At 38.2% G+C, this 48,161-nt stretch carries 42 protein-coding genes, 1 tRNA gene and 2 pseudogenes; 25 read left to right on the top strand and 20 right to left on the bottom strand.

The features are described 5' to 3' along the window. The 3 genes and pseudogenes from FFO06_RS15390 to FFO06_RS15380 all read right to left on the bottom strand — a co-directional run. Window positions 1-229, bottom strand: a pseudogene (locus tag FFO06_RS15390) (hypothetical protein); the annotation flags it as partial. A gap of 348 nt (window positions 230-577) precedes the next feature. After that, a complete protein-coding gene (locus FFO06_RS15385) occupies window positions 578-2,167 on the bottom strand; it encodes a B12-binding domain-containing radical SAM protein (RefSeq protein WP_137908823.1) in 1,590 nt (529 codons plus the stop codon). 195 nt (window positions 2,168-2,362) lie between these two features. After that, window positions 2,363-3,958 (bottom strand): B12-binding domain-containing radical SAM protein, encoded by a 1,596-nt coding sequence (locus FFO06_RS15380; RefSeq protein WP_137908822.1) that lies wholly within the window; start codon window positions 3,956-3,958, stop codon window positions 2,363-2,365. A gap of 150 nt (window positions 3,959-4,108) precedes the next feature. Between FFO06_RS15380 and FFO06_RS15375 the strand changes: the two genes are divergently transcribed. The 4 genes from FFO06_RS15375 to FFO06_RS15360 all read left to right on the top strand — a co-directional run bounded on the left by FFO06_RS15375 (window position 4,109) and on the right by FFO06_RS15360 (window position 6,427). Next, complete coding sequence (locus tag FFO06_RS15375; protein WP_137908821.1) at window positions 4,109-4,825, top strand: ParA family protein; 717 nt, start codon at window positions 4,109-4,111, stop codon at window positions 4,823-4,825. 5 nt (window positions 4,826-4,830) lie between these two features. After that, window positions 4,831-5,337, top strand: a complete 507-nt coding sequence (locus FFO06_RS15370) for a hypothetical protein (RefSeq protein WP_137908820.1) — start codon at window positions 4,831-4,833, stop codon at window positions 5,335-5,337. Window positions 5,338-5,346: 9 nt separating this feature from the next. Then, window positions 5,347-5,811 (top strand): restriction endonuclease, encoded by a 465-nt coding sequence (locus tag FFO06_RS15365; protein WP_137908819.1) that lies wholly within the window; start codon window positions 5,347-5,349, stop codon window positions 5,809-5,811. 316 nt (window positions 5,812-6,127) lie between these two features. Then, on the top strand, window positions 6,128-6,427 hold the full coding sequence (locus tag FFO06_RS15360) for a nucleotidyltransferase domain-containing protein (protein ID WP_137908818.1): 300 nt from the start codon (window positions 6,128-6,130) through the stop codon (window positions 6,425-6,427). Between the two features lie 294 nt (window positions 6,428-6,721). Here the strand turns inward: FFO06_RS15360 and FFO06_RS15350 are convergent, their stop codons facing one another. Together FFO06_RS15350 and FFO06_RS15345 are read right to left on the bottom strand one after the other, a co-directional pair. Beyond that, a complete protein-coding gene (locus FFO06_RS15350) occupies window positions 6,722-7,063 on the bottom strand; it encodes a type II toxin-antitoxin system PemK/MazF family toxin (RefSeq protein WP_137908817.1) in 342 nt (113 codons plus the stop codon). Further along, the gene (locus tag FFO06_RS15345) at window positions 7,063-7,308 is read right to left on the bottom strand and encodes a toxin-antitoxin system protein (RefSeq protein ID WP_137908816.1); all 246 of its coding nucleotides are present in this window, start codon (window positions 7,306-7,308) and stop codon (window positions 7,063-7,065) included. Before FFO06_RS15345 ends, FFO06_RS15350 begins: the two co-directional genes overlap by 1 nt. Window positions 7,309-7,798: 490 nt before the next feature. Here FFO06_RS15345 and FFO06_RS15340 point away from each other — a divergent pair, with 490 nt between their 5' ends. Next, complete coding sequence (locus FFO06_RS15340; protein WP_137908815.1) at window positions 7,799-8,713, top strand: CgnE/CgnB domain-containing protein; 915 nt, start codon at window positions 7,799-7,801, stop codon at window positions 8,711-8,713. 166 nt (window positions 8,714-8,879) lie between these two features. On the opposite strand, the gene FFO06_RS15335 is transcribed toward FFO06_RS15340, so the two are convergent. Further along, window positions 8,880-9,575: a methyltransferase domain-containing protein gene (locus FFO06_RS15335; protein ID WP_137908814.1), complete on the bottom strand. Its 696-nt coding sequence runs from the start codon at window positions 9,573-9,575 to the stop codon at window positions 8,880-8,882. A 748-nt stretch (window positions 9,576-10,323) separates the two neighbouring features. Here FFO06_RS15335 and FFO06_RS15330 point away from each other — a divergent pair. The 6 genes from FFO06_RS15330 (at window position 10,324) to FFO06_RS15300 (ending at window position 17,191) form a co-directional block, all read left to right on the top strand. Then, a complete protein-coding gene (locus tag FFO06_RS15330; protein ID WP_137908813.1) occupies window positions 10,324-11,238 on the top strand; it encodes a CgnE/CgnB domain-containing protein in 915 nt (304 codons plus the stop codon). Window positions 11,239-11,257: 19 nt separating this feature from the next. Then, window positions 11,258-12,484 carry a macrolide family glycosyltransferase gene (locus tag FFO06_RS15325; protein WP_137908812.1) on the top strand — a complete coding sequence of 409 codons (1,227 nt, stop codon included), beginning with the start codon at window positions 11,258-11,260 and terminating at the stop codon, window positions 12,482-12,484. 50 nt (window positions 12,485-12,534) lie between these two features. Beyond that, window positions 12,535-13,323 (top strand): phytanoyl-CoA dioxygenase family protein, encoded by a 789-nt coding sequence (locus tag FFO06_RS15320; protein ID WP_137908811.1) that lies wholly within the window; start codon window positions 12,535-12,537, stop codon window positions 13,321-13,323. Window positions 13,324-13,360: 37 nt separating this feature from the next. Further along, entirely contained in the window at window positions 13,361-13,915 is a 555-nt protein-coding gene (locus FFO06_RS15315) for a class I SAM-dependent methyltransferase (protein ID WP_137908810.1), read from the top strand. Window positions 13,916-14,085: 170 nt separating this feature from the next. Then, window positions 14,086-15,453, top strand: a complete 1,368-nt coding sequence (gene gntT / locus FFO06_RS15310) for a guanitoxin biosynthesis MATE family efflux transporter GntT (RefSeq protein ID WP_137908809.1) — start codon at window positions 14,086-14,088, stop codon at window positions 15,451-15,453. Window positions 15,454-15,742: 289 nt separating this feature from the next. After that, entirely contained in the window at window positions 15,743-17,191 is a 1,449-nt protein-coding gene (locus FFO06_RS15300; RefSeq protein WP_137908808.1) for a bifunctional orotidine-5'-phosphate decarboxylase/orotate phosphoribosyltransferase, read from the top strand. Between the two features lie 323 nt (window positions 17,192-17,514). On the opposite strand, the gene FFO06_RS22610 is transcribed toward FFO06_RS15300, so the two are convergent. From FFO06_RS22610 to hsdR, 3 genes and pseudogenes are all read right to left on the bottom strand, one after another. After that, the gene (locus tag FFO06_RS22610) at window positions 17,515-17,649 is read right to left on the bottom strand and encodes a restriction endonuclease subunit S (protein WP_370743859.1); all 135 of its coding nucleotides are present in this window, start codon (window positions 17,647-17,649) and stop codon (window positions 17,515-17,517) included. Between the two features lie 185 nt (window positions 17,650-17,834). Next, complete coding sequence (locus FFO06_RS21620; protein WP_137908807.1) at window positions 17,835-17,990, bottom strand: type I restriction-modification system subunit M; 156 nt, start codon at window positions 17,988-17,990, stop codon at window positions 17,835-17,837. A gap of 79 nt (window positions 17,991-18,069) precedes the next feature. Next, window positions 18,070-19,421: pseudogene (gene hsdR / locus FFO06_RS22605) on the bottom strand (EcoAI/FtnUII family type I restriction enzme subunit R); the annotation flags it as partial. A gap of 228 nt (window positions 19,422-19,649) precedes the next feature. Between hsdR and sbcC the strand changes: the two are divergent. Both sbcC and FFO06_RS15275 read left to right on the top strand, forming a co-directional pair. After that, the gene (gene sbcC, locus FFO06_RS15280) at window positions 19,650-22,676 is read left to right on the top strand and encodes an exonuclease subunit SbcC (protein ID WP_137908806.1); all 3,027 of its coding nucleotides are present in this window, start codon (window positions 19,650-19,652) and stop codon (window positions 22,674-22,676) included. Window positions 22,677-22,731: 55 nt separating this feature from the next. After that, window positions 22,732-23,409, top strand: a complete 678-nt coding sequence (locus FFO06_RS15275; protein WP_137908805.1) for an HAD family hydrolase — start codon at window positions 22,732-22,734, stop codon at window positions 23,407-23,409. Between the two features lie 48 nt (window positions 23,410-23,457). Here FFO06_RS15275 and FFO06_RS15270 read toward each other — a convergent pair whose 3' ends face one another. Next, the gene (locus tag FFO06_RS15270) at window positions 23,458-24,087 is read right to left on the bottom strand and encodes a CPP1-like family protein (protein ID WP_137908804.1); all 630 of its coding nucleotides are present in this window, start codon (window positions 24,085-24,087) and stop codon (window positions 23,458-23,460) included. Between the two features lie 743 nt (window positions 24,088-24,830). Here FFO06_RS15270 and FFO06_RS15265 point away from each other — a divergent pair. Continuing rightward, window positions 24,831-25,529, top strand: coding sequence for a response regulator transcription factor (locus FFO06_RS15265; protein ID WP_137908803.1), 699 nt, complete (start codon window positions 24,831-24,833; stop codon window positions 25,527-25,529). A 120-nt stretch (window positions 25,530-25,649) separates the two neighbouring features. On the opposite strand, the gene FFO06_RS15260 is transcribed toward FFO06_RS15265, so the two are convergent. Continuing rightward, on the bottom strand, window positions 25,650-25,985 hold the full coding sequence (locus FFO06_RS15260) for a rhodanese-like domain-containing protein (protein WP_137908802.1): 336 nt from the start codon (window positions 25,983-25,985) through the stop codon (window positions 25,650-25,652). A gap of 171 nt (window positions 25,986-26,156) precedes the next feature. Between FFO06_RS15260 and mutL the strand changes: the two genes are divergently transcribed. Next, complete coding sequence (gene mutL, locus FFO06_RS15255) at window positions 26,157-27,833, top strand: DNA mismatch repair endonuclease MutL (protein WP_137908825.1); 1,677 nt, start codon at window positions 26,157-26,159, stop codon at window positions 27,831-27,833. Window positions 27,834-27,892: 59 nt separating this feature from the next. Beyond that, the gene (locus FFO06_RS15250; RefSeq protein WP_236097159.1) at window positions 27,893-28,150 is read left to right on the top strand and encodes a hypothetical protein; all 258 of its coding nucleotides are present in this window, start codon (window positions 27,893-27,895) and stop codon (window positions 28,148-28,150) included. On the opposite strand, the gene FFO06_RS15245 is transcribed toward FFO06_RS15250, so the two are convergent. Further along, window positions 28,145-28,414, bottom strand: a complete 270-nt coding sequence (locus tag FFO06_RS15245; RefSeq protein ID WP_137908801.1) for a ParE family toxin-like protein — start codon at window positions 28,412-28,414, stop codon at window positions 28,145-28,147. The genes FFO06_RS15250 and FFO06_RS15245 overlap by 6 nt on opposite strands. Continuing rightward, window positions 28,411-28,641, bottom strand: a complete 231-nt coding sequence (locus FFO06_RS15240; RefSeq protein WP_137908800.1) for a hypothetical protein — start codon at window positions 28,639-28,641, stop codon at window positions 28,411-28,413. Before FFO06_RS15240 ends, FFO06_RS15245 begins: the two co-directional genes overlap by 4 nt. Before the next feature lie 306 nt (window positions 28,642-28,947). On the opposite strand from FFO06_RS15240, the gene FFO06_RS15235 reads away from it, so the two are divergent. Further along, on the top strand, window positions 28,948-30,687 hold the full coding sequence (locus FFO06_RS15235; RefSeq protein ID WP_236097158.1) for an AAA family ATPase: 1,740 nt from the start codon (window positions 28,948-28,950) through the stop codon (window positions 30,685-30,687). Between the two features lie 255 nt (window positions 30,688-30,942). Here the strand turns inward: FFO06_RS15235 and nagZ are convergent, their stop codons facing one another. Continuing rightward, window positions 30,943-32,028 (bottom strand): beta-N-acetylhexosaminidase, encoded by a 1,086-nt coding sequence (nagZ, locus tag FFO06_RS15230; RefSeq protein WP_137908799.1) that lies wholly within the window; start codon window positions 32,026-32,028, stop codon window positions 30,943-30,945. 333 nt (window positions 32,029-32,361) lie between these two features. After that, complete coding sequence (locus FFO06_RS22475; protein ID WP_137908798.1) at window positions 32,362-33,579, bottom strand: septal ring lytic transglycosylase RlpA family protein; 1,218 nt, start codon at window positions 33,577-33,579, stop codon at window positions 32,362-32,364. Between the two features lie 564 nt (window positions 33,580-34,143). On the opposite strand from FFO06_RS22475, the gene pds reads away from it, so the two are divergent. The 4 genes from pds to FFO06_RS15205 all read left to right on the top strand — a co-directional run bounded on the left by pds (window position 34,144) and on the right by FFO06_RS15205 (window position 38,242). After that, window positions 34,144-35,604, top strand: coding sequence for a 15-cis-phytoene desaturase (gene pds, locus FFO06_RS15220; protein WP_028091764.1), 1,461 nt, complete (start codon window positions 34,144-34,146; stop codon window positions 35,602-35,604). Next, entirely contained in the window at window positions 35,588-36,520 is a 933-nt protein-coding gene (crtB, locus tag FFO06_RS15215) for a 15-cis-phytoene synthase CrtB (RefSeq protein WP_137908797.1), read from the top strand. The genes pds and crtB overlap by 17 nt, the downstream gene beginning before the upstream one ends. A gap of 117 nt (window positions 36,521-36,637) precedes the next feature. Then, window positions 36,638-36,725 (top strand) — tRNA-Ser (locus FFO06_RS15210). Window positions 36,726-36,850: 125 nt separating this feature from the next. Continuing rightward, entirely contained in the window at window positions 36,851-38,242 is a 1,392-nt protein-coding gene (locus FFO06_RS15205; RefSeq protein ID WP_137908796.1) for an amidase, read from the top strand. Between the two features lie 112 nt (window positions 38,243-38,354). On the opposite strand, the gene FFO06_RS15200 is transcribed toward FFO06_RS15205, so the two are convergent. From FFO06_RS15200 to ilvC, 3 genes are all read right to left on the bottom strand, one after another. Further along, a complete protein-coding gene (locus tag FFO06_RS15200; protein WP_137908795.1) occupies window positions 38,355-38,957 on the bottom strand; it encodes a DUF4276 family protein in 603 nt (200 codons plus the stop codon). Further along, the gene (locus FFO06_RS15195) at window positions 38,957-40,105 is read right to left on the bottom strand and encodes an AAA family ATPase (RefSeq protein ID WP_137908794.1); all 1,149 of its coding nucleotides are present in this window, start codon (window positions 40,103-40,105) and stop codon (window positions 38,957-38,959) included. Before FFO06_RS15195 ends, FFO06_RS15200 begins: the two co-directional genes overlap by 1 nt. A 132-nt stretch (window positions 40,106-40,237) precedes the next feature. Continuing rightward, window positions 40,238-41,233, bottom strand: coding sequence for a ketol-acid reductoisomerase (ilvC, locus tag FFO06_RS15190; protein ID WP_137908793.1), 996 nt, complete (start codon window positions 41,231-41,233; stop codon window positions 40,238-40,240). A gap of 265 nt (window positions 41,234-41,498) precedes the next feature. Here ilvC and FFO06_RS15185 point away from each other — a divergent pair, with 265 nt between their 5' ends. The 4 genes from FFO06_RS15185 (at window position 41,499) to FFO06_RS15170 (ending at window position 44,688) form a co-directional block, all read left to right on the top strand. Next, window positions 41,499-42,857 carry an NAD(P)/FAD-dependent oxidoreductase gene (locus FFO06_RS15185; protein WP_137908792.1) on the top strand — a complete coding sequence of 453 codons (1,359 nt, stop codon included), beginning with the start codon at window positions 41,499-41,501 and terminating at the stop codon, window positions 42,855-42,857. A 204-nt stretch (window positions 42,858-43,061) separates the two neighbouring features. Beyond that, window positions 43,062-43,346, top strand: a complete 285-nt coding sequence (locus FFO06_RS15180) for a UPF0175 family protein (RefSeq protein ID WP_137908791.1) — start codon at window positions 43,062-43,064, stop codon at window positions 43,344-43,346. After that, window positions 43,347-43,841 (top strand): PIN domain-containing protein, encoded by a 495-nt coding sequence (locus FFO06_RS15175; RefSeq protein WP_137908790.1) that lies wholly within the window; start codon window positions 43,347-43,349, stop codon window positions 43,839-43,841. Window positions 43,842-43,920: 79 nt separating this feature from the next. Next, on the top strand, window positions 43,921-44,688 hold the full coding sequence (locus FFO06_RS15170; protein ID WP_137908789.1) for a Uma2 family endonuclease: 768 nt from the start codon (window positions 43,921-43,923) through the stop codon (window positions 44,686-44,688). Between the two features lie 92 nt (window positions 44,689-44,780). Here FFO06_RS15170 and FFO06_RS15165 read toward each other — a convergent pair whose 3' ends face one another. Continuing rightward, window positions 44,781-44,996, bottom strand: coding sequence for a hypothetical protein (locus FFO06_RS15165; protein ID WP_137908788.1), 216 nt, complete (start codon window positions 44,994-44,996; stop codon window positions 44,781-44,783). 90 nt (window positions 44,997-45,086) lie between these two features. Continuing rightward, on the bottom strand, window positions 45,087-48,161 hold a 3,075-nt coding region (locus tag FFO06_RS15160; RefSeq protein WP_137908787.1), incomplete at its 5' end, for a calcium-binding protein.

The following is a 48,161-nucleotide window of genomic DNA, read 5'->3' as shown; positions in this document are numbered from 1 at the left end:
TGGCATAAGCCCCATTGGCATTGCCAAGAATGCTACTATCTAAAATCTCAATTTGCGGAAGTTGACTAAAATCACCAGATAGCCACTGTAAACGCAGAATTTCCGCACCGCTACGGTTGTATTGTGTCCCAAAAGCGGTATCAAATAAATTCCAGAAGTTGTCTAAATCGGCAAAGGTGCTGAGTTGGTTATATGTCAGCTTCAGGGCAGAGTTGAGCAAGGTATTCATGGATTTGATGATTTATGCCTATGGAAATAATGTGACACAAATACTTACAACTGTCAATCTCTATATTCATACTACAAGTTATAATCAAGTTGTAAGCTACTATGCACCTCAAGTTTATCATCCTAAAATAGTTAAAATCTTGTGGGGTGGGCATCTTGCCCGCCAGATTTATACAAATTAAATGCAGTACAGCTTAATACTTATTGAAGTAGTCGTGCAAAATAAATTGAACGAACATTTTAAAAATCCCTAAACCAATCAATTTTGGAGGAGCAAACCCCCCAAAGTTGATAGTTCCCGGTAAACTACTATAATCAGTGCTGTTGGTAGCAGATCACCTTTTTGAGTCTAAACTAACACTTGTGCTTTTTCCTCTTCCAGCTTTACCTGAGCCTCTGCTTTCAGAAACTCAGCTACTTGAGCCTCAATTTCGTCGCGCACAATTTGACGATATTCCAAGAAATGCTCAATTTGAGCGCAAACAGATAAATAGCTACTGATACCACCAGGATTATGCTTGTACATACTCCAAAGATTACGCCAGAATTGCCAACGGGTATTACGTAACACACCTTGTCGCCAGCAAATAGTTAATAACGCCCGCAATACCTTCCAATTCAAGGGTTTTTTTGCACCCTTGCCCTTTTTTGGGTAAGTAGCTTCACCTAAAATGCGGTAGTGACGGTAAGCACGATCTAAAAATCGTGATGGTTCGTATAATTCCCAAAATGCTTCTACATATTCACTAGCAATTTCTGCTAAAGGTCTTGTAGGGACAAAATTCATCAACGTAGTTTGATTAATATTTGCAGACTTACTGCGGAGTCGGTTTTCCTTTGCTAATCTATGCCATAATGCAGTATCAGGAAGGGCTTGAAGCATACTAAATAAAGCAGTGGGAATTGATGTCTGCTCTACAAATTTGACAATTCTCGCCCCAGCCCCCGACTTTTCACCATCAAAACCAATAATAAAACCTGCCATAACTCGCAGTCCAGAGCGCGTAATCTTATATACCGCCTCACTCAATGAATCCCGCGTATTTTGAAATTTTTGAGTAAAAGCGAGGCTTTCTTCGTCAGGAGTTTCAATACCCAAGAACACAGACCCGAAATTACACCTGACCATGGCATCCATCAGTTCTTGATCTTGGGCTAAATCCACGGAAGCCTCTGTCGCAAAGGAGAAAGGATACTCATGTGCAACCATCCAAGGTTGTAGTTCTTTTAAGAATAATTTAACGTTGCGTTTATTACCAATAAAGTTATCATCTACCATGAAAATACTGCGTCGCCAACCCAATTCATAAAGATAATCAAGTTCGGCGAGGAGTTGCGCTGGTGACTTGGTGCGAGGTTTGCGACCATAGAGAACAATAATATCACAAAATTCACACTGGAAGGGACAACCACGGGAAAATTGTACTGACATTTCCGCATAAGCATCAAATTCTAGCAAATCAAAGCGCGGAATGGGAGTGTTTGTGACATCTGGTTTTTCACCACCTGAGCGGAATATGCCCGAAGATTCACCACGGCTAATTGCATCTATAAATAATGGTAAGGTAATTTCTCCTTCATCCAAAATTAAATAATCTGCACCCACATCTGTGACTTCTTGGGGTAAAGCTGTTGGATAGGGTCCACCTACTGCTACACGCTTACCGCGCCCTTTTGCTTCTTGAATCTGTGCCAGTAAATCCTCTTTTTGGACAATCATTGCTGATAAAATCACTAAATCAGCCCAAGCCCATTCTGCTGCTGTAATTTGGCGAATATTCCGGTCTACTAGCTTAAAATTCCACTCTTGGGGTAAAATGGCGGCCACTGTCACCAAACCCAAAGGTGGTAACATGGCTTTGCGGTCTAGTAAAGCTAGTGTTTTTTCAAAAGACCAAAAACTTTTCGGAAACAGTGGATATATTAGTAAAACATTCATGATATTAATTGTCAACCCTGAATTTTGCTTGTAGTTTGATTTTAAACAAAGACTGAAGATAGGAAATATTGTTCACAAGAAAATCCCCGAAAGACATGGAAGCCACTTGGCTTTAGACGGTGGAGGAAGTGCCAACGGCGAATTTATTCGCCGAGCATAAGATATAATTGAACCGCAAGTAAGAACAACCATACTCTAAATTACTGCTTCTACTTTTTCGGCTGCTTGTTCTTTAACGAGTATATAGGGTTTTTCCGCACCTTGGGCTAAATACGCAGCTAATTGACTTTCGATTTCGTCGCGGACAATTTGCCGGTATTCCATAAAATGCTCAATGTGGGCGCAGGTAGAAACGTATTGTTCAACCACTTTCGGGTTATGCTTGAGAATACTAAAGAAGTGATGCCAGAATTTCCAGCGAGTTTGTCGTTTAAATCCTTGTCGCCAAATTACAATTAGTAAGGCTCTGACAACTACCCATTCTGGCATTTTTGCTGGTACTGTGTATTTAGCTGAACCTAACATCATAAAACAGCGATAGGTGCGGTCTAAATAGGCAACTGGGTCATATAAAGCACAGAAAGCCTCCACATATTCCCTAGCTAATTCTTCTAAAGGACGGGTAGGAATGAAGTTCATCAATGTGGTTTGATTGATGTTCCCATCTTGATTTTCCCGTAATCTTCCTTCTTTTTTCAACCGATGCCACAATGCAGTGTTGGGTAATGCTTGTAACATAGCAAAGGTTGTAGAAGGGATGGCTGCTAATTCAGCGAAGCGGACAATGCGATCGCCTGCACCGGACTTTTCACCATCAAAGCCAATAATAAACCCAGCCATGGGTCGCAAACCTGCTTTAATAATAGTTTCTACAGATTCAGCTAAGGAACTGCGAGTATTTTGGAACTTCTTAGTTAGTTGTAAACTATCTTCATCTGGGGTTTCAATACCCAAAAATACCGCTTTAAAACCACAATCTACCATCAATTCCATCATTTCGGCATCTTGTGCCAAATCAATGGAAGCTTCTGTGTCAAAATTGAAAGGATATTGATGTTGTTCCATCCAAACTTTTAACTCTTTGAGCAACAATTTTACATTACGTTTGTTGCCAATAAAGTTATCATCTACCATGAAAACACCCCGCCGCCAACCCAACTTATAGAGATAATCTAACTCGGCTAAAAGTTGTGCAGGGGTTTTAGTTCTCGGTTTGCGTCCATATAAAACAATGATGTCGCAAAATTCGCACTGGAAGGGACAACCCCGGGAAAACTGCACCGACATCATATCATAGGCGCTGAAATCTAATAAATCAAAACGGGGAATGGGTGTAGTTGTGACATCAGGCTTTTCTGTAGCCCGGAAAACTCCAGATTTTTCTCCCCGTTGTACCGCTTCCACAAACATGGGTAAAGTAATTTCTCCCTCGTCGAGAATGAGGAAATCTGCCCCTGCTGCTTCCACTTCATGGGGTGTGGAGGTGGGATAAGGACCACCTAAAGCTACCAACTTACCGCGTTTTTTCGCTTCTCGAATTTGTGCCAATAAGTCTTGTTTTTGAACAATCATGGCAGAAAAAATCACCATATCTGCCCATGCCCACTCTTCCTCTGTGGCAGCGCGAATGTTACGATCTACAAGTTTAAATTCCCATTCTTGGGGTAAAATTGCCGCTACCGTTACTAAACCCAAAGGTGGTAATAACACCTTTCTGTCAACCAGCGCCAGAATTTTCTCATAAGACCAAAAGGTTTTTGGAAATATTGGATAAACTAGCAAAACACGCATAGTATCACCCCTCACGATTTATTTGTGATCTAACTGTAACTAAAATTCAGACTAATTGACTTTTTTCTGAATTTGCCTTGAGGATTAAATTTTCCTTTCAAAATTGAATATTTTTAGCTATACTTCATCTATCGTCAAAGCTCAGGTGTTTTGTTATGCTACAATTCAAAAATAGAACAAAAACAGGGTTTAGTTTTATTTATGAAGGTTTTATGTGTTCACCATAAAGGTGGCGTTGGCAAGACAACAACAGCAATTCATGTGACTGGAGTATTTGTTGGCAATGGTTTTAAAACTCTTCTTATTGATGGAGACTCACAAGCGGACAGTTTTAAGTTCTTCAGCGAAGGATCATTGCCCAAACCTAAAGGTGAGCATCTTACACTTCAAGAAGGTATGCTCACTGTTGTAAGTGAGCGAGATGATAAAAATCCAACTCGTTTGGCAACAAGTATAGGGAAGGTTGCGAATGATAAGTCATTCGAGCATATAGTTGTTGATATTGCTACAGACTTACCTAACATCTTCAATATTCTCTTTGAAGTTAAACCAGATTTGGTTTTGCTAGGAGTGAAACGGGATGATATTGGTTCTTTTGTACACTTAAATGATATGCTCTTGGCTTTAAAGCAAGCTAGTCCTGTAATCGGTTCTCCCGTACGTGTAAAGGTGTTGCCCATTGGAGTTGAACAGGCTGATTTTAAGAAGTATGTTGACAATGACTTCAGTGATTATGAAGTGCTTAAGCCTGTTGAGTGGATTCCAATCCAAGCAGGTACAGCAGTTTTCATCAATTATGACTATTTGTGGAGCGAACCTGGTTACGAACATCTTTGGGAATACTACGAACAAGCGGTTATGGAGTAACCAAAATGGCAGAAATTCAACAACACCCTTCTACCTTACCACCTAAAAAGGTTCGAGATCCTAATCTCGCGGAGCGCAATAAAGATGAGTTAAAGCAAACGCAACATGAATATATTGCTGGAATTGCTAAGTCAGCTGCTCATGAATCACTGCGTCAAGGAACAATGCATCCTACATCGTTGCGTATTGGGAAAGACGGAAAAAGTAGGCTCTGTGAATTGGAAAAACGGTTACTCATAGAGGAGAATATTTTACTTAATATGGCACTTGCTTACGCATACACTGAGGCAAAGCAAAGAAAATTATCTGCTGAAGAGCTACGATTACGCATTGAGTCTATGCAATTAGATGAGGAGTATGTTTCTTTGAAAATTCATGAGCCAGTGCTAAATATCTTACTTGAGTGCAGTATTAAAGATGCAGATGCCCAGTTTGTTTATTTGAATGCGGGTCTTGATCTACTTTACTCTCGTCTAGTCTCAAATGATTTGCCATCTGTGATTTGGAAATAATTGCACTGTATGGATCAGTATCAGTATAATGCATATAATATTGCGTTGGGCATTATAAGAACTAGCTCAAGGCGAAAACAGGAAATAGGGCGCAATTTTGCACAAATTTTAGGTTTTAATCCTGGACCTCGTGGTCCTGATGGTGGTATAGATGGAGTGATGTTTGATGAAAATAATCGCTTAGTTTACTTTCAGAGCAAACTTAGTCACTCAGAACTCAATGTTGATCATGCCAAGCTTTTATATGCTGATATAATGTATCATCATGCAGTGGTTTGCATAATGCTCGCAGGGAAAGGATATAAGAAGACTTTTGCCAAAAGATTATTTAAGCATCCTCACATTGAAGAAGTAAATATTCATCTTTTGACTTTATTTGATGTGTTGGCAAAAACTGACGACTTTCATAAAGCGGTGCAAGATATTCCAAAACTTAGCCTGATAGAGAAGATTGACTGGAGGCAATTTCGATAATTCTGATCTTGCAATACTTAAAATTCCATAGTATAATCGCCCTTTTTGTAGAATTACATTTTAAGTACAACGACAAAATTAATTACATATTGGTTAGTTACTAATTCTTTGCCAATCAAGGATTTCAGACTATATTTTTGTGTAATTAATTTTGTCCTATTACTCATTAACGCACCTTTTTTATTTGCATGAGAGTGATATCTGCGACCAAATAAGCGATAGCGTAAGCACTGACTTGTCAGTTCGCCCCTCTACAATAAAACCAAGATTTGCAATCATTTTCCTTTTCCTGTCCATGAATATTCACCTTTAGCCTATTCTCACTCGCCTAAAAAAAGAACTTTATGACCTGTATGGCGATCGCTTGCAACACCTTACCCTCTTTGGTTCTCAAGCCCGTGGTGATGCAGAACCCGGATCAGATATAGATGTGTTGGTGGTGCTGAAGTCTCCTGTTAACCCCGGTGAAGAAATCAAACGCACAGGTAAAGCGATCGCTGATCTTTCCCTAGATTATGATGTTGTCATTAGCTGTCTTTTCATGGATGAAACCCACTATCAAACCCGCAACGGCTCTTTGCTGCGTAATATCCGTAAAGAAGGCGTTCTTCTATGACCGACGAACAACGGGAACTCCTCCTCAAAGCCCAACAGAGTTGAGAAGCTGCAAAACTCCTACTTGCCAACAACTCCCCAGACTACGCCATGTTCTACATTGCAGAAGCATTTTTAGAAGGTAAGGGACTTTCATTTTCCAAACATTCAGCCGTTATTGCTGCGTGGTTTATTCTTTCTTAACCTCTGCCTTTTTGATTTGCATCAGGGCGATCGCTGTGGTGAGGAAAGCGATTACCATGAGATAAACTAGAGGAGAGCGATCGCAATTTTCTTTTAAATAGTCAGCAATAAACTACAATCCCATCAAAATTTTTAGTCTGTCTTCCACTTCTGCTAGTGTCCCTGAAGACACATTTCCCCAGCACTTATCCAGACGTTCCACAGAGATTGATCTAACGTCTTCACATTTAATAAAACTTTGGGTTTTCATCCCTCCCTCTGGAGAGTTAATTTTTACGTGAAAGGGGATTCCTTTATCTTTCGATGTAATCGGTAACACAACTACTAAACCAGATGCACCTTGATTAAATAGATCCACTGAAATAATTAAACAAGGGCGTTTACCAGCTTGTTCATGTCCGCGCACAGGATTAAGGTCTACTAGCCATATCTCCCCTCTAGCGATTTGTGCCACTAACCTTCAACCCCGTCCGCTATAGTTTGCTCCCATAACTGTCTCTCAGAAACCTCCTCTTGCCACAGTGTTTCATTCTGCCTTAAAACAGTAAAAGCTTCATTGGCTCGTGTCAGAAACAAAGACCTGCGATAATTCTCAATAGCTCGATCTAAAACTGATTGAATTGTCTCACCAGAGTCCTCTACCATTGTTAGTAGAGTTTTATGTGTGGTTTCACTGATACTAACTTTTAGCTCAGGCATGACTTGTTCTCATAACTCACTAACCAATTATTATAGCAGTTGCCAGGGCGATACCTTCGGTAAGCTTCGCTAACGCATGAGATAAACGCAAATAAGCGCAGATAAAAAGGGATGTGTTGAGTTTAAATTAGGACTTAGGCACAGGTTACTAAAAACGAACCACGCCAGAACACAGAGATCACAGAGGAATGAGAGTTTGAGAGGGTTTTTGCGTAAGTCCTATTATAATTAATCGCCTTCATCTTTCTGTGCAGCCGCACATAAATTCGGTCTGAGAATATTGCCAGGAAAATTTATGAACTTCTATGATAAGCTAAATGGAGCGATCGCCCAAAATCAAAGTTTACTGTTTATAGGACTAGCTCCTTATCCAGAAATGCTCCCTGAGTGATATTCCCAGAAATCACATCCCAATACTATGATTGTCTCGACGTTCAAAAATAAAGCTTAGTAATTTTTATCACCAATCAAAGCAGGAACAAAGTTCTAAATGAATGCCATACGTTTTCATTATTCCTTAGTTAATAAAAAAATTCCTATCCTTGTTGATAGCAATGATCTTAATTATTATTTTCAAGAGCAAGGATATCAAACTATTTTATTTGATGATTACGATTTTGCTAGTCAACAATTAGCATTTGCTGTAATTTCAGATTATAGATATCATGATCGACTTATACAGCTATCTCATAATTCCAAAAGTACGATTATCCATCTACTAGCAGTTAGGTATGATATAAATCCTCAAATTCTCGCTTATTCATTCGAGCAACTTCTCTCTTGTGATCTAACACAAGTATTAGAGTTAAGAGCTAACACTTATGAGCAAATTGCTGAAGTGGAAGATGAATTATATTTATCTGATCAGAGAGGGACTAAATTAAAGTGCTTATTGTCAGAAAGTTTAGAAGTTATAAATACTGAAGATGAGTTAGAACCAGGATCGTTTTACTCCATTTCTGAAATGCTAGAAAGCGGAATAGTCAATATTCAAAGTGATAAATCAAGTTTTTCACTAGATGGAACTTTCTTTTTTGATGGCATAATTTACGCTTGTGCAAACCCACAAGTGAGAGAACGTCACCAGGATGCTTTGACATATTTACTTGAGAAGGTCAATTCAAGTCAAGAAAAATATATTCATATCGAAGATAATACTATAACTCATCTCATTTTAGATGGTAGGGATGAAACTTCCATATTACTGGAAATGGATTATGGTTTAGAACGTAACTTGAGTTTTACTGAGATAGGCTTTGGCTGTAACAAAAATATTGAAAAAAATCTGAATTGGCAGATAAACTCCATTATGAATCAAGGAGTATATGGAACGCATATAGGAATAGGTATGGCACAGAAATCTCCCTATATTGATTTTATTTCTCAAAGTATAAAGATTATTTAATGCCGGGAGAGGGTTGGGGAAGGGGTTATTGTATTTTTTTGTGCTACGCATCTTTGCAAAACATCCTTTTTTTTTGACTGTAGCTCTAAACCCTGAAACTTTAGTTTCTTGTCTGTTCCCTGTTCCCTGCTCCCTGTTCCCTTTTTTGTAAAAGTTGTGTCAATTTTTATTCTTTTGTCTCAAACATGGGATCGAATAAGACAACACCATGAAGATAAGGAAACATGGCCTGTGTCGGAAGACGATCTTGGTTTTTTGCAAAAACATACCAAGTTTGTCTAGGACGAAACCAGGGGATGGAAATTCCCACAAGCCCAGCATCTTGTGCTAACTTTTTAATTGTCGCTGGACGAATTGTTACACATAGAGGATATTCCCAACCATCTCCTTCCATGTCAGAATCCCCCTCCATAAAAGTAGCAACGATAAGACCATCAGGTTTCAAATGTTGAGCAAAGTTTTGTAAACAAAGACTTACTAAATTAGTCCTAGTATGAGTTAATACGGACTGTGCGAGGATAAAATCAAAATCGCTTTCAAATTCAGCTAAAGAGAACTTATCGTTATAACTAAAACACGGTTTTTTGATGCGAAGGAGATCCTCTCCAACTTGGAACTTTATAGCATCCTCGATTAACCACTTGTTGGGTTCTACCCCGTAATAACAACCTTCATCAAGGTAAGGTAGAAAAAGCCGACCTGCACGGAGCGAACCACAGCCAAAATCAAGCAATTTATGCTGAGATCGGAGACCTAATGTACAAAGCAACCGAAATTGAGACGCTCCCATGAAATCGTACTCTTTTGCTGGTCCTACATAATCATTGTAGTTTTCTCCAGCAGTTATTTTTAGATTCGCCATTGATATTTTTAAATTAATAAAGGTATTCTGCTAGGATAGCAGGCTACGAGTTGATCATATCCAAGTAATTTCAGGAATCAAACCGGATATTTATATGATGATTAATACGCTTTTTGTCATCAGCTTATTCTATTAATAATTTACCAGTAATAGTCATACCCAAACGCTGAAGATAATTGGCAAATAAACCATAAAAGTCAATGCTTATAGGCTGAATATTAGTCACGAGAAGGCAGAGCTTGTTAGAATAACGAGATAATACAAGTTATATTCATTGGCATAGTTGTATTGTGCAAGCGGACTGTGATATAAAGGTTTTTTTGACTTAAAAACTGCAAATTAAACGTTAATTATCTAATCCATCTTTATTTATTAAAAAATGTAAATATTTTGGACATTGATCTTGTTAAATCAAACTGATGCTGATATGGTGATATCAACGAGTTAAAAAACAACTCGCAAATTAGTAGCTAAAATTGCAAATTTTCAGGAGCAACTAAAATGAACGCTAAGAAAACACAAAAACGTAAACTTGAACAAGTTAACAAAGAAACCCGCAGCAATCTGGGCAATGTTTACTGGTAATAATTTGCTGAATATTACTTAGTAATGTAAGTATTTACAGGTTCTAAGACTAGTCTAAGCACTTGGACAACAATTCTAAGAATTGTTGTCCAAACTTATTAACTTTTCACACTTAATTAAGATATCTTGAAGACAATAAAGTTTTGTAATTCGTTAAATAAATATGCACATCTTAGAGTTTTATCAAGCTTTTCTTCAAAGACAGATGCCAATTATTGTTGATAGTAATGAAATTCATACTTACTCTCAGGAGCAAGGATATAAAACTATTTTTTTTGATGATTATGACTTTAAGAGTAAACAAACAGCCTTTTTAATCTTTTCAGATTATAGCTACTATTACAAACTTAAACAACTCTGGCATGATTCTCAAAGTACCATAGTACATTTACCAGCAGTAAAATTTGATGGGAGCTTACCTGTAATTGAATATTCTTTTAATCAGCTATTATCAGGTGATATTGAACAAGCATTAGCAATTCGAGATATTTTATATGATAAAATAGCTGAAAGTGAAAGTGAGTTATATTTATCAGACTCAAGAGGAAGCAAGCTCAAATGCTCTTTAGGTGAGAATATAGAAATAGCTAATGCTGATGTGGAACTGGAGTCAGGATGGTTTTACTCTGTGGCTGAGTTCTGGGAAAGTTCAGTAGTGAATACAAAAGCAAATAAATCCAGCTTTTCTGTAGATGGAACTTTCTATTTTGATGGCATATTAACCCAGACTACAACTCAAGAAACAAAAGATTATAATTGCCAGCCTTTGCAATATATTACAGATAGGGTGAAATTAAGTCAAGAAAAATATCTAGAAATAGAAGATAATGCCATAACTCATCTGATCATAGATGGTCAAGATGAGACTGCTGCATTATTAGATATGACTTACAACTTAGAAAGAGGTTTAAATCTGACAGAAATAGCCTTTGGTGCTAATAAAAAGATTGAGGAAACAATTGATTGGTCAATAAATTCAGTTGTTAACGAAGGCATATATGGAACTCATGTAGGGATAGGAATGGCACAAAAAGCTCCCCATATTGACTTTATTTCTCAGGCTTTAAAGTGGGTTTAATTACTGAGGATTTACTATTATGGCAGATATTGCTTTCTTTGATCTTCCTAGTTATACCCGGATTGATACAACTCTAGGTTTAATTCAAGAACTCGCTGATAGAGGAGAAAAAATAGATTATTATTACTTCGATGAATTTCGAGATAAAATTGAATCAGCAGGTGCTAGATTTCAACCACTGCCTAGCATGAAACCTCCAGATTCAGATCCAACACTGCAATCGCGGTTGATAGAATATTGCTTAGATGCTGTACCAATTTTATTAGAAAATTTAAAAGTCAACCGCCCCAAATTAATTGTTTTTCATGCTAAATGCTTATGGGCTGCTATCTGTGCGGATTTACTGAATATATCTAGCGTTTGCTTCCATACCAATTTTCTTCTACCACCTCATTTTTTGCCCCCGTTACCATTGTTATTAGCAGCCTACCCAATTAATGATATTGTTAAACATTTACAAAGATTTTACCGACATCAACGACTTTGGCAGCAATTAACCCAAAAGTATGCAATAAAGACGATTACCAAAAAAGATGTATTTCAACTACAACCAAATTCTATGAATTTGCGAGGTGATTTAAATATTGTTTATACATCGGAAATGTTTCAGATCCAGCGTTCATATTTCGATGCCAGTTATATTTTTACAGGACCTTGCTACAGTGAGAGAGCAGTTGATTCTCAATTTCCTTTATTAAAGAGTGCAGAAAAACCAATTATTTATATTTCACTAGGATCGGTGACATTATATAATTCTAAAACCTTTTTTTATCAACAATGTTTACAAGCTTTTGCAAATAGTGAGTATACGGTGGTAATGTCTGTGGGGAAATTTATAGATATTGCTGAATTGGGAAACATTCCCCCTAATTTTATTGTCAGTAACTATGTACCTCAGATGCAAGTGCTTCAACAAGCTAGTGTTTTTATTACTCATGGGGGAACTAATAGCACTTGGGAGGCATTAATTCACAAAGTACCACTGGTTGTATTTCCCCAAGGAGGCGATCAATACTTAGTAGCTAATCGTGTAGAAGAATTAAATATCGGAGTATGGGTAAAACAGAAAAATATTGCTCCATTGAAATTGCGATCGCTTGTTGAACAGATTATCAAAGATGAAAAAATTCGTAGTAACGTTGATCTATTAAGTGATTCTTTGATAACATCAGGTGGCACGCAAAAAGCAGTAGATAAAATTTTAGAATTTAAACAGAGGAACAGCATTTCTCATGTTTGGCAATAGCACAAATTTTATTATCTGCATTAACTAAGTAAATTATAATTAACAGCAAAATGAAACTGACAACAGAAGCAATAAAAAGTTATGAAGAACAAGGATTTTTGTTCATTCCAGAGTGTTTTAGCCGTGAGGAAATATCAGTAATTTGTGATCAAATTCCCAATGTCATGGACGATGAAGCAGTTGGTCGTGTTTTAGAAGATGATCAAAAAACCTTACGCACTCTCTATGGAGTTCATCTCAATAACAAAATTTTCCGAGATTTAGTCCGCCACCCTCGTCTATTGGCAGTTGCACAACAACTTTTTGCGAGTGACTTGTACGTTTTCCGTAGCAAAATCGTGATGAAGCCAGCTTTTACGGGAGGAATGTGGGGATGGCATCAAGACTCTGCATTTGCACAGTATTACGAACAAATTCCCTCACCAAAAGGAGGAAATGCCATCCTTTTCTTAGATGAAGTCAATGAATTCAATGGACCAGTATATTACATACCAGGTTCTCATCAACAGGGAATACTCGAAGCGGCAAATTCTGCTTCAACTACTAACTCATCCTTAGCGATCGCTCCAGAAACAATTGCAAAATTTGCATTTCAGCAAGGAATTGTCGCACCGAAAGGTCTAGCAGGGTCGGTTTTGTTCGTACATTATGATACATTACATGGTTCCGTCGCCAACATTTCTCCCTGGGACCGCCGGAACTTTGTGATCACCTATAGCAGTATTGAGAACAGCGCCCTTCCCAACAAACAAAGACCAGCCTTCCTATCAAATCCTGATCTCACGCCATTAATAGCTCTTAGTCAAGACGAACTTGATCGCATATTTACTCAACAATAACCTTACATTAACAACAATTTATACAAAAAATACAGTTATGGGTATCACTTGGAGTCGAGTTGTAATGAACCGGGAAACGGCGAAGCTACTAGAGAATTTGCCGTTTTCAAAATGGCGAGTATTAGAAGTTTCAGGCAAGACTTGGGAAACTTTTGGGTTTCAAGAGTATGAAAATATCCACTATCCAGAATATGATATTTGTTCTACACCCTTGCCAAAAAAGTTTGATTTAATTATTGCAGAACAAGTTTTTGAGCATCTATTGTATCCCTATCGAGCCGGTCGCAATATTATTTCCATGCTTTCCCCAGGGGGGTATTTTCTCATCTCCGTTCCTTTTTTGGTAAAAATTCATAACTACCCTATAGATTGCACACGCTGGACGGAAACTGGACTCAAATACTTTCTCCATGAATGCGGATTTCCTCTAGATCACATTCAAACTGGCTCTTGGGGAAATCGCCAATGTATTATTGCTAACTTCTCTCAATGGGTCGAGTATGATCCTGTTTCTCATTCCCTAGATCAGGAAGCAGAATTTCCTTACCACGTCTGGGCATTAGCGCATTTACAGCAAGCTCAGCTTGAGTGAGGTACACCTTATGCGGGCATCTTGCCCGCACCACAAGAGTTTTATCATTAATATCTGGACTTCATAATACCGGGAACTGCTGTATAACATGAGGCTAGAATAAATATAGCAGTTGCTAGATAGATAAGAATTTACTGACAATATTGCCAAGATATTAACAATTCAGAACGATGAATTTTACAATCCCTCAAGAATATAACTTCCTATCTCGCTTTTACCGACTGGCATTTACGAATATTCTCTCTAGTATTGTTGTGCCGCTATCGGGTTTAATAGACTTAGCCTACTTGGGACATTTACCTGATATCCGTTACCTAGCGGGAGTTTCTTTAGCCACAATTCTTTTTAGCTACTTATACCGAGTTTTAAATTTTTTACGCTCTTCCAGCAATGGCATGACAGCACAAGCTGTAGGAACAGATGATCCAGAAGCCATACTATTAGTTTTACTGCGGAATGGTCTGATTGCTTTGGGGATAGGTACACTTATCCTGATTCTTCAGTACCCTTTACAACAAGTAGGGTTTACCTTCCTAGTGGGTGCAACAGAGGTAAAGGATGCAGGTCTTGACTATTTTCAGGCTCGTATTTGGGGCGCACCTGCGGTTTTACTTAACTTTGTCCTAGTTGGTTGGTTTTTTGGCCGAGAACTTAATATTTTTGTGGTGCTGATATCTGTAGTAGAAAGCCTAACTAATGTAGTGCTGGACTACTTATTTATTATTCGCTGGGGTTGGGCTAGTACAGGGGCTGGTTTAACTACAGCCATTAGCCAGTATGTGGCATTATTTATAGGTTTAATTATAGTTTGCTTCCACATTGATTGGTCAATTGTATCAGGTGTCATCCCAAAAGTCTTGGATTGGTCAGCTATTAAAGCTACCTTTAAGCTAAATGGAGATATGTTAGTGAGGAGTTTGGCCGTGGTCTCTACCTTTGCCATTTTTACTGAACTCAGTTCGGCAATGGGAACAGAGATACTAGCGGAAAATAGTGTTCTTATTCAAGCGGCAGCTTTTAATATGTTTGTTGTTCAAGGAGTGGGATTTGCCACCCAAAGCCTCACGGGAAACTTTAAGGGACAAGGTACATTACAGCAGCTACAACCATTACTAACTGTTAGTCTACTCACTAGCTTATTACTTTCAATTCCCATTGCTATCTTATATATTCTCTTTCCAGAAACTATCTTTGGACTATTAACCAACCACACTGAAGTAACTGCAAACATTTCTGACTATGTGAGATGGTTGTTACCATTTCAGGGGTTTTTTGCAGTTAATGTGATTCTGGAAGGATTCTTTGGAGGTTTAACCGCCGGAAGAACGTTACGTAATTCTGCCGTTATTTCCTTTGCAGGAGGTTTCATGCCTATAGCTATAACAGGCTGGTATTTTCACAGTAACCATCTTTTATGGTTAGCAATGATATTATTTTCAATAACCGCTATTGTGGTTTTTTCATTTAAACTATTAGATACATTTACAAGTGAGATAAAAATTCCTACCGTTTCTCCTACAACTACTGAATTAAGTTAGCTCAAAGGATAATCATAGCTCGTCAACCACGAAAATTTACTGCCTTAGAAGATGTAGATAAAATACCGGCAATTAGTGCTAGAATTTTATAAATTTATAAAATTTTAGCAAATGGGAAGGAATGATAACATTGACCGCAGATGAACACAGATAAATACAGATAAATGCAGATAGTCATGTTACCATTGATGGTAGAAAAATTGCATATCAAATTGCACGACAGTTTGGTATTTTGGTGAATGCTTTAAGGTTAAATAAAATATATTGCCAGATATTGCCAGGAAAATTTATGAACTTTTATGATAAGCTAAATGGAGCGATCGCCCAAAATCAAAGTTTACTGTTTGTAGGACTAGATCCTAATCCAGAAATGCTCCCTGAGCGATATTCCCAGAAATCACATCCCAATACTATGATTGATAGTCTGTGGGAGTGGTTGGAATTTACTATCACCCAAACCAGTGATTTAGTCTGTGCTTATAAACCCACTCTGGGATTTTACGCAGCTTTAGGTATTCCAGGATGGGAATTACTACAACGAACTTTAAAAGCTATTCCTGCCCACATTCCGATTATATTAGATGCCAAACATAGCGATCTCAATACTAGTACAATTTTCGCTAAAACTGTTTTTGAAGAATGGCAGATTGATGCAATTACGTTGAGTCCTTATGCGGGACAGGATCACGTAGCCCCCTTTTTAGTTTATCCCGATAAAGCCGTTTTTATTTTGTGTACAACTTCCAATCCAGGTGCTGTGATTTTGCAGCAATATCCCACAGCGGAATCACCTTTTTATTTACAAGTAGTCAAGGAAGCAAAAAATTGGGGAACACCTGAACAACTGGGTTTAGAAGTAGGAACTATTCAGCCAGACATTTTAGCAAAAATTCGCAAAGAAGCACCGGAAAGAGTAATTTTAGCCCGCAGTATTTGGTCTGAAGGTGGTAATCTGAAAAACTTACTATCAGCGGGATTAAATTATAATAGTGATGGTTTACTTCTTCCCGTTTCCCAAGATATGTTAGGAAGCGAAAATCTATCTACACAACTGCAATCTTTAAGGGCGGAAATTAATCATCTCAGAACTGAAATTTCCCAGGAAAACTCTGTTTGTTCTGTCTGGTTTCCTGATGTTTGTTTGTTAAATCAACACCCACTTTTAGATTTGATTTTACAACTTTATGACATTGGTTGTATTATGTTTGGGGAGTTTGTCCAAGCTTCTGGAGCTACTTTTCCCTATTATATAGACCTACGCAAAATCATTTCCAATCCCCAAATATTTCATCAAATAGTGATTGCTTATGCAGAGATTCTCAAAGACTTAACTTATGATAGAATAGCGGGTATTCCCTATGGTTCTTTACCTACTGCTACTGGATTATCATTACATCTAAATTCCCCGATGATTTTCCCCCGCAAAGAAGTAAAAGCACACGGGACGCGCAAGGTAATTGAGGGTAATTTTAATCCTGGAGAAGTTGTTGTAGTTGTTGACGATATTTTGATCAGTGGTAAAAGCGTCATGGAAGGAGCAGAAAAGTTAAAATATGCGGGATTAAATGTCAATGATATTGTGGTATTCATGGATCATGAGCAAGGGGTAAAAGACAGGTTGCGAGAAAATGGCTATCAAGCACACGCGGTTTTAACAATTTCTGAAATTACAGAAACTTTATATGCAGCAGGCCGTATTACTGAGGAGCAATTTAAAACTTTAGTAGAAACAAATTAGACATTTCTGAAGCCCTATTCTGGCCTAAGTCTTGGGTAATAATGATCAGAAAAATAGGGTAGCTAAATCCGCACTGAATTAATTTACGCAATAAATGTATAATTTAATTTAAGTGCGAAAATTTTTTTAAAGGGTAATGAGGTTGACTTTTGCCGGCGAATGTGGTATTTTTATAATGGGAGGCTATGGTTTAAATAAAATTTTGCTTACACTCGATTATATTAATATGACTATCATAGCACAACGAAATCCCAACCAACCCCAAAAATAAAAATTTTTTTTCAAAAAAACTTAGAAAAAATCATTTAAATGATAATTTAAACTTATAACACACATTCCGCTACTTTGGTAACGATGCGTTTTTGTTCATTGAGGGGTGGGAGAGGGAAAAGATAATTTTTTACTGTTGATGTAGCTAATTCTATTTGTTTTGTTGAACCAGAAGATTTTGCTTCTATTTCGCTTTGTACAAAATCACTAGCTATCTAAAAATATATAAACTTAGATTCAATCAAAATAGGACGAATAACAGTTACATGAGAATCTGCAACTACTTTTTTGTAAATATTTTCTTCATGAATATAAATACAAACACGCCCTAAAGTTCCTGTTCCTGTTGAGTTTAAAAGTAAATCTCCTGTTTCTAAAAATCTTTCATCAGAATATTTTTCAACGCTTTCAGGACAAATAAATTTAGCTTTTTGAAGCTCAATTGACTAATACGCTGGGCATCACCATCTACACCCGCATCTTTACGCATGATATCCTGAATAGTTTTAATTGTGGTACTGATTGACATATTTAATAAACTATGTTTGGTACTGTGACTAATATTATACTAAGTCGTCATCTAAAGATGATTAAAAATTTTATCCTATTTTGGCAACCAAATCACCATTTTCATTAATTAAAGCCTGACGCATTCTTTCCGCGTGGTCTATATCTTCACAGAAAACAATGGTTTTATCAAATCGGTTGGTAGCTTTGAGAAATTCGGTAATTTTTTTCGCCACTAAAATATCTCGATTTTCTAATATTAATGTGCGGTTAATGTCTTTTTGGCTGTAAAGTTTATCTGCAATTAATCGCTGATATTTATCTAATTCTCCTGGTGCTGGTTGCCAGCCTTCTAAGTCTTTATCAATGTCAATTCTGACAACTTTATAAGGGGCTAAAAATCCATCTTCTATGCCCTGTTTCAGAGAATAAGTATAAATGGGTTGGCCAAAATAATCTATATTGGAAACCTCTTTAGTTTCCTTGGGTGTAGCTGTTAAACCGATTTGCGTAGCAGCAGAAAAATATTCTAAAATTTCCCGCCATGCAGAATCATCAGCCGCGCTACCACGATGACATTCATCAATGATAATTAAATCAAAGAATCCCCTAGAGAATTGTTTATAGATATTTTTAGATTCCTCTGTTCTTGATACACCTTGATAAAGGGCTAAATAAATTTCATAGGCTGTATCTACCTGACGTTTAATGATTTTCGTCATGGGAGAACCAAAGGGTTTAAAATCATTGGTTTTAGTTTGGTCTATGAGAATATTTCTATCTGCTAAAAATAAGATTTTGTTTTTAGTTTTAGATCTCCATAACCGCCAAATAATTTGAAAAGCTGTGAAGGTTTTCTCCGTACCTGTAGCCATAACTAATAATATCCTGTTTTCACCTTGAGCGATCGCTTCTACAGTTTTATTAATAGCAGTTGATAATAACGGGGTGATTTACCACTACCATCATCATAATAACTTTGGTTAACAATAGGCTGTAATTGATCATCAATATTTCGCCATTGACAGTAACGTTGCCATAATTCTTGAGGGGTGGGAAATTTATCTAAAGGAATTTCTCTTTCTATGATTCCTGATGTTACAGTTCTATCATGTTCTAAAAATGCGTCACCATTGGAACTGTAAACGAAAGGTATATCTAACATTTCTGCATAATTAAGCGCTTGCTGCATTCCACTTCCCACACTGTGGTTATTATCTTTCGCTTCAATGACAGCAATTTGGATATTAGGTTTGTAATAAAGAATATAATCAGCGCGTTTACTTTCACCCCTATGGACCATTTTCCCCCTTACATAAATCTGTCCTGCGGTAAAAGTGACTTCTTCACGGATTTGGGTGTGTAAATCCCACCCTGCGGTTTGTACTATGGCAGGAGTAATGTATTTAGTACAGATGTCGCGCTCACTGAGGGCTTTCTTGTCAAAGTCCATAAAATTGATTATTGTGATGTCTTCAGCACATATATTACCTATTGTATCAGTAACCGCAATTTTGACAATCACTTCCCCTGACATTTAAAAAAAATTGTCTTGAGATTGTAAATTTTTGTAAAATTGATGTCTTTAAAACTAGAAATATGCCTACTAGATAGCTAAACTAACAAAAAGTGCATCTGTACTGTTAACGATCAAAATTGTCAATGTGGCACAATAGCTTGAATGATTCCAGTTCAACTTATCATTAAAAACTTTCTCAGTTACCGTGATGCAGCTTTAGATTTTAGCGGTTTGCATACGGCGTGTATTTGTGGTTCTAATGGTGCGGGAAAATCTTCTCTTTTAGAAGCTATCACTTGGGCAATTTGGGGTGAAAGCCGTGCTAATGTTGAAGATGATGTAATTCATGCTGGTGCAAAAGAAGTCCGAATTGATTTCACTTTCCAAAGTGGTCAGCAAACTTATCGGGTAATTCGCAACCGGGTCAGGGGTGGAACTAGCATTTTAGAATTTCAAATTGAAACTCCTGCGGGGTTTCGTCCTTTGACGGGTAAGGGTTTAAAAGCCACTCAGGATGTAATTCTCGAACATATTAAGTTAGATTATGAGACTTTTATTAATTCTGCTTATTTGCGTCAAGGGAAAGCCGACGAGTTTATGCTCAAACGTCCCACCGAACGTAAGGAAATTTTAGCGGAATTATTAAAATTAAATCAGTATGATGAGTTAGAAGAACGAGCCAAGGACAATTCTAAACTTTTCAAGGGACGAGGGGAGGAATTAGAACGTTCTTTGGAAAACATCAAAATTCAACTCCAAGAACGAGAAACAACGGAAAACCAACGGGCTGAGTTAGAAGCGCAACTACAGGATTTACAACAGGTACAAACTTTTGAGAATAACCAATTACAAAGTTTACAGGTTATTCAACATCAAAGACAAAATTGGGAACAACAATTAAATTTTGTGCGCCAACGATATGATAATTTTAGCCAAGATAGCGATCGCTTAAAACAAGAACAATTATCTGTTAAATCCCAATTAACAGAATTAGAAAAGATTTTAAGTCAACAAAATGATATTCAAGCCGGTTATACTCAATATCAAAATTTGCGATCCCAAGAAGAAATTTTTGCGGCCAAATTTGAACAACATACCCGCGCTACCAATTCAAAACAACAAAAACAACAACAGCTATATAAACAAATTCAAGATTTAGAACGCCAATTGCAAAAAGCTGAAGCAGAATTAGCAGCTTTGGAACAGCAAGAACTAGAAATTGTCCAAACTCTGAGTAAATCTGGAGATATAGAAACAGCTTTATTACAATTAAATAACGCCCGTCAGCATTTAGCTAATTTAGATCAATTGCAAATGCAAGTAACACCATTATTACAACAAAGGGCAAGTTTGCAAACTCAATTAGATCGGGATCATGCTACTTTAGTAGCACGGTTGGAGCAAATGCAAGCTGCGGAAAAGAAATTAGAAAATCAATATCATCGTCAACCCCAAATAGAAAAAGCAATAACAGAGGTAGAAACGAAAATTGAAGAACTAGATAAAAAGCGAGTTTATCTGCAAAGAGTCAAGGAAAAAGGACAGGAAAGACGACATTTTTTTGAACGTTTACAAGCTCACCAAAGAGATTATGAAAAGTTATTAGCAGAACTAGAACAAAAACTGCAAATGTTACAAAATCCCGATGCTACTTGTCCTTTATGTGAACGTCCTTTAAATGAACATCATTGGAGTCGAGTTGTTGAAAAAACTCAATCAGAATATGAAGATACCCAAGGACAATTTTGGGTAGTACGGGAACAAATTGCGGTTTCAGATCGGGAAATTCAGGTACTCAGACAAGAATATCGGGAAATAGACCAAAAGTTATCTGGTTATGATTTATTGCGGGAACAACGGGGACAATTAGCAGCACAGTTACAAGCTATAATGGATGTCCAACAACAATTAATACAAGTTATTTCCGAAAAAGAACAGTTAGAAATTTGCTTACAAACTGGTGATTATGCACCGGAAAAACAAGCAGAAATTCAAGAATTAGATCAATATATTCAACAACTTAATTATAGTGAACAAGATCACGCCCTCGCTCGGAATGAGGTAGAAAGATTGCGCTGGGCAGAAATTAAACAAGGAGAAATTAAAGAAGCAATAAAAAGGCAGAAAAAACTAGCAGCTAGAAAACCAGAATTGACAGCAAATATTACTCAATTAAAATTGCAAATTCAACAGGAACAAACTGATTCTGATTGTGCGAGAGAAATCGCTAGTCTAGAACAGCAAATTGCGGAAATTGGCTATAGTTCAGAACAGCATAATTATCTGCGTCAAGGTGTGCGTCAAGGGCAAAGTTGGCAGTTACGTCATCAACAATTATTATCGGCACAGGAGCAATATCCCCAACTAAGAAATAAATGGCAAGATTTAGGAGATTCATTAGCAAGAGTTGGTAAAGAAAGAGAAATATTAACTCAACAAATTGATGATATTGTCAAACAATTAACTGACAGTGCTAACCCTACAGCCCAAATTAATAATTTAGAACAGCAAATAGCAAATCGCAGACGAGAACTAGATCATAAAATCTCTCATTTGGGACAATTAAAACAAATGTCGCTGCAATTAGAAACTTTACAAAATCAATATGAACAAGAAAGAGAACAATTGCAAATTTGTAAACAGCAACAGCGTGTTTATCAAGAATTAGCTCAAGCTTTTGGCAAAAATGGGATTCAAGCTTTAATGATTGAAAATGTTTTACCCCAATTGGAAGCAGAGGCCAATCAATTACTTTCTCGATTGAGTGCGAATCAATTTCACGTCCAATTTATCACCCAAAAAGCCGGACGTAGTGGCAAATCCAGTAAGAAAAATGCTAAATTAATAGATACATTAGATATTTTAATTGCTGACGCTAGGGGAACAAGGTCTTATGAAACTTATTCGGGAGGAGAAGCTTTTAGAATTAATTTTGCTATTCGTTTAGCTTTAGCCAAATTATTGGCACAAAGAGCAGGGGCATCATTACAATTATTAGTAGTAGATGAAGGTTTTGGTACTCAAGATGGGGAAGGATGCGATCGTCTAATTGCTGCTATTAATGCCATATCATCTGATTTTGCCTGTATCTTAACTGTAACTCATATGCCCCACTTAAAAGAAGCGTTTCAAGCCAGAATTGAAGTGAGTAAAAATCAGCAAGGTTCACAGTTACAATTATTAATGTAAACTCAGATCCCCGACTTCTCCAATAAGTCGGGGATCTATATTCAATTATCTACTCATGCTGAGATTAATTACTGACTTTGACGGTCCAATTATGGATGTTTCAGAACGATATTACCGTGTTTATCAGTTGTGTCTAGAGAAAACCCGATATCCGGGACAAACAATTACAGAACTTTCTAAAGCCGAATTTTGGCAACTGAAGCGATCGCATACTCCTGAACTTCAAATTGCGTTAAAATCGGGTTTAGATGCCCAACAAGGGCAAAAATTCACCCAAATCCGCAAACAAACAGTCCATACTCTACCCTACTTCCAATATGATACCTTGATCCCCACTGCATTACAAGCACTTAGTAAAGTTCAGGCTGCTGGTGTTGATTTAGCTGTAATGACTATGCGGAGGGTACGAGAATTAGACTATGCTTTTGGTCAGCACAATTTAGGTGAGTTTTTCCCGGAAAACCGCCGTTATTGTCTCAGTAATGACTATGTAAAAACCCGTGATGTCGAAGATAAACCTTTATTAATGGCTAAAGCATTAGCCGAACTCCCCCCTGCGGCTGATACTTGGATGGTAGGGGACACAGAAGCCGATATCGCGGCCGCCAAAAAACATGATATTAAAATTATTGCTGTTGAGTCTGGTATCCGCGATCGCACCCAACTAGCATCATATCAACCTGATATGATTCTTCCAGACTTAAAAACTGTGGTGGATTATCTCTTTAAGTAGTAGCGATAAAAATAATGGGTAATCGGCCATTAACCAATTACCCATTAACTAACGTAAAAAGCTACTTACTAACCAGATTAATATGAAAGTCAAAAGCGTTGAAAATTGATTCGCTGTCAAATTTATCAATGGTAATAGTAGTGGTAATATCCAGCCAGCAATTAAACCGCCCGCAATTAAGCCGATAATTAAACTAACCAGCGTGAATAAAACTGCTCGACCAAATTTGCCTTCCTTGCGATTGAGGAAGTAAACACCAACACCCACCCCAACTACCAATGCCAGTTGCAAAACCTGCTCAGTATCACCGGGATAAAACAGACTAATCGCACCCAAACCCAGATAACAGACCCCTGGTAATAGCACATCGGTCAATGTTGGCCTATCCAAACTTCTTTGTAGCCATTCAGGAGCTTGTTGGTTCGGGGTTAAACCTGCTTGGGGAATAGAACGAACTCGCATCTCTGGAAATCGGATTCGCTCAGGTACTTTGATTTTCCCTTCTTGGCGCATCCGCAGGCGCTCCATTAAAATCGCATCATAAGCTGCTTCAATGACTTCTCGGCTATTACTCTCACCACCATATTTTTCTAATAGGCGATTTCGAGCTTCCTGAATTTCATCGAAGCTTGCGTCTTCTGATACCCCAATTTTTTCGTAGGGACTTTGATCACTCATGGGAGTTTATTACTTCAGCCTTAATTCAGCGGCACTCTTTATTTTGCAAGAAAACAACTTTAGGTTTTATATTGATCAAAACAAATCCAAAAAACGAAATTTACACAGAATACTCAACCTAAAATAAATAGGAGATTTTACTGCTTGCTTCTGTGGCTTTAAACCAGCCCGCGGACGGGTTTAAAGCCACAGGAGTAAATTTCGATCTGGCAATGGGTATGCAATAATTCTACACCAAATCATAAAAACCAGCACAACCATATAACTCAGAACCTTTTGTTTAAGTTTTAGTTCTAATTTTAGGGAGTGCATGATCTCCAACACTTGTGTATATTTTTATTATACAAAGGATTCCATATTTAACGTTTAATTGTCAAGATTTGGATCATATACAGCAGCTTTGAGGGGTAAAACCCTTTAGCTGCAAGGCTTCGTGATTCCAACTTTTACCTCATTGACTTGCAATATGCTGTATCTTGAACTAATTAGACGAATTATTTTATCCCTTGAGGACAATACTAGCATGAGTTTGTTTAATTGATCCAAAAATGATCTAAAAATTTATTTAATTTATCAAGAATTGCCGCAATGCCCCATTCCTCTATAGGGTGGGGAGCGTCAATCAAATAATCTGGATCATCATCTGTGTCCCCTGTAGATATTGAATTACTGCCAAAGTAGAACCTGGGTTCTTAGGCAATCATGTTTGTTAATGTTATGAACTTTTGTGAAAAATAATGGTCATGGCTGCTGCCAAGGTTCTTGTAGTTGACGACGATTCTGCGGTTCGGAATTTAATCCAACGTTTTTTGCTGCAACAAAATTATCAAGTAGAGTCCGCCGAAGATGGTAAAATGGCCCTAGCCGTATTTGAGCAATTTAACCCCGATTTGGTGATTTTGGATGTGAATTTACCAGATGTAGTTGGCTTTAATCTCTGTCAAGAAATGCAAAATCGTAGTGGTGTATTTGTGCTACTGCTGACTAGCAGGACAGATGAAGCCGATAAAATTCGCGGTTTTTCTAAGGGTGCTGACGATTACCTGACCAAGCCATTTGGTTTGGGAGAATTAGAGGTGAGAGTAGCCGCAATTTTGAGGAGACAGCGGGTTGTAGCTAATACAGAACAGCAGCGCTTAGTCTTTGAAAAGGTCATAATTGATTCTGTGCGACGGGAAGTAATGGTTAATAATGAGACCATCCCTTTAACAGCGCTGGAATTTGACTTGTTACATTTTTTAGCTAGTCATCCAGGCCGGGTTTGGCGAAGGGCCGAACTCATCCAACAAGTTTGGGACTATGAATACGTCGGGGATCAAAGGGTTGTAGATGTCCATATTGGTCAAATTCGCAAGAAAATTGAGTTAGATCCCAACCAATCAACGTTAATCCAGACGATACGTGGTGTAGGGTATAAGTTTGAATGCCCCACTTCACCGTAAAACTAGTTTTAATCAGATTACCATCTGTGAACTTTAACCACTTCCACATCTGAAAGGGGTGGGAGTGGTGACTAAATTTACGCGGTTAGCCTAACTTTTTGGTTGATTTGAGTACAGTTGTTAACCGTCTGTTCCTTCTGTAGCGCCGTTAATGGATTTCCAGGCTTGTAAACCACCTACAAGTTCGGCTACTGTTGTAAAACCAAGGAATTGTAAGGTTCTGACGGCTTGTGCTGCTTGGCTGTCATTTTCACCATAAATGTAAATTTGGCGTTCTCTATGTAAGCAAGTTTGGGCGCGATGTTCTAAGTCATTGAGGGGGATAGAAATTGCCCCGGTGATGCGGCTATGATTATAGTTTGAGCGATCGCGCACATCAATAATTGTAAAAGCAGGTTGTCCCCATTGCAGATTGGTCTTTAAGTCGTTAACATCAGCAACTAAATTAATACTCATAAGCTTTTCGTGCTGTCTAATCTATAAAAAATTTAGCAAATATCCCCTATTAATTCTTATTTCTTTAGAATGACAGCAGAATTTAGAAATTAATTTTTTGCAATCATAATATTGTAGGCTAATGTTTTCTAGATTTAGAAAATACTTAATTTTTAATTTTAATTCCTCATGATGGTATCTACTATTCAAGCTTTACCAACAGAAGTTGTATATTTAATTACGGCAGGAGAAGTAATTGACTCTTTGGTGGCCGTTGTCAGGGAGTTAGTAGAAAATTCCCTAGATGCTGGTGCAACGCGCATTGTAGTTTCTTTATGGCCACAATTATGGCGAGTTCGGGTAGCTGATAATGGTTGTGGTATGAATTTGGATGATTTGCAACAAGCTGCAACTGCACACAGTACAAGTAAAATTCATTCTAGTGCAGACTTATGGAAAATTAGCAGTTTAGGATTTCGTGGTGAAGCACTACATAGTTTAACAACGTTAGCAAATTTAGAAGTTTTAAGTCGTCCTTTAGGAGGAAGTGAAGGCTGGCGAATTGTTTATAATAACGAAGGAGAAGTAACAGAAGTAAATATTGCTGCTATTGCCCCTGGTACCGTGGTGACAGTGAATAATTTATTTGCTAATTGTACAGCCCGTCGTCAAGGTTTACCCGCGACAAATCAGCAATTAAAAGCTGTACAAGGGATAATTCAACAAATAGCTTTATGTCATCCTCATGTTCATTATCAAGTGTGGCAAAATGACAAAGAATGGTTTACAATTTGTCCCGCACCAACCGTGGGAAAATTAATTCCGCAAATTCTTCCTCAAGTCCGACAAGATGATTTATATGAAGTGAATTTAGAAATACCAAATCTGGAAAATTCGTCTTTACATTTAGTGATAGGTTTACCAGATAGATGTCATCGTCATCGTTTGGATTGGGTGAAAGTGGCAATTAATGGCAGGATAATTAAATCACCAGAATTAGAACAGAATATCTTATCAGCTTTCCATAAAACATTACCACGCGATCGCTATCCCGTGTGTTTTTTACATTTGCATATTCCTCCTGAGCAAATTAACTGGAATCGCCACCCAGCCAAAACAGAAATATATCTGCATGATCTACCTTTTTGGCAAGAACAAATTACCGCAGCTATCAACAAATCTCTGAGGATTTCCGAAACTAATATTAAAGAATCAGTTCACACTAGCAGAATTAGTAATTTATTAAAAGTAGCAGAATCTAAAGGTGAATATAGATTCAATTCTCAAAATTCTCAAAATTCTCAAAATTCTGAAAACAATGAAACTCAAAACCATTTAAAAGCAATTGCTCAACTGAGTAATACTTATATAGTTGCTGAACATTCTGGGGGAATGTGGTTAGTAGAACAACATATAGCCCATGAACGAGTATTATATGAACAATTATGTGATCACTGGCAATTAGTACCTGTAGAAACCCCAATTATTATTTATCAATTATCACCAGCGCAGGTTTCCCAATTAGAACGTATTGGTTTAGATATAGAACCATTTGGTGATAAAATTTTTTGCGTGCGGAACATCCCAACCATGTTAAAACAAAGAGAAGATTGTGCTGAAGCAATTTTAGAATTAAGTTGGGGGGGAGACTTACAAACTGCTCAAATTGCAGTTGCTTGTCGGAGTGCAATTCGTAATGGTACAAAAATGAGTTTACCAGAAATGCAGACCTTATTAGATAATTGGCAACGTACCCGCAACCCGCGCACTTGTCCCCATGGTAGACCAATTTATTTATCTTTGGAAGAATCAGCACTAGCGCGGTTTTTTCGACGGAATTGGGTAATTGGGAAAAGTCATGGAATTTGAAGTATTTTTTAACCGAACGGATGATAATATTAATATATTAGTTGATGAGATAAAAAATTATGTCAACAATGCAACGGGAGTCAGAATTATTGTTAAAGATTAATCAGGGTATTCCGTTAGATATTCAAAAATCTTACAACAATTTAATCGCTAAAAGAGATGTAAAAACTCTTAGCAATGATGAATATAAAGAATTATTGCGCTTAACTGAACAGATTGAAAAACAGCAAGCACAACGGATTGAATATTTAGCAGAGTTAGCGAGTTTAAAAGGAATTTCGCTGAATACGTTGATGGAAAATTTTGTCTTTTTATAATCGCTGAAGTAACTCATCATACTCAGCATGAGTACCTATCCAAAACCAGTAGATATGATCTTCCTCTAATAATCCGAGAACGCGATAGTTGATTCCCACACGAGCGGAGTATATTGGTTGACGCTGACTCACTTTTTTAAACTGAAAACTATTATGATAAGGGTCAAAACGCCACAAGCGGTATGTTTTAGTTGCTTGTTTCCTAACTGTTGCAGGAAGTTGACCAAGTTGCTGACGAAATGTATTTGTTACGCTTGACTTCATGGTTGAGGGGGAAAAACTTCATCGAGAGGAGTAATCTCACCAGATGCTATTTCCTGACGCACCATTTCAGCTATACTATCCCACTGATTATCTGTTGTAGCTGCAAAACGAATTTTCCAACCTTGCTCATTTTTGATTTCTGCGAGAAGACGGGTAGCAATTGCATTTTGTTCTTCTGCTGGTAATTTTTCAATTTCTGAAATAACTTGCTGTAGTAATTCAGTCATGGTTTAGAAATTTGAATTGCCTTTTACTAGCTATGATATCAAGTATTTGAATTAATAATGCGCTTTGCTGCCCTTATGCGTCTCACAACCCCAAAACAAGCGATACTTACGGTAAGCTTCGCTAACTCTCCCTTAATTTACATCTATCAAGCATCTAACACACTGCTATACTGAGTTTATTTGATTTTACTTGTCAAATTAAGTTAAATTGTCAATAATAGAATTAACTCAATAAATAAATGAAATCAAATGTATATCAAGAAGTTACAAGTATTTAATTATAAGTCTTATTACGACTCTGGAGAAATGGAATTTTCACCAGGTGTCAATATTATTGTTGGACGAAATAATGCAGGTAAAACATCTTTACTTGAGGTACTGACTTTGGATTTTGAAGATCATCCGCATAGAAGTATCAAGACATTGCCAAATAAAAGTTCGAGGTTAGAAGAAAAATCGAGAATAGAAATTATTTGGGATATTGAAAAAGAAGAATTACTAAGTTTTATGAAACAGATGTCTCCTGATCTTGGTATTCCAGCACCTAAATTAGATGAAAATTATATTGAAATGCTTTCACTGGACTATCAAAATTCTGAGGATTCTCCAGAAGAATATAAAATAAAGTATGGAAAGTATTTATATGGTTGTTTGCTTCGTGACTTGAGTGAATTTAAAACTTTCTTAGAAAATTCGGATTCTATTGATATAAGTTTATGTATTTATAGAAACATCAATTTAAATCATACAAGTCTACAGAAATTACTTAATTTTGAATCGTATAGTTATGATTATAATGAAGATTTTAATGGGAGATTTTATAAAATATTCTTCGACAATAATGAAATGATTATCGAAGATTTTTACCATGATGATTGCGAAGAATCAAAGGGAACAATTAATGAAAGCATTGGTAAGAAACTATTTGATACTTTTGTAAGTCGTATTTATAAGTTTAAAGCTGAACGTTTAAATATTGGTACTTATAAACTTAACATTCAGAGAACTGAAGTTATAACCAAGAGTGAATTAAAACCAGATGCTTCTAATCTTGCTGAAGTTCTTTTTAGATTAAATAGTGAAAATCGTGGAATGTTTGATTATTTTACTGAATTAGTTTCAAATATTCTGCCTGAAATAGAGTCAATTACTGTAGCATTAAGAGATAATTCAGATTTGGAAATACTGGTTTGGAATAAAGATAGTATTAAACATCGTAGAGGTGATTTAGCACTACCTCTATCTTCATGCGGAAGTGGCGTTAGTCAAGTCTTAGCAATTGTATATATCCTAGTTTCTTCTATTCACGAACCTAGAACAATAATTATTGATGAACCACAATCATTTTTACATCCAGGTGCAGCAAGAAAGCTGATAGAGACTATTAAACAATTTCCCCAACATCAATATTTTATTGCTACTCATTCACCAGAAATTATCACAGCAGCTAATCCATCTAATATTATTAAACTGCAATATGAAAATTGTCAAACAACTGCATTAAGAATAGATACAAAAGATATAGAATCACAAAATGAAATATTAGATGAACTGGGAATTAGATTATCTGACGTTTTTGGTGCTGATAATATCCTTTGGGTAGAAGGTCCGACTGAGGAAAAATGTTTTCCGTTGATATTGGAAGAATTAGCCAAAATTCCCTTGAGGGGGCTTAAAATTTTATCTGTTAATAGTACAGATGCTCTTTTGGATGGAAAACATTCTGATCTTGTTGCTGAAGTATACAAAAAACTTACAACTGGAGCAAGTTTATTTCCACCAGCAATTGGATTTATATTTGATAGAGAAAATAAGACAGAAGCAAAGATTAAAGAATTAGAAAAGAGAAATTTTACATTTTTGAATTTACCCATGTATGAAAATTATTTACTGAATGCAGAAGCCATATCAGCAATAATTAACCAAAAGGCTAAATGGCTAGAGACACCCAAATTCAAGAATATCTGGATATTATTAAGCAGGAAAAAAGCAATTTACTTCCAGGTATCAAAAAAGAAGACGTTTCTGATGATAATTGGTTGTTGAAGATTCACGGGGCGAATATTCTTGAAAATTTGTTTCAAAAATTCTGTCAGAATCTATTAGAATTTAGAAAAACTAAGCATTCTTACAAACTTACCGAATGGCTAATTAAACATCAGCCAGCATTCTTATCTGAACTAGCAAAAGAGTTAAAAGAATGTTTGAGTAAACATAATTAACTAAACATCTTGAATATTTCTCTTGTTCTCTTCCTCTGCGCTCTCTGTGCCTCTGTGGTTCGTTAAAAATTCAATCCCCCTACAAACAACAACTTATAGCCAATTCCGCATTCTTCATCAACGTCTCCTTATCAAGAGTCGAAACCGGATATTGAGGAGTTACCCGCAATAAATTTTCCACCCTCTCCCGCGCTGCTTCCACCACTGCTATATCCAAACTACCATTATTTAAACTAGCAGAAAAATCCTGAGCTATTTTATATGTCCGTTCCAAAGAAGAAGAATTGATATTGCGAGAAACGATAAACAAATCACAACCAGCATCAAAAGCCCGCGCTACCGTTCCCGTTTTCATAAACATTTCTGATACAGCTTTCATATCTAAATCATCGGAAACTATCACACCTTGAAAACCTAACTCCTCTCTTAAAATATCATTTAAAATGATTTTAGATAACGTTGCTGGTACTTGTGGATCAATTTGCGGAAACAAAATATGTGCTGTCATGATTAACGGAATTTGTGCCTGAATTAATGTTTGAAAAGGAATCAATTCCCGGTTTCGTAAATCTTCCCAACTCAAATTTAATATTGGTAATTCCAAATGGGAATCTGTGCTAGTATCTCCATGGCCAGGAAAGTGTTTAGCACAACCTAAAATTCCCTCTTCTCGCAATCCTTGGTAATATTCCCGCACACATTGACTAGTTTTTTCTGGTGTAATTCCAAACGCACGCGGTCCAATAATTGGGTTTTGAGGATTTGAGAAAATATCCGCAACCGGAGACCAAGAAAGATTAATTCCCAGAGATTTTAATTCTCTAGCTGTGGCTTTAGCAACTTCAAAAGCGTGAGATTGTAATAAATAAGCATGAGGGAAACGGGTAATGGGTAAAGGAGTCCGCACTACTCGGCCACCTTCATGATCTAAAGTAGTAAACATGAAATCACGTTCGGTATATTGACGAATTTCATCAATGAGGTTTTTAAAGTTTTCTAACCAAATTGTATAGGGTACACCGTCGAGGAAATTTTTCCCGAAAAAGATGACACCAATGGGTTTTAATTCATTTAATACCCGTTTATCATCATCATTTAAAGTAGTTCCAGAAATACCCAAAATTAGATGATTACCAAAGCTTGGTGATGATTGAGATGTTGACATAATTAGTTTGATTAGTTGTTTTGCAGCTAAACTGGATCAGAATATGGATTCTAACTCTTGTGGGGTGGGCTTCTAGCCCGCCCAAATATATACAAAATATATAAATTAGGTACTTTTTAGCTGATCAATCAAAAGCTCCTGGCAATTTATCATTTTATGATAGCAAATAGATCCACTCTATAAAACTTATCCAAAACTACCCAAGTATAGACATATCTGGATACCGATAATCATAGTACATTCCGGCAAGTTTGTCTACATCTGGCTAGAATTTAAGTTACAGTTTCCAACCCCAACTTCTTCAAGATGTCGGGGATTTAAGGATGATTTTTACTAAAACCGAGAAACCAAGATCTCGCTTTTTGTATTAGCCAGATATTGTGTTTTTGGTGACAATGGTTTCAAGGTCATTTGTGGCGCATTTTGTTGTAAAACCACAGCCTGATAAGCTACGACTCCAGTATGTTCACTATCGAGACAACGAGCCGCTGTTCGAGATAAATCTAGGCTTCTGGGTGCAATGTAGGGGCCACGGTCATTAACACGCACAATTACGGATTTATTATTTTCTAAGTTTGTGACTTTTAAGTATGTATTAAAAGGTAGGGTACGATGGGCAACTGTGAAATCATCTTGATTATATATTTCACCATTTGCTGTTAAGCGACCATGAAAATAGCCGCCATACCAAGAAGCTAATCCAGAAAGTTTTGTGGTTGAAGACTCTAATCCATACATTGCCATTTGTCCTTGTATTAGCGTCAAGGGTTCGGTATGCAGGGCTATGCGGAGATTGTTACTCCATTCCAGGGCTAATATGTCACCGCTGCGACCAAGTTGAGCGGACAGTTTTCGTTCAATTGCAAATAGTAAGCGAGTACCTACCATGAGGGACGGAGTTTTATCCACTAAACCAGGTTGTATTTCTGTAGGTTGTACTTTTGGTGATTTCACTAATTGCTGTAAGCGGTTTTGTAAAGCATTAGCTGTAATGCGATCAGGGAGTCTAGCAACAAAGTTGTTATTAACCCATACTTCATAATTAGATACACTACGCTTGACAATTAATACTGGTGCATAATCGTAACTGCCATTTTGCTCTACTGCATTGTTAATGACATTAAAGAAGCTTTGGAGCGATCGCACAACAGTAGGAGGTGAAAAATCGAGTTTGGGAACACTAAACTGGGTGAATTTAACTAATACAGAGTTAGTAACATTTTTCCAAGGAGTTTGTGCAGCTATATTTTCTGGCACAGGGGAACAAAATTTTGTTTCTTTGGCCTTGAATGTTGTCAAATCTGGGATAATGGCGGCATCTCGATGTGATGCTAATTGTTTATTTATCCAATCAAAAGTGAAGAGAGTTTTTGATATGAAGATTTTTTGCCAAGCATTTTTATGTTGTTGAGCATTTGTCAAAAATTGATGCTGATCCTTGACTAAATTAGCTGTAAATTGTGTTGGGGATGCCAACCCCATTGGTAAAGCTGTCAACATGAAAGTACCACCCGTAAAGGATGTTAACCATAGTATTCCGTTTGATATCATAGTTTAGTTATTGTGGAAATAGATGCTAAATTTCCGGGTAAATATGCCCAGATTAAACAAAAAAGGTTTTATTAAACAAGAGACAAATTTTTGGTAATTACATAATTAAATTTCAGATTTAATGATGATTAAACTGTCTGGGATCATCATATAACGCCATGGCTATTTAAATTGATAAGAATTTTAAATATATTTGCAGTAATTAGCAGTATTTCCCAAATTTTTGCTTATTAATGCTCATAATTTTCGCTATTTAGCTTACTGATTTAGAGACATAATTTACGTCTAAATACATAGATAAAAAACAGGCTTTTGTATTTGTAATCAGCAGTTAGCCGAAAAAATGCACGGATGGAAATTGAGATATAAACTACACCAAATATTTTTCTATAAAAAATATTTAGTTAATTAAATTACTTAATGTGTAAGTAAATTACATAGTTAGTGGCAGTGGGGGGAAATTTTTTAGGAGGTAATTCAGAGAGGAAACGGCAAATGTAAAGGATTGCAACGTATAATGAGAACGACAAAACAATTAAGAAATATTAAAGAACAGTAGGTTAAATGCAAGTAGCATTCACGAAGTGCAGCGTAGCCATCGCAGGAGGGGGTCTAGCAGGACTTTCCTGTGCAAAATATCTAACGGATCAAGGTTACACCCCCATTGTTTTGGAGCGTCGAGACGTAATTGGGGGGAAGGTGGCCGCGTGGAAGGATGCTGATGGTGATTGGTACGAAACAGGACTGCACATTTTTTTTGGGGCCTATCCCAATATGTTGCAGTTATTCAAAGAATTAGACATTGAAGATCGGTTGCAGTGGAAAGAACACACAATGATCTTTAATCAACCTGATTCCCCAGGAACTTACAGCCGTTTTGATTTCCCAGATTTACCGGCACCTATAAATGGTGTCATTGCCATTCTGAGAAACAACGATATGCTGACCTGGGCGGAGAAAATCAGTTTTGGTATCGGGTTACTACCAGCCATACTGCAAGGGCAAAAGTACGTGGAAGAAATGGACAAATATTCTTTCCGGGAGTGGTTGCAAAAACAAAACGTTCCGCCCCGGGTAGAAAAAGAAGTATTTATTGCTATGTCCAAAGCTTTGAACTTCATTAACCCAGAGGAAATTTCTGCCACGGTCTTATTAACAGCCTTGAATCGCTTCCTGCAAGAGAAAAACGGCTCAAAAATGGCCTTCCTAGACGGTTCACCCACAGAAAGATTGTGTCAGCCAATTATTGACCACATTACTGAAAGGGGTGGTGAGGTACGTCTGAATGCGCCTTTAAAAGAGATTTTACTCAATGAGGATGGAACTGTTAAAGGATTCCTATTGCGGGGCTTGAACGGGGCAGAAGATGAAATACTCACAGCGGATATTTATGTATCTGCCCTACCTGTTGACCCTTTAAAGCCGATTTTACCCAATGCGTGGAAAGAAATGCCATTTTTCCAACAATTAAACGGTTTAGAAGGTGTACCAGTGATTAATGTTCATATCTGGTTTGATCGCAAATTAACAGATATTGATCATCTACTATTTTCCCGGTCTCCACTCCTGAGCGTTTATGCTGACATGAGTAATACTTGCCGTGAATATGCCAATCCTGACCGTTCAATGTTGGAATTAGTTCTAGCACCAGCCGCAGATTGGATATCTAAATCCGATGAGGAAATCGTCGCTGCAACTATTAGCGAATTAGAAAAACTCTTTCCCCAACACTTTGGGGGAGATAATCCTACAAAAATACTGAAATATCATGTGGTGAAAACACCGCGTTCAGTTTACAAAGCTACCCCAGGTCGCCAAGAGTACCGTCCTTCCCAACAAACCCCCATTTCTAATTTCTATCTGACTGGGGATTATACAATGCAACGTTATCTCGCCAGTATGGAAGGGGCGGTACTTTCTGGTAAACTAACAGCGCAGGCCATTTCTCAAGCGCTGACGGTAGCAAATCCCTCTCACCTGCAAACGCCAACCCGACCGCCCGCCACGAATGCTGCAACTGCCTGATTCCCCCCCGCGCATGAAAACGCTGGTCTCTATAGATGAGTCATACAAGCTTTGTCGGGAACTCACTGCTAAGTACGCTAAGACTTTTTATTTGGGTACAATGCTGATGAGTCCGGCCAAGCGTCAATCTGTTTGGGCAATTTATGCCTGGTGTCGCCGTACAGATGAATTAGTGGATGGTCCTGCCTCCGCTATCACCACGCCAGAAACCCTAGAACTATGGGAAAATCAACTGGAGGCGATTTTTGCGGGCTGCCCTTTGGATAATTTTGATGTAGCGTTAGTAGATACCCTCCAACGCTTTCCTTTAGACATTCAACCCTTTCGGGATATGATTGCTGGTCAGCGCATGGATTTGCATCGTAGTCGCTATGAAACTTTTAAGGATTTATATCTCTACTGCTACCGGGTAGCGGGAACTGTAGGTTTGATGTCAACAACGATTATGGGTGTAGATAATAGCATCTATACAGCCCCTTGGCATCAAAACCAACAGCCCTATCTTCCCATAGAAGAAGCGATCGCTTTGGGAATTGCTAACCAACTTACGAACATCCTCCGTGATGTCGGTGAGGATGCCCGTCGCGGCCGCATCTATATTCCCTTGGAAGATTTGGCCAAGTTTAATTACACCGAGGAAGAATGTATCCAGGGCGTAGTTGATGACCGCTGGCGTTCACTCATGCAATTTCAAATTGATCGCGCCCGTCAATTCTATATTCAAGCAGATAAAGGTATTAGTTATCTCGCTGCTGATGCTCGGTGGCCTGTCTGGTCTGCATCTATGCTCTATGAGCAGATTTTAGAAATGATTGAGCGCAATGATTATGATGTGTTCAGTCAGCGAGCTTATGTTCCTCAATGGAAAAAGTTACGCACTTTGCCGGCAGCCTGGATGCGATCGCAAGTGCTATAACTTGTTTATTGGTCATTGGTCATTGGTCATTGGTCAATGGTCAATGGTCATTTAATTTTTTAACAAAATAACTATTGACAAGCCCAAAAACTTCTGATAACATTGTTAAACATGACTGGAGAGGTGGCTGAGTGGTCGAAAGCGGCAGATTGCTAATCTGTTAAGGGATTATATCCCTTCGAGGGTTCGAATCCCTCCCTCTCCGTTTTTATAGCTAGTGGAATTAACGGGTCGGTTTCAACCTACCGCTACCACGACCTTCTTTTTTGGTGTTCATGAAAAATTAGATTTCCTCAGATACAAAAACCTTGATTTCTGATATCATGTTATATGGATAATAATGATTTAGCTTTTACCCCAGCTTTAGAGTTAGCGCAATTAATTCGACTGCGGGAAGTTTCACCCCTAGAGTTGGTAGAAGTATATTTAGAACGCATTGAACGCTTAAACCCCCAATTGGGAAGTTATTTCACAGTTACGGCAGATTTAGCCGTTGCTGATGCTAAAATTAAAACAGAATTACTCACAACAACTTCAGAATTACCTCCATTTTTTGGTGTACCAATTTCTATTAAAGACTTGAATGCAGTTGCAAACGTGACTTGCACTTATGGCAATTCAGCCCTGTTAAATAATATCGCTAATGACGATGATGGTGTAGTTACCAAAATTAAACAAGCTGGGTTTATTATTCTTGGTAAAACTGCTACGTCTGAATTAGGTTCTTTTCCTTACAGCGAACCTACCGGATTTCCCCCAGCTAGAAACCCTTGGAATTTGGCATATACTCCTGGTGGTTCTAGTGGTGGTGCCGCAGCATCGGTAGCAGCGGGATTAAGTGCGATCGCTCAAGGTTCAGATGGTGGTGGTTCGATTCGTGGTCCTGCGGCTTGTTGTGGCGTAGTTGGAATTAAACCCGCTAAAGGTAGAGTTACTAAAGCCCCTGTAGGTGAAAACTTAGGTGGTATTGCTGTGGATGGACCCATTGCCCGTACCGTAGCTGACGCAGCGGCGATGTTAGATGTTATATCTGGATATGTCACAGGTGATCCCTATTGGTTATCAGATCCACAGCCATCCTTTCTGAATGCAACTGAGGTTAAATTAAATCCTCTGAAAATTGCTTTTAGTACCAAGATCATGCCTTTCGGAGAAGCTGACATAAATTGTCAACAGGGAGTATTAAAAACAGTCCAGTTATTAGAACAATTTGGACATCAAATTACGGAACAATACCCAGATTTTAGTCGCTTAATTGAACCATTTAAAGTAGTTTGGCAAGCAGGAGTAGCAGTTGCAGGAATTCCCTCAGCAGCCTTGCAACCATTAAACCGCTGGTTATTAGCAAAAAATGGTTCTGTAGGTGAATATCTGCAAGCACTGGCCCAAATGCAGATTGTCTCCCGGCAGATTGTCGCGTTTTTTAATACCATAGATGTATTAGTATTACCAGTTTATCTCCATTCTCCGATTCGCGTGGGAGAATGGGCAGATTTGAGTCCAGAAGAGACATTTGCTAAAATTGTCCATTGGGTTGCCCCTTGTCCTGTTGCAAATGCTACCGGATTACCTGCGATCGCTCTGCCGATGGGTTTTGATAATAACGGTTTACCCATAAGTGTACAATTAATTGGTAAACCTGCGGCCGAGTCTACTTTAATTAGTTTAGCAGCCCAATTAGAAGCGGCCAACCCTTGGATTCAACATCGGCCAGCACTTTAAGTCAAAATCGTCAAAATCAGGATTTACAGGATTTGAGAACTTACAGGATGGGAATTAAAATATATCTTCAGAAAATTTTTCAATGGTAGGATGAAAATCCTGCCCCTTTCCTTCATATTGGCTCAAATTTAGATATAGCATTGATAGCCCTTTGTAAGCTTGGGGAACATAACTTAGCTACTTCCATTTGCCAGTAGTTATTAACAAAGTAAATTAACTGTCCATTATAGTCTCTACCTACCTTTGCTGTGCTATTAGACCGTGGAACTATAGCCTCATGTAATTCACGGTTTCTAGATTTTCTGGCAATATTAATCAACGTTTGTTTTGGATCACTAATTTCGTCTACATTTTGAGGAATCAATGTTTGTGAAACTCCTAAGAATTTGGCAAAGCTGTCACTATCAGCTAAAAGCCATGCTTCTACTTCCCTAACAGCAATACGAAACAAAAGATTAGGATGTTTCGTATATGGTAGCCATTCCTGAATTAGTTCCTGTGGACACTCTGCTCTGTCAAGGTCTGTTAAAACTATATAAGGTGTTCTTTGAGCAGCATTATTAAATCCTTTGATATTTTTCTTAAGATAGCCGAAACCATGTTTAGAATAACAATTACCCACTATATAACGGCGATTTGACTGGTGTAAAATTGTCCGCAATACAGCTTCACTCAGTGGGTCTTCAACAGCTAAATTAATAGGTATTAAATCCACTATAAATGAATCTCCAATTGATTAATCTCAGATGGTTTAGTTAATGGCAATACGGCTTCAGCTATGCTTAAACCGCCTTCTAGCAGATCACGTACATTATCAATTGAAGATGCTGTAGTAACTTTAGTCCCTTCTAAGCTGGGTGTTAAAAGTAATATTTCTTCACCTCCAATTCCCTCGTCTTCGAGTAGATCCGCGCTATGTGTAGTGAGTATTATTTGTCTTTTTTTCTGACGTTGAATTCGATACATTAAAGAAGGTAATTTTTTAACTATTGCTGCATTTAAAGATAACTCTGGTTCTTCAAGAAGCAGCAGTGAATCACTTTCTAGTAATGACCACAGCAAGCCAATTAGACGTAATGTTCCATCTGAAAATTGATCTTCTCTTTGTTTGCCGGCTTGAGGTCGCCAATGCTCATATACTGCTTCTAAATGAGGAACACCCATTTCATCTTTTATATCAGTAAGATGTTTCAATTGGGGAACAGCAGAACGCAAAGCATTTTCAATCTTTGTTAGTCGAGATTTGCGAGTCTTTTCAGGAGTTTTGGTAATGCGTTCTAGAAAACTTCTGCCAAAAGGATCTTCTGAAATTCCCGGTCCAGAAAACACCTCTGGATAACGAAGTAACTGCGGTACAAGGTGTAGATAGAGAACTGATTCAAAAAACTTAGCAATTTCTCGAAAATTGGCATTAGCACTAATTTGCTCCAAGTGGGTCTGTGTTCGTCGTAATTCATCTTTTTCATCGTCTATATCTGGTCTATCAACTATTATTTCATTTCCCTTCCATACACGCTCGTAGGCTAAAATAGGTTGACGATAACCTCTAGTTTGTTGTGTTATGCCAATAGCATATTTCCATATAGGTTGATGACTAGAATAATCAGACAGGTGTACTTCAATTTCAATTTTGGGATTTTGCCGCGCTGACAAACAACGAATTTTAGATACTCCTCCACGCTCTTTTACCGCTGTTTGTAAACCACCTCCAGGTTTGGCAATGTCACGTAAAAAGCGAAATACATCCAGAAAATTAGATTTACCACAGGCGTTAGGACCAATTATAAAAACTCTGTCACCTAATCCAACATCAACTGACAGAAAATTACGCCAATTCTTGAGTATTATATGAGAAATAAACATTATGAATAAAGATAAGATTGCAGCAGACCTATCTTTTTATTTTATCATAGCTATTTTCTAGGTAGCAATCTCTAAATAGAGATTAAGAGGTAATTGATGATTACCAATCACCTCTTTGACAATTATCCGAAATTAAGCTTTCTTCAACCAACTAAACATAGCGCGTAAATCCTTACCAACTGCTTCAATAGGATGTTCAGCTTCTTGACGACGCATAGCAGTAAAACCAGGTTTACCCGCTTGGTTTTCTAAGACAAATTCCCGCGCAAATTGTCCAGATTGAATTTCGCTGAGGATTTTCTTCATTTCCGCTTTAGTTTGAGAGGTGACAACACGGGGACCACGAGTATAATCACCATATTCGGCGGTATTAGAAATACTATCACGCATTGTCGCTAAACCACCTTCTACGACCAAATCAACAATTAATTTGACTTCGTGTAGACATTCAAAATAAGCTAGTTCTGGTTGATATCCTGCTTCTACCAGGGTTTCAAAACCGGCTTTAATTAAAGCACTCAAACCACCACATAATACCGCTTGTTCCCCAAATAAATCGGTTTCGGTTTCTTCCCGGAAAGTGGTTTCTAAAATACCCGCCCGTGTACCACCAATACCTCTAGCATAGGCCATAGCGCGATCGCGTGCTTTACCGGTTGCGTCTTGATAAACTGCGAATAATGCAGGTACACCTTGTCCTTGTTCGTAAGTACGACGGACTAAATGTCCGGGTCCTTTAGGTGCAACCATGACGACATCAACATCAGCGGGGGGGATAACCTGTGCAAAATGGATATTAAAGCCGTGTGCAAAAGCTAAAACGTTTCCAGCCTCTAAATTTGGTTCAATTTCGGTTTTATAAATTGTTTTTTGGACTTCATCAGGTAATAAAATCATGATGAAATCAGCAGCTTTAGCTGCGTCAGCCACATTTTTTACAGTCAAGCCGGCAGCTTCGGCTTTCGCTGTGGACTTACTACCGGGATATAATCCCACAATCACATTAACACCGCTATCTTTTAGATTGAGCGCGTGAGCATGACCTTGAGAACCATAACCAATAATAGCAACAGTCTTACCCGCTAAAAGGTCTAAATTAGCATCTTCATCATAATACATACGCGCCATAGAAGCATCTCCTGTCCGCAAAGGTTGTTGTGAAATTGGCAGAATTTTGATTCTATCGCAAATTGGGGAACTCTTAACAGACAGGAATTTCTTTCTTCCCCTTGACTCCTGAGTGAGTGTAGTCCTTGCGTCCTTACCTCCTCACAAATCCCCTACTTTTACTTTTTTTTTCAGAAGTTCAAGATAAACAGAAATAATTATGACAATTTTGATACAAATTTGTTAAGAATAGTTACAACACCTGTTATCGAAGGAAATATCTGTTATGGTTGATCTGTCTGACAAAAAACCAGTCCATCAAGTCGTGATTATTGGCGGTGGTTTTGGTGGCTTATATGCTGCTAAATCTTTAGCTAAGGCCAATGTACAAATCACCCTCATTGATAAACGCAATTTTCACCTCTTTCAACCACTGCTGTACCAAGTCGCTACAGGTGCTTTATCCCCAGCAGATATCTCCTCTCCCTTGCGTTCTGTCCTCAGCAAAAGCAAAAATACAAAGGTATTGTTGGGTGAAGTCTATGATATTGACCCCAAAGCTCAGAATGTGATAGTCAAAGGGGAATCTGTCCACTATGATACCCTAATTGTCGCCACAGGGGCAAAGCATTCCTATTTTGGTAAGGATAACTGGGAAGAATTTGCACCTGGTTTAAAGACTGTTGAGGACGCTATTGAAATGCGTCGGCGGATTTTTATGGCTTTTGAAGCGGCTGAAAACGAAAGCGACCCCATTAAACGCCAAGCTTTATTAACTTTTGTAATTGTCGGCGGTGGTCCAACTGGAGTAGAATTAGCAGGAGCAATTGCAGAATTAGCCACTAAAACCCTCAAAGAAGATTTTCGCAACATTGACACATCAGAAACCAGAGTTTTATTATTAGAGGGTTTAGATCGTGTTCTTCCCCCCTTCGCACCCGAATTATCTCAGACAGCAGAAGTATCATTAAAGGCTTTGGGTGTAGATGTGCAAACCAAAACCTTAGTAACACATATTGAAAATGATATTGTTACAATCAAACAAGGTGATGAAGTCAAAGAAATTGCAGCTAAAACCGTATTGTGGGCTGCTGGTGTAAAAGCTTCACCTATGGGTAAGGTGTTAACGGATAGGACTGGAGTGGAAAGCGATCGCGCTGGTCGTGTTATAGTAGAACCGGATTTGAGTATTCAGGGATATCCTAACATCTTTGTAGTTGGTGATTTAGCCAACTTCTCCCATCAAAATGATAAACCCTTACCGGGAGTTGCACCAGTGGCCATGCAGGAAGGGGAATATGTAGCTAAACTGATTCAAAAACGCCTCCAAGGTGGAACATTACGCCAGTTTAAATATGTAGATAGAGGTAGTTTAGCAATGATTGGTCAACACGCCGCAGTTGTTGATTTAGGATTTATTCAACTCCGAGGTTTCTTTGCGTGGTTCGTGTGGTTATTCATTCATATCTACTTCCTCATAGAATTTGACAACAAGTTAGTAGTCATGATCCAATGGTTATGGAATTATTTTACCCGTAATCGCAGCGCCAGATTAATTACAGGTAAAGAAGCCATTGCACCTATCCCAATTGTAAATAATCAGAGTCACACGCCAATTGTCACCAAAAAGCCGTTAAATGTGTAGTTGCTCACTCGTTCCCAGTCTCCGGCTGGGAATGCCCTCTAGAGGCTCTGCCTCCTAATATTCCATCATTATAGAAATAGAAATTCTATCTTTAGGATTGTTAAGAATGTATCAAACAGATCCGCCACTTTCCCCTAAAGAAATATTGTTAAGGTAAGTGGTTTAAAGATTAAAATAACAGTGTAGAATTAGGAGATTTTGGTAATGGCTTTAACAATTTTAGATGAGCAATTAGAAAGTATTCAGCTTTCGGCTGAAGTTCAGGAAAAAGCTTTACAAAAAGCTAAAGAAGGTTATGTAATGACATTATTAGAGGTAGGAGAAATTAGTAGTGGCAGGGCTGGTAAAATTCTTGGTGTTTCTCGTTTAGAGGTAATAGAAATGATGAAAAAATGGGGTATTTCTCTTTTTGATGATTCTCAAAATTTGGAGGAATTACGTCAAGAAGTCGAACAGGCAGAGTTAATTTTAAATCAGCAGATTTATTAAATGATTATTGTTTCTGATACTACGCCAATTAGCGAGTTAGCAAAAGTGAATCATCTTAATTTGTTGCCAAAACTTTTTGGTAAAGTTGTGATTCCCCAAGGTGTATTTGATGAATTGCAAAGAGGTGAGCATCCAGCCGCAAAACTTGTTCAGAATTTGTCTTGGTTGGAGGTTGTAACGGTAGATAATCAGCAGTTGGTTAGGGAGTTACAACAATCGTTTAAGTTAGATTTAGGAGAGTCAGAAGCTATTGCTTTAGCAGAAGAAATTAGTGCTTCTGGGTTATTAATTGATGAAAGGGCTGCCAGGAAGGTTGCTATGGCTCAAAAGTTACCTCTAATTGGGACTGTGGGGATTTTGCTGTTAGCGAAGCGTCGGGGTTTGTTGGATAGTGTTAAGGATGTTTTAGATGAAATGCAAGAACAGGGAATGAGAATTTCAGATCGGCTTTATGTGCAGGTTTTGACTTTAGCACAGGAAAAAGACGGGGAATAATATGCAAATATTGCATTTCTAAACCGAATCATCTTGCGACATAATAGAAATAGAAATTCTATCTTTAGGATTGTTAAGAATGTATCAAACAGATCCGCCACTTTCCCCTAAAGAAACATTACCGACAATGTATGATCTTCCTAGCGAAGACCCGGAGGAACCTGGTTTACCAGATCAATTTCATTTATTCCAACCACAATTATTAGCAGAAACATTCCGTCCACCAAATTATCCTAGCGACCAAATATTTACAGGAAGTGATCTGAATCTTTATTATGATTTGCGTCATCCTTCATGGTATAAACGTCCAGATTGGTTTGCAGTCTTAGGTGTTCCCTCACTTTATGAGAATAGAGATTTGCGGTTAAGTTATGTAGTTTGGCAAGAAGCAGTTAATCCTTATATTGTCGTTGAATTACTCTCACCAGGAACAGAAAAAGAAGACTTAGGGCAAACATTAAGAGATGTAGAAAAACCTCCTGGTAAATGGGAAGTTTACGAACAAATTTTAAGAGTACCCTATTACGCTATCTTTGATCGTTATAAATCTGAATTTAGAATGTTTCAGTTAACAGGCGCTCGTTATGCTGAAGTAAACTTATCAGATTTTCGGTTTTGGATTCCCGAAATAAAATTAGGTTTAGGAGTGTGGCAAGGAAGTTATAAAACTGTGGAAATGCCTTGGTTACGTTGGTATGATCAAGACGGTAATTGGATGTTAACCAGCACAGAAGAGGAAAAACAAAAAGCTGAACGAGAAACACAAAAGTTAGAACAAGAAAGGCAAAAAACCCAAAGATTAATTGCCCAACTGCGTGCGCTTGGTGTTGAACCTGATTTAGAATAAACAAAATCTCACATCTTCTCGTCTTTTAGTTCCCAGTCCTAGACTGGGAACGGGGGACACTTGGGGAGTAGAAAGTGGATTCTAACTCCAGATTAAGCAATAATCACAAAATCGTTAGCAGTCAAAGGATCTAAAACTGCAAACTCACCACCAGTACCAAAACCTGCTGTAGCACCATCTTGGTTGTAGAAGAGACTACCGCTAGTTAGACTATAAACAATCTTGGCTAAAGATACGTAGGGTGTGTTAGCGACAGCGTAACGCATCATGTTATCAAATTCCGTTATTAATAATTGAATCTTGATCATATCGCATCAATCACAGGATAATTTAAAGCTAATGTAGAGACATTTCATGAAACGTCTCTACAAAGTGGTTCAGCTACATGATACCAGAAGCTACACAGTAAAGTTACTGAGTGTTAAATTAACAGTTAAACCTTGCACCTGAATAATGGCATCCGTAGTGGCACTAAATCCTGGCGTACCGTCATCAATAGCGACAAAGCTGCGACTACCAAAGGTAAATTGAGCAGCAGAGTTAGCTGGAAACACATTAGTAGTTAACAGAGCTGTAATTGCGGCTGGATTAAGTGCTGGTACAGGTGTGGGAACAATATTGAAACCGCTGCGGGCAGTGGTAACGAGGAATAAATCATTGCCAGTAGTAGCATCGAAGTCAGTAATGACATCAAAGTCACCGACAGAAGAGTTACCGAGAAGAGAATCAGTTAAAGTGCGGTAGTCAAAATGGTCTGCTCCCAGCCCTCCAGTTAGAGTATCTTTTCCAACTCCTCCGGTGAGGGTATCATTATCTGCACCACCGTCAAGGCTATCATTACCAATACCACCAATGAGAATATCATCATCTGCACCACCGTCAAGGCTATCAGCACCAGCACCACCGTCAAGGCTATCAGCACCCGCACCACCGTTAAGGGTATCATCATTTGCACCACCGTCAAGGGTATCATCATTTGCATCGCCAATGAGGGTATCATTATCAGCACCACCAACTAAGCTATCATTACCATCACCACCGTCAAGGGTATCATCATTTGCATCGCCAATGAGGGTATCATTATCTGCACCACCAACTAAGCTATCATTACCATCACCACCGTCAAGGGTATCATTACCAATACCACCGTCAAGGGTATCAGCACCCTCACCACCAATGAGGCTATCAGCACCTTCACCACCAACTAAGCTATCAGCAGCATCACCACCGTCAAGGGTATCATCATGATCACCACCATTGAGAGTATCATTACCATCACCACCGTTGAGGATATCATTATCATCACCACCAACTAAGCTATCAGCACCAATACCACCGTCAAGGGTATCATCATGATCACCACCATTGAGAGTATCATTACCCAAACCACCGTTGAGGATATCATTATCATCACCACCAACTAAGCTATCAGCACCAATACCACCGTCAAGGGTATCATCATTATCACCACCATTGAGAGTATCATTACCCAAACCACCAACTAAGCTATCACTACCATCACCACCAACTAAGCTATCAGCACCAATACCACCGTCAAGGGTATCATTACCATTATTACCTGTGAGGGTGTTAGCTTCTGAGTTACCGGTAATGACGTTATTGTCTGCGTTACCTGTACCGTTAATATTGCCAGCGCCTTGTTGTAACGTCAGGTTTTCCACGTTAGCAGCCACAATAGTGTAAGTAACACTAGATTGAATGGTGTCTATACCTTCGAGGGTATTTTCGATAATGATGTCATTGTCAGTAAGACTATCAACAACATAGATATCATCATCTGCACCACCAACTAAGGTATCAGTACCCGCACCACCAACTAAGGTATCAGTACCCGCACCACCTTCAAGGCTATCAGCACCTTCACCACCAACTAAGCTATCAGTACCCGCACCACCAATGAGAATATCATCATTTGCATCACCAATGAGGGTATCATCATCTGCACCACCTTCAAGGCTATCAGCACCCTCACCACCAATGAGGGTATCAGCACCCTCACCACCAATGAGGGTATCAGCACCTTCACCACCAACTAAGCTATCATCATTTGCACCACCGTTGAGAATATCATTATCATCACCACCATTGAGAGTATCATTATCATCACCACCGTTGAGGATATCATTATCATCACCACCAACTAAGCTATCAGCAGCATCACCACCGTCAAGGGTATCATCATGATCACCACCATTGAGAGTATCATTATCATCACCACCGTTGAGGATATCATTATCATCACCACCAACTAAGCTATCAGCACCAATACCACCGTCAAGGGTATCATCATTATCACCACCATCGAGAGTATCATTATCATCACCACCAACTAAGCTATCATTACCATCACCACCAACTAAGGTATCAGTACCCCCACCACCAATGAGGGTATCATTACCCAAACCACCGTCAAGGAAGTTATTAGCAATGTTACCTGTAATGACGTTAGCGGCATTGTTACCAGTACCTCTTGCTGCTGGTCCTATCAGATTTAGGTTTTCAACGTTGGTAGGAATTGTGTAATCATCACTAGATTGAATGGTGTCTATACCTGGGTCGGTATTTTCGATAATGATGTCATTGTCAGTAAGACTATCAACAACATAGATATCATCATCTGCACCACCAACTAAGGTATCAGTACCTGCACCACCAATGAGGGTATCAGTACCCAAACCACCGTCAAGGCTATCAGCACCAATACCACCAACTAAGCTATCAGTACCCGCACCACCAATGAGAATATCATCACCATTATTACCTGTGAGGGTGTTAGCTTTTGAGTTACCGGTAATGACGTTATTATCCGCGTTCCCAGTACCGTTAATTGCTGCTGTTCCTCTCAGAATTAGGTTGTCAACGTTGGTAGCAAGAGTCAAGGTGACACTAGATTCAATGGTATCTATACCTGCGTTGGTAAGTTCAGTAATGGTGTCAGTGGCGCTATCGACAATGTAGGTATCGTTGCCTTTACCACCAATGAGAGTATCATTACCCAAACCACCGTCAAGGGTGTTATTAGCGTCGTTACCTGTGATGACGTTATTAAGTGCGTTCCCTGTACCGTTAATAGCTGCTGTTCCTGTCAGATTTAGGTTGTCAACGTTGGTAGCAAGAGTCAAGGTGACACTAGATTCAATGGTATCTATACCTGCGTTGGTAAGTTCAGTAATGGTGTCAGTGGCGCTATCAACAATATAGGTATCGTTGCCTTTACCACCAATGAGAGTATCATTACCCAAACCACCTTCAAGGGTGTTATTAGCGTCGTTACCTGTGATGACGTTATTAAGTACGTTCCCAGTACCGTTAATAGCTGTTCCTCTCAGATTTAGGTTTTCAACGTTGGTAGGAATAGTGTAAGTAACACTAGATCGAATGGTGTCTATACCTGGGTCGGTATTTTCGATAATGGTATCATTGAGATTATCAACAATATAGGTATCGTTGCC

It is taken from the genome of Dolichospermum planctonicum (assembly GCF_005402965.1).
GTDB classification, from domain to species: domain Bacteria; phylum Cyanobacteriota; class Cyanobacteriia; order Cyanobacteriales; family Nostocaceae; genus Dolichospermum; species Dolichospermum planctonicum.
This window is presented reverse-complemented; position numbering and strand designations above follow the sequence as displayed.

Bases quoted from the DNA above. Each gene is read 5' to 3' on its own strand.
- FFO06_RS15380 (WP_137908822.1), bottom strand. From the start codon at position 3,958: ATGCGTGTTTTGCTAGTTTATCCAATATTTCCAAAAACCTTTTGGTCT.
- FFO06_RS15325 (WP_137908812.1), top strand. From the start codon at position 11,258: ATGGCAGATATTGCTTTCTTTGATCTTCCTAGTTATACCCGGATTGAT.
- FFO06_RS15260 (WP_137908802.1), bottom strand. From the start codon at position 25,985: ATGAGTATTAATTTAGTTGCTGATGTTAACGACTTAAAGACCAATCTG.
- pds (WP_028091764.1), top strand. From the start codon at position 34,144: ATGCAAGTAGCATTCACGAAGTGCAGCGTAGCCATCGCAGGAGGGGGT.
- FFO06_RS15270 (WP_137908804.1), bottom strand. From the start codon at position 24,087: ATGAGTGATCAAAGTCCCTACGAAAAAATTGGGGTATCAGAAGACGCA.
- FFO06_RS15385 (WP_137908823.1), bottom strand. From the start codon at position 2,167: ATGAATGTTTTACTAATATATCCACTGTTTCCGAAAAGTTTTTGGTCT.
- FFO06_RS15315 (WP_137908810.1), top strand. From the start codon at position 13,361: ATGGGTATCACTTGGAGTCGAGTTGTAATGAACCGGGAAACGGCGAAG.
- FFO06_RS15180 (WP_137908791.1), top strand. From the start codon at position 43,062: ATGGCTTTAACAATTTTAGATGAGCAATTAGAAAGTATTCAGCTTTCG.
- gntT (WP_137908809.1), top strand. From the start codon at position 14,086: ATGAATTTTACAATCCCTCAAGAATATAACTTCCTATCTCGCTTTTAC.
- FFO06_RS15320 (WP_137908811.1), top strand. From the start codon at position 12,535: ATGAAACTGACAACAGAAGCAATAAAAAGTTATGAAGAACAAGGATTT.
- FFO06_RS22475 (WP_137908798.1), bottom strand. From the start codon at position 33,579: ATGATATCAAACGGAATACTATGGTTAACATCCTTTACGGGTGGTACT.
- FFO06_RS15240 (WP_137908800.1), bottom strand. From the start codon at position 28,641: ATGACTGAATTACTACAGCAAGTTATTTCAGAAATTGAAAAATTACCA.
- FFO06_RS15170 (WP_137908789.1), top strand. From the start codon at position 43,921: ATGTATCAAACAGATCCGCCACTTTCCCCTAAAGAAACATTACCGACA.
- FFO06_RS15245 (WP_137908801.1), bottom strand. From the start codon at position 28,414: ATGAAGTCAAGCGTAACAAATACATTTCGTCAGCAACTTGGTCAACTT.
- FFO06_RS15365 (WP_137908819.1), top strand. From the start codon at position 5,347: ATGGATCAGTATCAGTATAATGCATATAATATTGCGTTGGGCATTATA.
- FFO06_RS15340 (WP_137908815.1), top strand. From the start codon at position 7,799: ATGAATGCCATACGTTTTCATTATTCCTTAGTTAATAAAAAAATTCCT.
- FFO06_RS15165 (WP_137908788.1), bottom strand. From the start codon at position 44,996: ATGATCAAGATTCAATTATTAATAACGGAATTTGATAACATGATGCGT.
- FFO06_RS15235 (WP_236097158.1), top strand. From the start codon at position 28,948: ATGGAATTTTCACCAGGTGTCAATATTATTGTTGGACGAAATAATGCA.
- crtB (WP_137908797.1), top strand. From the start codon at position 35,588: ATGCTGCAACTGCCTGATTCCCCCCCGCGCATGAAAACGCTGGTCTCT.
- FFO06_RS15330 (WP_137908813.1), top strand. From the start codon at position 10,324: ATGCACATCTTAGAGTTTTATCAAGCTTTTCTTCAAAGACAGATGCCA.
- FFO06_RS15335 (WP_137908814.1), bottom strand. From the start codon at position 9,575: ATGGCGAATCTAAAAATAACTGCTGGAGAAAACTACAATGATTATGTA.
- mutL (WP_137908825.1), top strand. From the start codon at position 26,157: ATGGTATCTACTATTCAAGCTTTACCAACAGAAGTTGTATATTTAATT.
- FFO06_RS15175 (WP_137908790.1), top strand. From the start codon at position 43,347: ATGATTATTGTTTCTGATACTACGCCAATTAGCGAGTTAGCAAAAGTG.
- FFO06_RS15300 (WP_137908808.1), top strand. From the start codon at position 15,743: ATGAACTTTTATGATAAGCTAAATGGAGCGATCGCCCAAAATCAAAGT.
- sbcC (WP_137908806.1), top strand. From the start codon at position 19,650: ATGATTCCAGTTCAACTTATCATTAAAAACTTTCTCAGTTACCGTGAT.
- FFO06_RS21620 (WP_137908807.1), bottom strand. From the start codon at position 17,990: ATGTCAATCAGTACCACAATTAAAACTATTCAGGATATCATGCGTAAA.
- FFO06_RS15205 (WP_137908796.1), top strand. From the start codon at position 36,851: ATGGATAATAATGATTTAGCTTTTACCCCAGCTTTAGAGTTAGCGCAA.
- ilvC (WP_137908793.1), bottom strand. From the start codon at position 41,233: ATGGCGCGTATGTATTATGATGAAGATGCTAATTTAGACCTTTTAGCG.
- FFO06_RS15275 (WP_137908805.1), top strand. From the start codon at position 22,732: ATGCTGAGATTAATTACTGACTTTGACGGTCCAATTATGGATGTTTCA.
- nagZ (WP_137908799.1), bottom strand. From the start codon at position 32,028: ATGTCAACATCTCAATCATCACCAAGCTTTGGTAATCATCTAATTTTG.
- FFO06_RS15195 (WP_137908794.1), bottom strand. From the start codon at position 40,105: ATGTTTATTTCTCATATAATACTCAAGAATTGGCGTAATTTTCTGTCA.
- FFO06_RS15370 (WP_137908820.1), top strand. From the start codon at position 4,831: ATGGCAGAAATTCAACAACACCCTTCTACCTTACCACCTAAAAAGGTT.
- FFO06_RS15250 (WP_236097159.1), top strand. From the start codon at position 27,893: ATGTCAACAATGCAACGGGAGTCAGAATTATTGTTAAAGATTAATCAG.
- FFO06_RS15265 (WP_137908803.1), top strand. From the start codon at position 24,831: ATGGCTGCTGCCAAGGTTCTTGTAGTTGACGACGATTCTGCGGTTCGG.
- FFO06_RS15185 (WP_137908792.1), top strand. From the start codon at position 41,499: ATGGTTGATCTGTCTGACAAAAAACCAGTCCATCAAGTCGTGATTATT.
- FFO06_RS15345 (WP_137908816.1), bottom strand. From the start codon at position 7,308: ATGCCTGAGCTAAAAGTTAGTATCAGTGAAACCACACATAAAACTCTA.